This is a genomic window from Ralstonia sp. 1B3 (assembly GCF_036631435.1).
The window spans coordinates 57672-114640 of record NZ_JAPNUG010000027.1; the positions used below are offsets into that span (position 1 = coordinate 57672).

Genomic DNA, 56969 nt, shown 5'->3' on the forward strand with positions numbered 1-56969 from the left:
GCCGCCGTCACGGATATCTGGCGGTCCGGTTCGCCCGGTATGGAGAAGCGCTGCATGTCGCGAAAGAGCAGGCCCGCTTCCCTTGAGGCATCCCACGCGTTCTCTGCGCGCTCCTTGTCTTCCGGTGAGAGCCTCTCACGCCACGAATCTGCAAGCGCATCCTTCTTCGACAGGCCGAGAATGCGGCAGTACGCGTCGTTCACGTAGGTCGTGCGGCCATCATTGCGTGTCCGGAAGAATCCGAGCGGTGATGCGTCGTTGACCGCTTCGAGTTCGGCCCTCTGCTGTACGACCTGACCCATGAGGGCGCGCAGGCTGCGCACGATGGAGTCGATTTCGGGAGAAGCGCGTCCGATATCGAGCGTAGTGAGCCCATCCCATTCGCAGTGGTCGGGCCGACGCAAAGCGACGTGCAGACGGTGCAAAGGCCTGAGAAGCCACTGCATGCCGCTCCACACAGACAACGCGACCAGACCAATCAGGCAAAGGGAAACCCACCCCAGGCGGTGTCGCATGACGGCAAAGGGGGCATCAACTTCGGCCCTGGGGATGACCGACCCCAATGTCCATCCTGTGGCAATGACGTTCTCCAGCGTGATCATCGGCGCTGCCTCATCCAGAGGTTGGCCGGCAAGCGCCTTTGCGATGTCCGGCTCCGCTGTGGTGTTGGCGAGGAGCTTTTCGTCGTCTGGATGGATGACGAATACCGGGGCATTGCCCCGCTGAACAACGAATAGATAGCCGTGCTCGCCAATGCGGGTACTCCGCATGTCGCCCAGAAAGTTCGGGCGAAGCAACCCCAGCGATGCGCAGAACACGCCAACCATGTGACCCGCTTCATTCAAGACGGGTGCGGCGAAGACGATGTTTGGCGCGCCTCCGATTCGGTTGCGCAGCGGTGCGGAGATGGTGGCCTGACCGACGACAACGACTTGCTTGAAGTAGTCGCGGTCATGAACGTCCAGACCGACCACTTGCTCTACGTAAGGGGACACGGCTGTCACCTTGCCGTCCATGCCGACAAGGAACACGCCATCAAACATCCCGGCAGTGGGTGCGATGGAAGCAAAGTACTTGCGAGCGTCTTGCATAGACGCGAAGTGGACCGTGCGGGTCTGGCCTGCGGTGCGCTGGACAATGTCGAGGTACGCGTCCATGCGCTGACGGAGGTCGGTCGCGGCATCCTTTACCAGCGCCTGTTGATGCTTCTGAATCAATACCTGAATGTCTGACCGGAACTTCGTTCGTTCGGCCAGGAAAGCGATGCAGATCAGGGTGGCCACGATGAGGCTGGCCAGCAAAGCAGCTTGGAATTTCAGGGTGGGCCGGCTCATGCGGATTTTTCTGTTATGCGTTTTGTCCGACAGCGGGACCGACAGCCCGGCGGGGCGCCGTCCACACGCGCCGGCCGTTGTGAGCGGGATTGGGATTCGACGGAGTCACGGTGCTGGATCGACGCGCATCTCAATAGGGTGGTGTGCGTCTCCTAACGCGTGATCGCGGTGTACCGCTGCTCCAATCGACGCCTGCCGCGGAAACCTTAGAACCGCGTGCGAACGTTTCTTGATCTACGTCAAGGGTTTGACGGTTGATTGCCGGCGACAGGACCGGTGCTCAATGTTGCGTTTTTTCACAACTGTTCCAGAGTGGAACGTTGCTCAAGCAGAGGGCTGCCGTGTTGGCTGCTGTGTTCGCCTCACGGCGGCGGGCCACTACGTGGACGTCCTTTGTCAGCTTGCGCTTGGCTGCTTCTGGCCTGGGTCTTGCAGAGATGGCATCGCAGGCCAACGGACCTGCGGGCCAACCGTCATGCGGTGCGCCCTTACACAAAAATGCTGTTTTGCTGGGGAGCGCTATGCAACTTCTGTCGAGATTCAGTCTCACCAAGAGACTCTATTTTTTCTCCTTCATCTTGATTGGCGCATTGGCCGCACTGGCCATGGCGTCTTGGGTTCAGCTGTCCAACGTGGCGGCGCTTGCCGACACCGCTGGACGTGTCCGCGTGCTCCAATTGCAGCGCATCGCCAGTACCGAGCAGTGCGTGACGCGGGTGTTGCTGCAGATCCGCCATGCCATGTTGGTGAAGACGCCCGAAGACGTGGGCCAATCGGTTGAGCAAATCAACGCGCGACGCAAGCAGATTTCCGAGAACGATGCCGCGTTCCTGAAGGAACTGACCAAGGCTGCAGACCGTGACGCTTTTGAAGCGAATTGGTTGAACCTTCAGAAGGTCACCTGGCCCTTTGTTGAGCGCAACCTGAAGCTCATCCAAGCGGGGCAACGAGACGACGCGTTCCACATGCTCATGACTGAAACCATTCCTGCGCTGGATCGCATGCAGGCATGGCTCGACGCCGAGAAGAAGCGGCAAGAGGGCATCCTCACCGATGAAGTGGCGGGCATTACCGCCGCAGCATCGCAGACGCGGGGTCAGCTCAATGGCCTGGTGCTGGCGATTGCAGTGGGGCTTGTCGCTTTCTCGTGGTTCACGGGACGTTCCTTGCGTCAGCGTGTCGAGGTTTCGCAGCGTGTTGCAGAACGGGTGCGCGACGGCGACCTGATCGCAACACACGCCGACATGGCACGCGACGAATTCAGTCCGCTGCTGTCGGCCCTGAAGGCCATGCAGGATTCGCTGGCCAGCGTGGTCGGTACGGTCCGGCAGAACGCCGACAACGTTGCTGCTGCGTCCACCGAGATTGCGCAAGGCAATACCGACCTCTCGAAGCGCACCGAAGAGCAAGCCGCGTCCTTGGAGCAGACCGCTTCGACGATGGCTCAACTTACCGAGACGGTCCGGCAGAACGCCGATGCCGCCAAGCAGGCGAACGCTCTCGCCACGCGCGCTACCGACGTAGCCGACGCGGGCAACGATGCCATGCAAGGCATGGTCGGCACGATCGAGCAGATCAGCGGCAGCTCCACAAGAATCTCCGAGATCACCGGTGTGATCGAAGGCATCGCATTCCAGACGAACATCCTCGCGCTGAACGCGGCGGTGGAGGCCGCACGCGCCGGCGAGCAAGGCCGTGGCTTTGCGGTGGTTGCCAGTGAGGTGCGCAGCCTGGCGCAACGCTCGGCTGCAGCCGCAAAGGAGATCAAGGATCTGATCGGGTCGTCTGTGGCCATGATCCAGGATGGCGCCAGGCAAGCGACCGATGTCGGCGCCACCATCGGAGAAGTAAAACAGGCCATCAAGCAGGTAGCCGATATCGTCAGCGAGATTGCCGCGGCTTCGGAGGAGCAAAGCCAGGGCATCGAACAGGTCAATCAGGCGGTGAGCCAGATGGATGAGGCCACCCAGCAGAACGCCGCGCTCGTGGAAGAGGCGTCTGCGGCCGCGCATTCGCTAGAGGAGCAGGCGATCAAGCTCAAGCAGGCTGTGTCCGTTTTCAGGCTTGCCGACGATGGCGGGCTGGCCATGAGCAGTGGGGCGCTGCATGGCATGCCGGTGCCTAAGGGCTCCGTGGCGCGCAAGCCGAGTGTCAGCCCCAGGCGAGGTTCTGAACGCCTGGCATCCGCGGTGCAACCTGCAATGGCAGCGGGCTCAGGCGACCAATGGGAGGCCTTCTGATGGACGCAGCAGCGATGATGTACGGCCCAGGAACATGCGGTGCGGCAACGGAGGACTTTACGCGGACAACCGCTGAAACCGTACTGCGGTTCAGTGGACGCCTGGCGGTGCTCTACCAGTTTGTGGGCGCGGTCTTTCTGCAGTGCGACGGCAAGCAACTCAAGGCCATTACGCCTGCCTTCCGGCGTGGCATCGAAGAGTCGATGTCATTGACGGACGACATGGCCGTCCCGGCGGAGTATCACGATGCGTTGCTGGAACAGGCAAACGTCTTGTTGACAGCCCTCGAAGCCTTGGGGAACAAGCCCGTATAGGGCAGCGTTTCCCTGGACGAGCGTCGGTCGCCCAATCGCCTCCCCATCCTTTCGGTGCCGCGTTGCCGTGGCACCTGCTTGAGGCAATTCCATGGTGGTGGGGAGTCTGTTTTGGGCGCGTAGAACGTCGCCACCGCATCGGCTTTGCTCTCCACCTCCACTACGGTGTGCGCGCAGCAGCTGAGTTGAGCTTGAGCAGGATCAACTCCGCTCGCCTCCATCCCGTGTGTGAAAGCAGGAGTCGCACTTAACTTGAGGTAAGCGGTTGAGTTGGTGAGCGCCTTTAACGGCGAGCAGCCTTGCGACAGGGAGGAGACAGCCATGACGCCCGAACCGGAAGACACAGGCGAGCTTATTCAGGTCAAAGCCGTTCTGCGAAAGAACCTGGAGTCCATGGGCGCCATTGCGGCGCGAATGGTGGTGCTGATGAAGTTTCGGGAGGCGGTATTGCCGTATCTTCCGCCCGCCGCCGCCCGGGCGGCCCTCGATGCCTTCAACGCAAGCCTGGAAGAGGCGATCCCGCTGGCGGCCGAGTTCGGATCGATGCCCGCATACAGCGATGCGTTTTTCGATGAAGTTCTGACGACCCGGGCAGCGATGCAGCGGCGGCAGAACGGCGAAGCGGTTCTCGATCATTGACGGCCAACGCTATTTCGACCTTTGATGGCCCCGGCCTGCCGTGGCCATCGACGTGGCTCGTCGTGGCATTTTTTCCTGCTGCGATAGCGCGAATTTGCCTTAGCTCTTCCGGCGGATTCCAGGCCGCCCGGATTGGCCGCAGGATGTCGCCCGTGCCGTCCACGTTCGTGTTGCGGCACCAGGGCGAGAGCTGACCTTCTCGTCTGTCCGAGGCCAAGCGCGTCCCAGCTTGGCCTTTTTTTGAGGGCGCGCTTCGGTCGCCAGGGCAATGGTGCAGCCGCTTTCCCAGGCCGGGTCGACGGCGGAGCTTGCGCAGCCGATGGCGTGGCGGTGCCGCACGGCGCAGAGCGGGAAGCGGGAAGCGGCGGTTTCGTTGGGTGTCATGCCGCTTCCGTGTGGGCGGCTGCCTATGCAGCGGCAGGCAGGGAGGCGGAGGTTTCTTCAGCGGTCTGCTTGCCGAGCAGAATCGCCGCGCTCAATGCCATGCCTTCGGTGATGAAGCCTTCAGGCGAACACGCAGACTGCCACTCCAATGGTGCTCTGCCGGTGGGCGCATAGCGAAACTCGCTCGCCCATCTGCCGTCGGTTCGTCGTTGTGTGCGTATTTCGACGTGGCCTCTCTGTGCTTTGACGATCAATTCCATGGGACCCCTCGTTATTGTGTTCCCCCTTCTCCCGCAGGCGGGGCGCCGTTCTGCGCGGCGCATCCCAATAGCATCACGGTATGAATGTTTGAGTTCAATGTCTAGCGATTCCTCCAGTACATCGCGCGAGGCGCTGAATGGCCGCGCGTTTTCAGGATGTGCTGAATTGCGATGCGGCGATTTCTGCCAAGGCAGCGTGCCTTGCCCAATTGCCTTTGGGCGCATGGAAGATGCTCGCGAATGATCGACGGGGCGAAAGCGCTTTCACCGCCTGCTTCGTTCAGCGGAGGCTAGAGAACCGGGTGCTTTTGAACGCCCGCCTGTGCAACCGTCTCCAGCCCTTGCACGTCGAGGATCTGGATCTCGCGATGGTCCACTCGCAAGATGCCTTCGCGCGCGAGCAAACTGAAGATCCGGCTCACGGTTTCGAGTGTCATGGCGAGGTGCTCGGCAATCTCTTCGCGGCTCATGCGAAGGATGATGTGTCGATTGGAGAAGCCCCGTTCCCGCAGGCGTTCAGAAAGGTCGAGCAAAAACATGGCGATACGCTCTTCCGAGCGCATCGAACCGATGCAGAGCATCAGCCGTTGTTTACGGCCGATGCGCGCGCTGAAGATCTGCGTAACCAGTTGTTGAATCGCGCCTTCCCGTTGTGCCAACTCGGCAAGGCTGTTCCACGATATGGCGCATACCTCGGAGTCTTCCAACGCGATTGCCGTTGAGGTTCGGGTATCCGACTCGAAGCCGTCCGTGCCGAATATGTCGCCGCTCAGGTAGAACGCTGCGATCATTTCCCGGCCTTCGGCGGTGCCCAGCGTCAGCTTGAACGTGCCGTACTTGACCGCATAGATATCGTCCAGCGCATCGCCGGAACGGAAAATCGACTCGCCTCTCTTTACCCTGATCTTTCGATGTGCGATGTCCTCCACCAAGGCCGCCTCCCGGCTGTTCAAGCCACGCGAAAGGCAAAGGTGACCGTTCCGGCACGTGGTACAGCCGAGGTTGGGGGCGTTGTTGGACATGAGGCGTGCGGGGGCGGGAGGGGAAACAATAGTGTTATCGGCAGCCGCTCCCGGAACTTCATGTTGCCGCGTCAGATACCCGATACGCAGGTATCTGCGCGGCGCGTTGCTGTTCGCGTGTGACGGATCGTTTGCAGAAGCCACAGTTGTACAGGGGCCCGCCGGCGATACGCTCAATAATTGATCCACGTCAGTATTTTGGCCAGCGCGGCGGGTACGCTCGGGGAATTTCGATACTGGTCCAGCTTCGAACCCCGGGGGAAACGCAATGCTGAACGCACAAGTCGAAGAGACCGGCGCCGCTGCCGAACGGGAATTGGGCGCCGTGGTGGCAGCAACGCTACCGCGAAGTGCATTTGTCAGAACATTCCACACAAAAGCCGGCGGCTACGACGTCCAAGCGGAATGGACGACCCGTAGCCCTTACGGGCTGCAGGCAAATTGCACGCTTGCGCTCCATTTCACGGGCGCGGAGATATCCAGCTACGCAGGTTTCAGTGCCGCCAAGCGTGAAGAGGCATGCCGCCGAGTGGCCGACTGGTTGAGTATTCGGCTGGAAGTGCAGGCAGGGGAGGTTCTCTGGGACAGGGGGTTTGATATCGAGGCGGTGGCGCCTTCGGCCTTCTTCGTTGAAGAGGCCGGTCGCACTAAAACCCTGCAGTAGATCTTTGCCCGCGATACCACTGCTGAAATTGGCGGCCCTGCAGACAAAAGAGGGTTGCCTATCTTGCGGGATGGCGCACTGATCGACCAACCTCAACCACAAAGAGCCGGCACCCTAGGCGCCGGCCTTTACCATCGGTTCAATTCCTCGGCACTACGCCTCGGCACTACGCTCACAGCCTAGTGCCCCTGCCCATACCCCTCCAGGCTGAGCAGCAATCCCTTCAACGCATCCTTGAAGCTATGGCCGGCCTTCATTAGTTCCGCCAGGCTCTTCACACACTCGGCGCGCTTGGCACCGGGCGGGTGGTCGCCAGACCAGCCGGCGTTGAAGATGCCGGTCGCAACGCCGTTGTTGGCAACGTTGCAGATATCGTCCCAGCTCACCCCGGCTTGCTTCAGCAGGTATGCGGCGCCCAGGTCCGCAATGATCTCCGTACGCGGGCCGTCCAGCGGTCGCTTGTGGTCGTAGCCCAGGTCTGCCGCCAGCTTTTCGCTGAAGGCGTGGCCCAGTTCGTGGGCAAGGGCGAATTTGATGGCGTTGTCGCCAAGCTGGAGCAAGCGGCTGTTCACGTCGATGACGACGTCGGTCACGTTGTTGTGTTCGTGGGTGCCCAGCGTGGAGTTGGGCACAGCGTTGCCGATGCCGTTGTCCAGCCTGACTGCCCCGGTGACGGGCAGCCCGCCGATAGCGGTGAATGCGCCGCCGTTGTAGAAGTCCCGCTTGATGATGGCAACCAGGTTGCCACCAATAACAGTCGCCTGTGCGATGTCCATGATCGATCTCTTCCTGACGTTGGTTTGGGAGTCGGTCGACAACGTCAATCTGAACGAAGCCATGCGCGCAAAATGCGAGATCGCGATCGCACGTGTGTCGTCATCCGTTGCCGTGAAGAGAAGGTAGGTCTGCGTGCCGCATGAAACCATGTGCCAATCGGCCCAGCCGTCGCTATATGCCGTCGACAAGGGCCGGTGGGTGGCATGTCCCGCAACAGGTGCTTGGCAGCGTTAAAGGCGTGATCACCTTGCTGCAAGAAGCGCGGGACCGTATGGAGGCGGACTGAAGATCACCGAAGCGGAAGAGTTCAAGACAAAAGCCGGCCATTGGCCGGCTTTTTTGCCCGTCGGTTTTGCGGCCGTTTGAGGACTCGCGCGTTAAGGTGCGCCGTGCCGATAAAGCATAACGTGGCCGATCGGGTCAACAACCATAACCTGTCCAAATGGCCACTTTATGCTTAACGGCACAACAACGTTGGTTGCTCCTCAACATCATCAGATGGTGGGGCGTACAGGATTTGAACCTGCCTGCCTGCGCCGGTAAACCGTCGCCGCTCGACCTATGAGCTACCGCCCCGCCTTCACTATATCGACCCATCCTGAGGAAACCCGAGTCGGGACATCCCCCTAGCCGGATCGGCCAGGGCGTCTTCATCGTGGGGGCATCCGGATGCTCTACCCCGGAATGATCCTGCGCTCGCGCAAGTCGTCGAAGATGCGCATGAACATCGCTTCCGTCTCTACGTATTCATGAAAGCCGAAGCGGCGAGCCTTGGAGCCGTCGCCGAACATGTCGTAATCCCACGAGAAGACGAAGTCGGCAAAGCGCCACGAAGACACATCGCGGTAGGGCGTGTTTGCCAGGCCATGCCGGGCGATCATGCTCTGCCAGAGCGGCGCCTTGTCGGCCATGACGGTGTCGAGCGACAAGGGCAGCGGCAGGGCGACTTCCAGGTCAAAGTACCGCGCGATCCGGGGCCACATTTCGCTCCAGCGGAACAGGTCGCCGTTGTTGATGTTGAAGGCCTGGTTGGCGCAGCGCGGGTCGGTGGCGGCCCACACGGTGGCGCGGGCGAGCAGGCCGGCGTCGGTCATTTCCAGCAGGTGGCCGTACGCGCCGGGTTTGCCGGGAAACCGCAGCGGCAAGCCCAGCTCTTTCGAGATCGACGCATACATGGCAATGGCCACCGCCAGGTTCATCGGGTTGCCCAGCGCGAAGCCGCCCACCACCGACGGGCGGATGGCCGACCACGTCCACGCTTTGCCCGGCTGGCGCGCTTCCAGGAAGGTCTGCTGATCGAACATGAATTCAGGCGGCATGAAGTGCGCATCGGTTTCGCGCGCCGGCGTTTTGAATGGCCCAAGGTGACCGCCGTAGACCTTGTAGCCCTGCATCAGGCTAATGTGCGTCAGGTCGGGCGATGCGGCTTCGATGGCGTCGACCACGTTGGTCAGCATGGCGAGGTTGGGCGGCACCAGCTCGGCCCAGGTGGGACGGTCTTGGTATGCGGCGTAGAAGATATGGGTGACGTTGCCCAGCGCGCCGAGCTTGATGCGCGTGGCGGCCGCGTCGAGCAGGTCGACGGCGATGTGCCGGACGCGCTGTGTCGATTCACCGCCGCGACGCGACAGGCCCACGATGCGCCAGTCGTCCAATGTGGCGAGGTGTTCGATCAGGTTGCGGCCGATCACGCCCTGCGCGCCCACGACGAGCGCGACTTTGTCCTGTGTAGTCATATTGGTGTTGGATGGAGCCTCGAATCAGCAATGGCTACCAGTATGAGAACGCCAGGATCTGTGCGATAGACTGCCTGTCAGAACAATATCTATGAATTGAAATCACAATGGCGCGGCTCGATGTCAATCGTTTTGGCGAGATGGAAGTCTTCGTGCGGGTGGTGGAAGAAGGCGGTTTCTCGGCGGCGGCGCGGGCGTGCCGGATGACGCCGTCGGCGGTGAGCAAGCTGGTGGCACGGTTGGAAGGCCGGCTGGGCGCGCGGCTAGTGAACCGCTCCACGCGGCGCTTCCAGCTCACGCCGGAGGGCACGGCCTTCTATGAGCGCAGCGTGACGGTGCTGGCCGATCTGGACGAGGCCGAGCGTGAGGCTTCTGCCGGGGCGCAGCCTTCAGGGCGATTGCGCATCAACTCGAATGTGCCGGTCGGCACGCATTTGCTGCTGCCGATCGTGCCGGCGTTTCTGGCGTGTCACCCGGAAGTGTCGCTCGACATTGCGCTCACGGATCGTGTGGTCGATCTGCTGGAAGACCGCACCGATGTTGCACTGCGCAGCGGACCGCTGAAGAGTTCCCGGCTGGTGGCGCGCAAGCTGGGACAGACGCGCTTGATGGTGGTGGCCTCGCCGGCCTATCTGGCGCGCGCCGGCACGCCGCGCACGCCGGCTGATTTGGAGGGCCACAACTGCCTGACGTTCAGCTACGTGCGCGCCGCAAACGCCTGGCCTTTTATCAAGCGCGGTCGCCGCACCGAATTCACCCCGCACGGCAACGCCCAGATCAGCGATGGCGAAGCGTTGCGCGCCGTGGCGGTCGCGGGCCTGGGTTTGGCGCGCTTGGCGGAGTTTCAGGTGCGTGCCGATCTGGAGGCCGGCCGCCTCGTCCCCGTGCTGGAGGATTACAACCCCGGCGAGACCGAAGACATCCATGCCGTCTACGTTGGGCAGGGCGCGCATCTGCCCGCGCGTGTTCGGGCGTTTCTGGATTTCCTCGTCGCGCACGTAAAGGTTGCCTAGGCTTTTGTTTCCCCACGCTGGAAGGGCGCGGCGTTCACATTCGCAAAACGCCTTCAAGTTGCCAAAGGCCGTGCCGTTTACCGCCACATAACGTGTGCTTGAACGGGGGAAGACAATGTCGCAGCACGAAGTCGATGAACGGACCAATCTGACGAACAACAACCGCTTTGAGCTGTTGCTGTTCCGCCTGGGCGAATCTGCGCGTTCCAATCAGCGCGAAATGTTCGGCATTAACGTCTTCAAGGTGCGCGAGATCATGGTCATGCCGCCTGTGACGCATGTGGCGGATGCCGGCGCCCATATCCTGGGTGCGGTCAATGTGCGCGGCCAGATCATTCCCGTGATCGACCTTGCCAGCGTGATCGGCACCAAGAACGGCAATGCCAACATCCTCCTGATTACCGAATACGCGCGCTCGACCCAAGGCTTTGCGGTGGAGGAAGTGGACGAGATCGTGCGCCTGGAGTGGAGCCAGATCTTCCCGGCCGAGGCGAGCGTGGGCAGCAGCAATATCACGAGCCTGGCGCGCCTGGATGGCAATGCAGACAACTCGCGCCTGGCGCAGGTGATCGACGTCGAGCAGATCCTGGTGGATGTGTTCCCGACCCGCCGCACCGATCTGGCGCCGGACAATGACGAGCGGCCGATCAAGCTGCCGCCGGGCGCAAAGCTGCTTGTGGCGGATGACTCGGGCCTCGCGCGATCGCTGATCGCAAACGGTCTGGAGGCGATGGGCACCCCATACGTGATGACCAAGAGCGGCCAGGAAGCGTGGGATACGCTGCAGAACATCGCGCGCGATGCCGCCCGCGAAGGCAAGACCGTGCGTGACAAGATCGCGCTGGTGCTGACCGATCTGGAAATGCCCGAGATGGACGGCTTCACGCTCACGCGCAAGATCAAGACCGAGCCGGCGTTCCAGTCGATTCCGGTGGTGATCCACTCGTCGCTGTCGGGCTCGGCCAATGAAGACCACGTGCGCCGCGTTGGCGCCAATGGCTACGTCGCCAAGTTCGAAGCCAACGAACTCGCGCAGGCCATCGCTTCTGCGCTGGGTTAAGCGCGGCGCCAGCATCGAAACCCGCGCGGCGTGCAATGCGCCGCCGGGCGCTGTCTCTGGATTACTTGCGGCTCTGGTGGTCCCCGCCGAGCGGGTCGACGACGATCATGGTGCGATCGAGCACGCCGTTGTCGTCGAAGAGGGCGTTGAAGTGCGCCTGCTGATACCCGAGCACGTACATCCGATATGACCACGCCTCCCGCTTCATCAGCGGGTAGTACTGCGTCGGCTCCTTTGGTGTGCCGAAGCGCTCGAGCACATCGCGTTTGGTCCACACACCAGGGCGCGCCTCGTAGATTTCCTTTTCCGTCAGCATCTGCCGATAGTTGGTCAGCTTGCCGCTTGCATCAAAGTCGGCGGCATAGACTTCGTGGCCCATCGGCTGCTTCGAATAGATCCAGCGGTGCGTGCCGTTTGCCAGTTGATACGTCTCGGTGGGCGCGCCGAAGGTCTCGCGCACGGCCTTTTCGGGCTGGCCGATCATCTTTTGCCCCGTCTGGATCGGCGTGAGCGACGCGCATGCGCTCAACACGAGCGCGGCGGCGCTGATCCATGTGCCAAGTCGCATCTGCATGGTGGTTCTCCGGTGGGTGGCTTTTGCCTTGATGGTAAACACTTCGAGCGCAAGCCATATTCCATTGACGCACCGGTTCAGTCGTCTCTACAGGCCGTTCTCCACCATTTCCACCACGCGCAAGGCAATGGCGCCGGTTTGCTCCGGCGGGCGCCCGCGCAGCGGCCCATCGATGATGAGCAACGCCAGCCCGTGCACCGCCGACCATGCGAGGTATTCGGCACCCGGGCGACGTTCGGGCGGCAACACGCCGGCAGCGGTCATGCGGTCCAGCGCCAGGCCCAATAACTGGAACGGGTTCAGGCCGCTATTGCCGGCTTTGGCCGGGTCCGCATCGTTTTCCACTTCGTCGGGCACAGCAAAGGCCGTACGGAAGAGGCCGGTCTCCATCTGCGCAAACCGCAGATAACCCACGCCGATGGCGCGCAGCGACGCACGTGCGCGCACATCCTCGGGCCACGTCGGGTCGATGGCGTCCAACTCGGCCTCCATGGCGCGCGCCAACGCGGCCAACGCCTCTGCCCGCACAGCTTGCAGCAAGTCCTGTCGCCCCGCGAAGTGCCGGTAGGCGGCGTTCGGCACCACGCCAGCGCGGCGCGTAGCTTCGCGCAGCACGATGGCGTCGGGCCCGCCGGCGCGCGCCAGTTCAATGCCGGCGTCGAGCAGCGCACGTCGCAAGTCGCCATGGCGATACGTGCTCCGCACGGGCGGTCGGGGTGGTTCCTGGGTCATGCAATGCGTCTCCGCAAGTTCTATGTGGACACCGTCCATTATGTCTGCTATCGTTTGTGGACAGTGTTCACAATTGAACCCTAGGCGCTGCTTCGCAAATTTCCAAGCGTTTATTGCGACAGACCTTTCGGAGACCGACATGACCCTAGCCACAGCCGCAGCGGACGATGCAGCGGAACTCCGCACGTTGACCAACGCATGGGCCGCCGCCGTCCGCGCCAAGGATGTCGACGCCGTCATGCGGCATTACGCGCCCGATGTTGTCGTGTTCGACGTGATGCCGCCGCTGTTCGTCAAAGGTGTCGATGCATACCGCCGCAACTGGCAAAGCTGGTTCGACGCGCTGGAAGGTCAGGCCGATTTCCAGTTCACCGAATTGCACCTTGAGGTGAGTGGCGATCTGGCCTATTGCTTCAGCGTGAATCGGTTGCGCGCGCGCTACCGCGACGGCGCAAAGCACGATGCACAGACGCGCGCCACCGTGTGTTTTCGCAAGCGCGATGGCCGTTGGCAAGTCGTACACGAGCATGCCTCGGTGCCGATGCCGGTGCCCGAACCTGCGTGCAGCTGATCGAATTTTTTCCCCGACCGCGTGGCGCAACGCGCGGCTTTGCAGTCCCCCAAGTCCACCCCAAGGAGTTGTGATGCTAGTTCAACCGTATCTGTTCTTCGAAGGTCGTTGTGAAGAAGCGCTGGAGTTCTACAAGAAAACGCTCAGCGCCAAGGTCGATGTCGTGATGCGCTACAAGGATGCGCCCAAGGATGCGCAGCCCACGGCCGAGCAATGCGGCGGCGTGGCGCCTCCGCTCGACAAGGTCATGCATGCTGCATTCCGCGTCGGAGAAACGCAGATTCTGGCGTCCGACGGTATGGCCGCCGGCAAGACGGATTTCAAGGGTTTCGGGTTGTCCGTGAACGTGGCTGACAACGCCACTGCGGAGCGCACCTTCAAGGCACTCGGCGAAGGTGGCCAAGTCACGATGCCGATGTCCGAAACGTTTTTCGCCAACGCATTCGGCATGGTGACCGATCGCTTTGGCATCACGTGGATGGTCATCGCCCCCAAGCCGATGTAACTGCACGGCGTGTGCGGACGGCCGCCGCCCGGTGGCCGTTCTACGCAAAATCGTAGGCGGTCTGTCTTGGCTCACGGCGGCGGTCCGGTGCTAGACTGCGCGATCACCGGGGTTTTACCAATATCAACGAAACCACCCCCTTGGTGACGACCGGCTGTTCTGGCCGCGACCCTTTGCATGGCCCGTGCAAATGTGTCCTTTTCACCTGCTGCCCTCATCCGTCGGAGCGCTCTTCATGCTGAAGATCATTGCGATTGCATCGTTGTCGCGATGACCGCTGTGCCGGGCACATTTTCAAGCTGACGGGCCTTTTTCTGTACGGATGCGATAACCGGCAAGGACGTTGAAGCCGGTCTCGCCAACCCCAAATCGGCTGCGCAATCCTGAGCGACATTCAGGCACGGCGGCCAAGCATAGGAGTGATTCCATGACGCATGGCATCGACGAACGCAAGCGTTGGCTTGCCCTCATCGTGCTCTGCCTGGGCGTGCTGATGATCGTGCTCGATACGACCATCGTGAACGTTGCGCTGCCGTCCATCCAGGCAGACCTGGGCTTTACAGAAACCTCGCTCGTGTGGGTCGTCAACGCCTACATGCTGACCTTCGGCGGGTGCCTGTTGCTGGGCGGCCGGCTGGGTGATCTGTTCGGGCATCGCAAGCTGTTCCTGCTGGGGCTGACGCTGTTCACGCTGGCATCGGCCGCATGCGGGCTGGCGAATTCGCAAGGGCTGCTGATTACGGCGCGCGCCGTGCAGGGGCTGGGCGGCGCGGTGGTGTCGGCGGTGTCGCTGTCGCTGATCATGAATCTGTTCACCTCGCCGGCGGACCGCGCCAAGGCAATGGGCATCTACGGCTTTGTCTGTGCGGGCGGCGGCAGCATCGGGGTGTTGCTCGGTGGCCTCCTGACGAGCACGCTGAGCTGGCACTGGATCTTCCTGGTCAACCTGCCGATTGGCGTGGCGGTGTACGCCGCCTGCGTGGCGTTGCTGCCGGTGGGCAAGCCGTTGGCCGATCGCACAAAACTCGACGTGGCAGGCGCGATCGCCGTCACCGCATCGCTGATGCTCGCGGTGTACGCCGTCGTGCACGGCAACGAAGCCGGTTGGACATCGACGCAGACGCTCACGCAGCTGGGCATTGCCATTGCGTTGATGATCGCGTTCCTGGTCATTGAATCGCGTGTGTCGCATCCCCTGATGCCGCTGCGTATGTTCGCGCTGCGCAACGTCGCCACAGCAAACGTGGTCGGCGTGCTGTGGGCGGCGGCGATGTTTGCGTGGTTCTTCATCTCGGCGCTGTACATGCAGCGCGTGCTCGACTACAGCGCGATGCAGGTGGGGCTGGCCTTCCTGCCCGCCAACATCATCATGGCGGTGTTCTCGCTGGGCCTGTCGGCCAAGCTCGTGATGCGCTTCGGCATTCGCGCGCCGCTCTCGGTGGGTTTGCTGGTGGCAGGCATTGGGCTGGTGCTGTTTGCGCGCGCGCCCGCGGGCGGCAGCTTTGTGCTCGACGTGCTGCCCGGCATGCTGTTGCTCGGCTTGGGCGCCGGTGTGGCGTTCAACCCGGTGCTGCTGGCCGCCATGAGCGATGTGGCGCCCGATGAATCCGGCCTGGCGTCTGGCGTGGTCAACACGTCGTTCATGATGGGCGGCGCGTTGGGCCTGGCCATCCTGGCAAGTCTGGCTGCCGCGCGCACCGAAGGTCTGGCTGCGGCAGGGGCCGATGCCACGACGGCACTCAATGGCGGGTATCACCTCGCGTTCCTGCTGGGGGCAGTTGCCGCCGTGCTGGGTTCGGTGCTGGCGGGCGTGTTTGTGCGCACGCGCACGCAAGGCGCCGGGCAGGGCGAAGCCTCGTCGGCAGCGCCAATCTGAGTCACAGAAAAGGAACCTGAGGAGCAGGGCGCACCGCATGTCTCACACGAGGCATGCGGTGAAAACCGTTATTGACCGACCGGTCGGACGGTTTATAATCGATCCATCCAAAACACGGTGCGCATGACGTGCCGTGCACATGCCGCGCCAGCGGCCGGAGGATCGCATGTACACCCAAAGCCTCGACCAGCCCGGCGGTCTGCTCACGGAGCAGGAACTGGCCGCCGCCTCTCAAGGCGAAGCCGATTTGCAGGCGCGCTTCGATGCACGCATCGGGGCCGACCACAAGATCGAGCCGCAGGACTGGATGCCGGCGCCGTACCGCAAGACGCTGCTGCGGCAGATTTCGCAGCACGCGCACTCCGAGGTGGTCGGCATGCTGCCCGAGGGCAATTGGATCAGCCGGGCGCCGTCGCTCAAGCGCAAGGCCATCCTCCTGGCCAAGGTGCAGGACGAAGCGGGCCACGGCCTCTATCTCTATTCCGCCGCTGAAACGCTCGGCAGCTCGCGCGACGAGATGATCGACGCGCTGCACGAAGGCCGGGCGAAGTATTCGTCGATCTTCAATTACCCGACGCTCTCCTGGGCAGACGTGGGCGTGATCGGCTGGCTGGTCGATGGCGCGGCCATCATGAACCAGGTGCCGCTGTGCCGTTGCTCTTACGGCCCGTATGCGCGCGCCATGATCCGCATCTGCAAGGAAGAGTCGTTCCACCAGCGTCAGGGCTATGAATCGTTGCTGACGATGATGGGCGGCACGCAGGCGCAGCGCGACATGGTGCAGGAAGCCGTCAACCGCTGGTGGTTTCCGGTGCTGATGATGTTCGGGCCGCCCGACACCGCATCGCCCAACAGCGCGCAGACCATGGCCTGGGGAATCAAGCGTATCTCGAACGACGATCTGCGGCAGCGTTTTGTCGACGCCACCGTCGAGCAGGCGCGCGTGCTTGGCGTGACGCTGCCCGACCCCGGCCTCACGTGGAACGAAGCGCGCGGCCATTACGATTTCTCGCCGCTCGATTGGTCCGAATTCAAGCGCGTGCTCGATGGTCACGGCCCGTGCAACCGCGAGCGCCTTGCCACCCGCAAACGCGCACACGAAGAAGGCGAGTGGGTGCGTGAAGCCGCGCTCGCCTACGCACGCAAGCAGGCCGAACGCGCTGCCGCCAATCAACAAGCTGCCTGAACCGGAAGGAACCCACCATGCATCAACACGAATGGCCGCTGTGGGAAGTGTTCATCCGCAGCAAGCAGGGCCTGGAGCACAAGCATTGCGGCAGCCTGCACGCCGTGGACGCCAAGCAGGCGCTGCAGATGGCGCGCGATGTCTACACGCGGCGGCAGGAAGGCGCCTCCATCTGGGTGGTGCCGTCGGCCGCCATCACCGCGAGCGAACCTGACGACAAGCCGATGCTCTTCGACCCGATGGCCGACAAGATCTATCGCCACCCGACGTTCTATCGGCTGCCCGATGAAGTCAACCACATGTGAGCCGCGGTGATGACTTCCGACGCGCATCTGCAATACATCCTTCGCCTGGCCGACAACGCGCTCATTCTCGGCCAGCGCAACGCGGAGTGGACGGGCCACGGCCCCGTGCTGGAAGAAGACATCGCGCTGTCCAATCTCAGTCTTGATCTGATCGGCCAGGCGCGATTGCTCTACACGCACGCGGGGCAGATCGAAGGCGCGCTCACCGGCACACCGCGCACGGAAGACGACTACGCCTATTGGCGCGCCGAGCCGGCTTTCCGCAACTACACGCTGCTCGAGCTGCCCCATGCCGGGCCGCTGGTCGCGACATCGGCGACGACGCGCGACTACGCCGTCACCATCGTCCGCTACTTCCTGTACGCCGCGTTGATGGTGCCGCTGTGGGAAGCGTTGACGCGTTCGACCGACACCGAGCTGGCCGCCATTGCCGCCAAATCCGTGAAGGAGATGCGTTACCACCTCGCCCATACCCGCGACTGGCTCGTGCGCTTCGGTGATGGCACCGAGGAATCGCATGCACGTGCGCAGGCCGCGCTCGATTGGCTGATGCCGTACACGAACGAATTTTTTGCCGCGGACGACGTTGAAACGGCTGCGGCCGAAGCCGGCATCGGCGTGCGTCCGGCAGACCTGCGCGACGCATGGGAGGCGACGGTGCGTGACGCGCTGGACGAGGCCACGCTGCGCTGGCCCGAGCCCGGTCCCTATGTCAGCACCGGCAAGCACGGCGTGCATTCCGAGCATATGGGCTACCTGCTGGCCGAGATGCAGGGATTGGCGCGCCAGTTCCCGGGGGCATCGTGGTAAGCGAGCGATTGCAGCGCGCGCGCATCGCGCTGGAGGCCGTCACCGACCCGGAGATCCCCGTGGTGACGATTGCCGAACTGGGCATCCTGCGCGATCTCCAGCTCGACGAGGCCGGCACACTGGTCGCGACGATCACGCCCACGTATTCCGGCTGCCCCGCCATTGAGCAGATTTCCGATGACGTGAGCCGGGCGTTGCAGGCGGCGGACGTGGGTGCGTATCGCGTGCGTTCGGTGTTGTCGCCGGCATGGACGACGGATTGGATTACCGCTGAAGGGCGCCGCAAGCTGCGCGACTTTGGCATTGCCCCGCCGGCGCACGTGGCAGAAGAAGGTGGCGCTCGCCCGATTCGTCTTACACGTCCCGCGCAGGCTGAGCACATCGCCTGCCCGCAATGCGGGTCGCACGATACGGCGCTCATTTCAGCTTTCGGCTCCACTGCCTGCAAAGCGCTGTACCGCTGCCGCGCGTGCCGCGAGCCGTTCGACTACTTCAAGCCTTACTGAGCCCACCGGGCACGACCGCCATGACCCCGCAATTCCACCCCTTGCGTGTTGCCGAAGTGCGCGGCGAGACGGCCGATACGATTTCCGTGCGCTTCGACGTGCCGAATGACCTGCGCGATGCGTACCGCTTTACGCAGGGCCAGTTCCTGACGCTGCGCGTGCCGCCGGGCCAATTTCCCGGACATGAAGAACTGCGGCGTTCGTATTCCATCTGCTGCGCCGTGCAGGACTACGACGCGCACGGCGAGTTGCGTGTCGCGGTCAAGCGTGTCGATGCGGGGATCTTCTCCAACCATCTGCACGACCGCATTCGCGTGGGCCAGACGCTCGATGTGCTGCCGCCGGATGGCCGCTTCTTCGTGCCGCTCGCCGCCGAAAGCGCACGCCACTACGTCGCCTTTGCGGCCGGCAGCGGCATCACGCCCATCCTGTCGCTCATCAAGACGACGCTGGCGGCAGAACCTCACAGCCGCTTCACACTGGTCTACGGCAATCGCAGCGTCGACAGCATCATCTTTGGGGAGGCCCTCGAAGACCTGAAGGACCGCTATCTCGATCGCTTCGCGCTGTATCACGTGCTGTCGCGCCAGGCGCAGGAGATTGCGCTGTTCAACGGCCGGCTCGACGGCGCGAAGGTGCATGCGTTTCTGGATGCGCTGATTCCGCCGGACGATATCGATGCCGCTTTCATCTGCGGCCCGTCGACGATGATCGATGCCGTGGAAGCCGCGCTGCTTGAGCGCGGTGTGCCGCGCGAGCGCGTGCATGCCGAACGCTTTGGCATACCGGTGGGTGATGCGACGGCAGCGGCCAAACCACGCAAGCATGCCGCCGTCGCGGGCGATGTGGCGCTGACCGTTGTGCTCGACGGCAAATCGCACGAGGTGCCGATGGCGGGCGACGCCAAGGTGCTGGACAGTGCGCTGAGTGCGGGGCTGGATCTACCCTATGCGTGCAAGGGCGGCGTGTGCTGCACGTGCCGCGCCAAGGTGCTGGAAGGCCGTGTGGAGATGGAGAAGAACTTCACGCTGGAAGACTGGGAGATCCAGCAGGGGTTTGTGCTGACCTGCCAGGCGCGGCCGCTCACGCAGCGCGTGGTGGTCAGCTACGACGAGCGTTGAGCGTCAGCCCTTTTTCCGTCCGGGCCGCCCAGCCCGCCGAGCCCGTTCTCCAGCATGTCGATCACCATTTCCGCATAGCCTTCATACGACAGCGGTCCGTCGGGTTTGAGCCACGTGAAGGTCCAGTTCATCATGCCGAACAGCATCATGGTGATGGGCGTGCGATTGGCCTCGTCCACCTTGCCCGGGTAAGCCGCCCCCAGCTGTCGGCCCACCGCGGCCACCACGTCGCGTTCACGCGCGAGCACGATGTCACGCTGCTCCGGCGCCAGGTATTTCACATCATTGAGCAAGGCCACATGCCGCGTGCGCGATGTGGCGTATTCGGCCAGGAACGTACGGATCAGCAGATGCAGCGTGGCGCGTGCCGAGAGCTTGGCGTGGCGCGCGTCGCTCTCGGCGCGTTCAACCAGATCGGCCAGCCGGCGCGTGTAGCGGTCGAGCAGGTCGAACAGGATGGCTTCCTTGCCTTCGTAGTAGTGATACAGCCGCGATTTGGAGCCGCCGCACGCAGCGGCAAGCTGGTTCATCGACACGCTCGGGTAGCTGTCGGCCGCAAAGGCTTCGGCGGCGGTGTCGAGCACGCTTTCGCGGCGCAACTCGAATTCGTCTTCGTTCTTGACGCGGGACATGGCGGGCGGCACATCGGTTGGATGGCCGCCATGTTAACCGGCTGCGTCGCGGTGTGTCGATGCTGCGTCGAGGCGTCAGACGGTTTCGTGCACGCCCAGGAAATCCAGCACGGCTTCGACAAACGCGTCCGGCAGCTCCACGTTGGCGAGATGCACGGTATCGAGGAGGCGCAATTGCGCGCCGGGAATGGCAGCCGCAATCTCCTCGCCATGGCGGGCAGACGTCACGGTGTCGTGCTGGCCGGCAATGACGAGCGTGGGCTGCGTGATCAGCTTGATCGTGCGGCGCAGGTCGGCATCGCGCACGGCTGCCCAGCCACCGATGATGCCCTCGCGCGGCGTTGCCAGCAGCGTGCGGCGGAACGGCGCAACGGCCGGGTCATTGGCCTCCAGCATGCGCGCCGGAAACCAGTTGCGCAGGAACGTTTCCGTTGTTGCCTGCATGTCGGGCGCTTGCTGAAGCTCGGCGATGGCCTGATCGAAATACTGCGTCGGGCCGATGTGCGCGGCCGTATTGGAGAGGATCAACCGGTCGATGCGTTCCGGCACATGGATCGCCAGCCACTGCGCCACGATGCCGCCGAGCGACAGCCCCAGCATATGCACGCGCTGGATGCCCAGCGCATCGAGCAGTTCGACCACGTCACGACCGAGCCGATCGATCGAATAGGCGCCGGCTGGTGCATCCGAAGCGCCGTGGCCGCGCGCGTCGTAGCGCAGCACGTGAAAGTGTTCGGCCAGGCGCGGCACGGTCACGTCCCACATGTGCAGGTCGGTGCCGATGGAGTTGGACAGCAGCAGGACGGGCTTGCCGGCGGTGCCATCAAAGCGATAAGCGAGGCGCGTGCCGTCACCGGCGGTGATGAAGGAGAGGTCGTTGCGGGTGGTCATGTCGGGCTCCTGGGAAAGACGGTGGAAACGATTGGGTTGCCGTCATCCTAGAAGCCGACGCGGTTGGCGGATACTATGAAGTTTTGACGACCTTTGTAGGTTTTGCCGACAATGCAGAACTTCACGCTTCATGAGCTGCAGTGCTTCGATGCGGTGGTCACCGGTGGCAGTTTCCAGGCAGCAGCCGAGCGGTTGCATCGCTCGCATCCGTCTGTGTTTGCGGCGGTCGCCAAGCTGGAAGGACAGTTGGGTCTAAACCTGCTGGATCGCAGCGGTTATCGCGTGCGCTTGACGGAAGCGGGGCGATCGTTCCACCGCAAGGTGCAGTCGTTGCTGCGTGAGAGCGAGGAGTTGCGGACCCACGCAAAACAGCTCGCGATGGGCGAGGAGGCCGAGTTGCGCGTCGTGTTGGGCGACCTGTGTCCGCTGCAGCCCGTGCTGGCACTGCTGAGTCAATTCTTCGGCCAGTGTCCGCAAACACGGCTGCAATTGCAGTTCGAAGCCGTCACCGGGCCCTGGGAGCGCTTGCTGGAAGACGATGCGGACCTGATCGTCCACCGCGTGCCCAAAGGCGATGTGCGCATGGAGTGGATCGACTTGGGCAAGATCGCCATGGTGCCGGTGGTGGCGCCGGGGTTTTTGCCGTTCGCCATCACGTCGGCGATCACGCCGCAGCAGATGCAGCGCTTCATGCAGTGCGTCGTCAACGATTCCGCGCGGAACCCGCCCGAGCACTCCCATTTCGTCATCGACGGTGCGCCGCAGTGTGCCGTGCCCGATCAATTGATGAAGAAAGAGTTGATTCTCCACGGCATGGCGTGGGGGCATCTGCCGCGTTTCCTGATCGAGACGGAACTGCGCGAGGGGACGTTGCTGTCGATTGCAGGGCGCCATTTTCCCGGCATGGTGCAGGAGCTGGTTGTCGCGCGCAGACGCGATCAGCCGCATGGGCCAGTCGCCAACCGGCTGTGGGACTTCCTTGGCGATCACGCGCCGGTGCTCAAGCCGGCGTTGGGCCGTATGCCACGTCAGGCAGCCGCGGCCGTCCGAAAGCGCGTGTAGTTTGCAGACACGTCCATGCCTGGGCAGGCTCGCCATCTAGTCGAGTTGGCGGAGTGCCCGCCGCGCGGTTCCCGACTATAACCATTCATGCCCGACCCTTTCACGGGCAAAGGTGGTGAATGATGAGCGCACATGGCACCGATCAGGTTTTCTCGGGTTCCATTCCCGAGCTGTACGACACGCTGCTGGTCCCGCTGATTTTTGCGCCGTATGCGCAGGACATGGCCGTGCGGGCGGTGGCATGTCAGCCGCTGCGCGTGCTGGAGGTCGCCGCCGGTACCGGCGCGGTGACGCGTGCCTTGGCGGAAGCACTGCCGGCCACTACCGAGATTGTGGCGACCGACCTGAACCCCCCGATGCTAGAGCGTGCGGCTGCCGTGGGCACATGCCGGCCCGTCACGTGGCAGCCGGCGGATGCGCAGCAACTTCCGTTTGCCGACGGCAGTTTCGATTTGGTGATCTGCCAGTTTGGCGTGATGTTCTTTCCGGACCGGCCCAAGGCCTTTGCCGAAGCACGACGTGTGCTGACGGCGGGCGGCAAGCTGCTCTTCAGCGTGTGGGACCGGATCGAAGACAACGACTTTGCGAATGCGGTGACGAAGGCGCTGGCGAAACGCTTTCCCGAAAACCCGCCGATGTTTCTCGCGCGCACGCCGCATGGCCATTACGATCCGGCGCCGATTCAGGCCGACGCCCGCGCGGGCGGCTTCACCGCAGGGGTCACGTACGACGTTGTCACCGCACGCAGCCGGGCAGACACCGCGCGCATCGTCGCCACCGCCTATTGCCAAGGCACGCCGGTGCGCGCCGAGCTGGAGGCGATCGGTGGCAATGCACTGGCCGACGCCACCGACGTGTGTACCGATGCGTTGACCGCCCGGTTCGGCGCAGGGCCGGTCGAAGGCAGGATCCAGGCGGTGATGTTCAGCGTGACAGCCTGAAGCGGGCGATCAAGCGGCTTGCTTGGTCGCGCTCATGTAGTTGTGGTTGTAGTTGAGCACCCGGCCCGTGGCCAGGTCATAGCCGACGCGCCCCGTCAGGGTTTCCAGCGCTCGGCCATACAGGTGGAAATGGCGGGTGGGTGCGTTGCCCAGCACGTGGATGCTGTGGATGTCGTCGTCGAGGAACGTGATGGGCGTGCCGGGCTGTACCACGACTTCGCGCGACAGGGCCAGTGTGGCGCGCTCGGGGTCGCGGCCGTCGTCGGTGCGTGTGTAGACGCGGTTCAACTCTTCGCCTTCGAGCGCCACGATGACGGCCCACGTGGTGTGGTTGTGCGGCGGCGTGGTCTTGCCCGGGTTGATGGAGTTCAGGTACAGCGCGAAGGTCTGGTCGGGCTCCACGTGCAGCAGGTAACGGCTGGAGGCATCGGCATCGCCCGCAGCGGGCGGCGGGAAAGCGTCGAGCGGGAACAGCGCTTCCTGCGCGGCAAGTTCATGCAGGCGATCGGCAATGCGCGCAAGCGATGCCTGCGTAATGCCATCTTGCGCGGCAATGGCGCGGATGGCGACGAGGGTCTGGCGGACGGCGTGGTCGCGTTGCTGGGCGAGGCTCATGGCAGCTCAAAGCGGATCGGTGAAGCACTCAGTGTAGGGCGCCGGCACCGCACGACCAACGCAGCATCCTGCATATGGTTAGACGCATCGGTTCGTTCTCGGGCGCGGGGTGGCGTGCCTAACATGGGCCTCTTCAGAAACACGCGAGGCCTGCATGACACGCTCTTCCATCGACGCTCATTCCAACGCGCCGGATGCCTCGGGTTCTCTTGCAACACGCCTCGTCCACGCAGGCAGCCCGCCGTTCGTGGAGGGCACTGCGCCGGTCAACGTGCCGGTGGAGCGCACCAGCACCGTCCGCCATGCCAGCACCGCCGCGCAGCATGACGTCCACGCGCGCCGCAAGGCCGGCGAGAACATCGCCAGCTACGGCCGCCACGGTTCACAAACGCATCGCGCGCTGGAGGATGCGCTGCTGGCCCTTGAAGGCGGCGTGCGCGCGTTCCTTGTGCCATCGGGCTTGTCGGCGATTTCGCTGACGTTCCTGGCGCTGTTGTCGCCCGGTGACCACGTAGTCGTGACGGACAGCGTGTATGCGCCCGTGCGCCGGCTCGACACCGGTCTGCTGCAACGCCTGGGCATTGAACTGACCTATGTGGACCCGCGCGACGGGCAGCTCGAAGCGGCCATCCGGCCGCACACGCGGCTCATCTATACGGAATCGCCGGGGTCGCTGCTCTATGAAATCTATGACTTGCGTGCCATCGTCCGAATAGCGCAACGGCACGGCATCGCGCTGGCCACAGACAACACCTGGGCGTCTGGCATTCTCTTCCGGCCGCTCGATGCAGGGGCAGACATTTCAATCCTGGCCGCCACCAAGTACGTGGCCGGGCATTCCGATGTGATGCTGGGCGCCGTCATTGCCCGCACCGATGCCGTGGCCGCGCGTATTGCCGCCGCACATGATGTGCTCGGCCTCACGATCGGCGCCGATGATGCTTATCTGGCGCTGCGCGGCGTGCGCACGTTGCCGGTGCGCATGGCCCAGCACCAGCGCAATGCCACGCGCGTGGCGCAGTGGCTGCAGGCGCAGCCGGGTGTGGGGCGGGTGTTTTATCCGGCATTGCCGGGTGACCCGGGTTACGTGCTGTGGCAGCGGGATTTCTCGGGCGCCAACGGGCTCGTTTCATTCGTGCTGGAAGGCGCGGATCAGCACGCCGCAGAACGGGTCGCCGATGCGTTGCGGTTGTTTGCGATTGGCGCCTCGTGGGGCGGGTACGAAAGCCTCGTCACCGTGGTTGCGCCCGAAAGGCTGACGGACCACGCGCAATGGGATCAAGCCGGTGCCGTGCTGCGTCTGCATGTCGGCCTGGAAGATGCAGATGACCTCATTGCCGATCTGGAGCAGGCGCTGCAGCACGCGCCCGTGGTCGCGCTGCACGCGATTGGCGGTTGAAGGTCACAGGTCAAACATCAGACGGCAAACGTCGCGCCGGCGAAGGCAGCGTGCCATGGTGCATGCACGGTCAGCCGCGCACCTGCATGACCCGATAGCGCGCGCGATAGGAATGCACGCGTGCGGTCGCTCGTCGGGGAGGAGAAAACCTGTTCTGCCGAGCCACGTTCCACCACGACACCGTGTTCCGTGAACACCACCTCGTCGCTGATCGCCCGCGCGAAGGCCATTTCGTGCGTGACCAGCACGCAGGTCAAGCCATCGTCGACCAATTCGCCGATGACGTTGAGCACTTCGCCCACCGTTTCCGGATCGAGCGCGGACGTCACTTCATCGAACAGGATCAGTTCCGGTTTCATGGCCAGCGCACGCGCAATGGCCACGCGCTGTTGCTGCCCGCCGGACAGCTGCCCCGGGTATGCGCGCGCCTTGTCTGCTAGGCCCACTTTCTTGAGCAGCGCATGCGCGGTGGCTTCAGCCTCCGAACGCGCTTTGCCGAGCACGCGCACGGGTGCGGCGACCAGGTTGTCGAGCACGCTCAGGTGCGGAAACAGGTTGTATTGCTGGAACACAAAGCCGATGCGCTTGCGCAGGGCAATGGTGTCTTCTTCGGTGTTGAGCTGGTCGACGCGGATGCCGTCCACGGTGATGCTGCCGCGTTGCGGCCGAAGCAAGCCGCTGATGCAGCGCAGCAGCGTCGACTTGCCCGAGCCCGACGGCCCGATGATCGACACGGCCTGGCCACGCTGCACGTCGAGGTCGATGCCCGACAGCACCGGCGTGATGCCGAAACTCAGATGCACGTCGCGGAGTGAGACAAGCGGTGGGGCAACCGGCGTAGATGCATCGAGAGGAAGAAGATCAGGCAGCGACATGCGCGCGCTCCATGCGCCGGGTCAGGCGCGAAATCGGGTAGCAGTAAACGAAGAACAGGGCGAGCACGGTGAAGTAGGTCAGCACCGTAAACGGCGTGCGATTGACCGTGTTGCTGGCGATCTGGGCGGTGTCGAGCAGATCGTGCACGCCCACCAGCGACGCCAGTGCCGTGCCCATGGTGATGACGGCGTACAGGTTCATCCACGAAGGCAGCATGCGCCGCACGCACTGCGGCAGCACGATGCGCCAGAGGATGTCGCGCCGCGTAAACGCCAGCGACGCTGCGGCTTCCCACTGCGTATGCGGGATCGACTGCACCGCGCCACGGAAGATTTCCGCCACGTGCGCACTTGCCGGCAATGCCAGCGCGAACGTCACCTTGAGCCAATCCGGAAACGGGATCACGTGGCCGTGTACGACAATTTCGAAGGGCACCGCGTACGCAATGCCGTAAACCAGTACAAGCCAGGGCGCATTGCGAAACGCAACGACATAGCCGCCGGCGAGCTGCCTTAGCCCGCGCACCGACGACAAATGCAGTGCGCCGATCGCCAGCCCCACCAAGGTGCCGAGCCCGACGGCCAGCAAGCTGATGCCGACGTTGATGCCCAGCCCCGCAGCAAAGCTGGCGACCAATGGGAAAGCGTGGCGAGAAGGGTGTCAGGCATGCGCGGCGCTCCCCAATGCGACGTGGCCAGCGGCGCCGTAACCGGGCATTTGCAGCCAGCGTTCGATCCATACGCCCAGCGCATGCACGGCATAGGTCACCACGCCGTAGAACACCAGCAACAGCACCATGCATTCGAGCACGTTGTCGCGCTGTGTCCAGATCATCAGCGCGCTATACGTGAGGTCGCCCACGGCAATGGCCGATGCCAGCGACGATGCCTTTACTAGCTCGACGGTGTTGTTCATCAGGGAGGGCCATGCCGCGCGAAGTGCGAGCGGCAGTTGCACGCGCCACAGGCGCTCGCGTGCGCTGAAGCCGAGCGAGGTTGCGGCTTCCAGCATGGGGGCGGCACGGCTTCAATGCCGGCACGCAGGGCTTCCGCATGAAACGCCGCCTTGTGTAGCGAGAGCAACGTCACCGCCCAGAAGAACGGCGTGAGCGGATTGGTCAACTGCCACTGCGCCAGCGTTTGCGTGATGAGCGTGTTGACGACGAGAAACGCGCAGCACAACTGCACGAGCGTGGGCGTGTTGCGCGTCAGTTCGATGAAGCCCTGCGCCAGCCATCGCACGCGCTTATGCGGCGATACCAGCAGCCGCGCGAGCCCAACACCAAAGACGAGGCTCAGCACCACGGTGCTCAGCATCACCAGCAGCGAAACTTTCGCGCCTTGCAGCAGCGCATTGCGCTCGTACGCCTCGGCCAGAAAGCCGTAGTCGAGGCCGGTGTGGCGGACCAGCGCAATCGCCCGTGCGAGCAGATCGTCAGTCAACTGCAGCCTCTCGATCAGCCGCGCGTGGCCTTCAGCTTGTCATGCCATTCGACCAGCGCGGGCGACGGCGGCAGGATGCCGTTCTTCTTCTCCGTTTCGATCAGCCAGCCGGTGCGGTGCCAGCCCTGGACGATGCGGTCGAGGGCGGCCACAGTGTCGTTCTCGCCCTTGCGCGCCCAGATGACCGTGGGCGAAGGGATGAGGTCCGGGCCGACGATGCGGTAGTCCTTCCATTCGGGGTTGCTGCGGGGCAGCGGCTGCAGCAGCGTGGCGTCGTGCACGGCAGCAGCGCAGTTGTTGCCGCGCAGGGCCAGCAAGGACTCGGCCGGGCTCTTGAACCCCTTTGGCGTGGCACCAATGTCGGCGGCCAGCGGCTTGGCGTAGCTGCTGCCTTGCGAAAGGCAAACGTCCTTGCCTTTCAGGTCGCTCCACTGGTGCACCGGGCTGTCTTTCGGGACCAACGCCACGCCGCCCACGCGGTAGTACGGTGTCGGCACGTGGGCGAGCAGGTCCGCGCGCTCGGGGTTCAACTCCATCGCCGCAACCAGGACATCAACACGCCCCTGCTGCAGAAATTGCACGCGGTTGGAAGGTTGCACCTGCACCGTCTCCACTTCCACGCCAAGCCCGCGCCCGAGTGCCTGTGCGAGGTCGATGTTGAAGCCCGTACCGCGCTGTGTAACGGGGTCAATGGAGCCGAATGGCCCGCCCGACAGCACCACGCCCACGACAAGCTTCTTGCGCTGCTGGATTTTGTCGAGCGTGGCATCAGCATGTGCCGCTGTTGCACTGAACGCGGCGGCCGCTGCCAACGCGACGGAAGCGAAGACGGATCGGCGGAACGAGGAAGAAGGGGCGGACATGGCACGCGACAGATTGTTTCTGAAGCAGCCATTGTCCGAGACGCCCGTCGCGCAACGAACGAATAAAACCGGAAACGTTATGCGCCGCTCAGGACTTTTGCGGCCGCAGGCGCGTGCGCAAGGCCCGCCGACGGTTGCGCATCCAATCGATGGCGCGGCGGCCGAGGGCGATGGATGGCAGTTCGACATAGCGATGCAGTAGCACGGCCAGCGCCAGCGTGAGGGCGAGGTTGACGGCAAACAGCATCAACTGCGTGCCGAGCCACTCCGGCGCGAGCCTACCCACCACGCGATGCGTGGCTTCAATCACGCTCGGGTGCACGAGGTACAGCGCATACGACAACTCGCCCAGCCAGACGGCGACGCGCGGCACGCGAAGCTCGCCGCAGTGCTCCATGGCCACCATGCCGATCAACAACGCGCCGGCGGGCAGGCCCCGCGCGAGCAGATCGAATTTCGGGACCGGGCCGACGACCGACATCACGAACGTTGCCGCGCCAATCGCCATCAGGACACGCGCAACGGCCGGTGTCAGGCGATGCCGATGTGCCGCATACAGCCATGCCAGCCCGGCGCCCAACAGGAACTCCAGCACCAGCGGGTTGGCTGCCATGGCCTGCAATGGCGTGGCCCAGTCGTACAACGCTTCCGGGTTGCGCTGCACGACGCCGTTGTGCCAGAACGGCACGATGATCGTTGTCGTGAACAGCGCCAACGCCACCAGCCCAAGCGCGCGCCGTCCGAACAGCGCCAGCCCCACCGCGCACAACGCGTAGAAAAACACTTCGTAGTTGAGCGACCAGCCGACGTACAGCGCCGGATAGCCGAAGTACGGCGCATCCACATTGGCCTGCGGCAAAAACGCCAGCGAAGTGAGCAATACGCCCGACGAGACGGGATTGAGCCACGTGCAATGCAGCACCGACATCAGCCAGTAGGGCGGGGCCAGGCGGAACGCCCGCTTGACGAGAAATTCGTCGGCCGGTTCGGGCCCCTTGGGGCCGAGGATGGCCACCCACGCAATGATGAAGCCGCTGATGACGAAGAACACGTCCACACCGACATGCCCGCGCTTGATCACATGCGACGTCAGCCACGCAAGCGCAGGGACGTCGACATGGGCCAGGGCAAGTCCGGAATGGAACACCACGACATACAGCGCGGCGAAGCCCCGCAGCGCCTGGATGCTGAGTAGAGAAGACGAAGAACGGTTCACGCGGGACGGCTATCGATAACGCAGAGAGCAACCCACGCTGGAAAGCAAGCTACGTGCCCATCACGTCTTCGTGTGCCGGTGTTGCGGGCGTTGAGGCAAAAGGTGATGTGCGCGGCGCGCCCACCTCGCCCAGGCGAATCAGCCGGGCGCGCACCACGTTGCGGCTGACCCCGAGCACGCGCGCGGCGTCGCTTTGGCTGTAGTGGCAGTACCGGAATACCTCCCGGAACAGCGCGTCTTCCACCACCTGATAGACACTCCCGACGCTGTCGTTGCAGAGGTGCTGGATCGCCTGGCATAGCAGGGCAGCTTCGTCTGCACTGGAGGGGTCGGGCGGTTGCGCGGTCGGCGGGGCGGTGGAGGCGATTGGCGGCTCGGTCTCGGGCCGGGCCTGCGCCACCGCCTGCGCCGGGGAACTGGCAGGGCGGCTGGACAGCCGCAGGTCGGACGCGTCGATGGTGTTTCCATCGCAGAGCAGGAGCGTCCGATGAATGACGTTTTCAAGCTCGCGCACGTTGCCGTGCCAGGGGCTCTGCGTCAGCAGGCGTTCGGCCGCCGGTGTGAGGGTCGCGCGCGCGTGGCCGAGTCGCTTGCTGTAGGTGTTGATGAAGTAGCGTGCCAGCGGAACGATGTCGCCCGGACGCTCCTTCAGCGTGAGGACGTTGAGGTTGACGACATTCAGCCGGTAGTAGAGATCCTTGCGAAAGCGCTTCTCCTGGACCAGCGTTTCCAGGTCGACGGTCGTGGCCGCGACGATCCGGAGATCGACGGGAATGGGCGTGCGCCCGCCCAGACGCACGATTTCACGCTCCTGCAGCACGCGCAGCAGCTTGTTCTGCACAGGCAAGGGCAGGTCGTTGACCTCGTCGAGGAAGATCGTCCCGCCGTTCGCCTGCTCGAACCACCCCACCTGCGTGCCGAATGCGCCGGCGAACGCGCCGTTTTCGTGGCCGAAGAGTTCTGCATCGACGAGCGTGTCGGAGAACGCGCCGCAGCTCACCACCACGAAAGGACCACCCTGCCGCGCGCTGCGGTTGTGCAGGTAGCGGGCAATCAGCTCTTTGCCCGTGCCGGTTTCACCAGAGATCAGCACCGCCGCGTCGCTGGGCGCGACCTGTTCGACTTCATCGAGCAGGGCACGGGAGCGCGGGTCTTCGAAGATCCATTCTGGCGTGCTGGCCGCCGGCTCCTGGCCAGGCGGCGGAGGCCATACAGGGAACGTCGCCATGATTTTCCATTCAGCGCGTGGGATCAGGAATAGAAAGAAGGTTCGGGCAGCGTGCCGTTCAGCGCCCAGTCGCCCAACTCGTGCAGCTTGTAGTCGACAGGGTCGTGCAGCGTCTGCGTGCGCAGGTTGCGCCAGAAGCGGTCCAGCGCGAGCGCGCCGTGGGTGGCGCGTGCGCCGGTGGTCTCGAACATTCGGCTGGTCAGATCGAGCCCGACCCGCGTGGCTGCGACCTTGGCGGTGGCGATGGCAACACCCACGTGGCCGCGCGCGCGAGCCGTCAACGTGGGGCCTTGCACCCACGCTTCGTCAAACCGTGTGGCCGCTTGCCGCGCCAGCAGGCGCACGCTCTCCAGGCCGACAAAGAACTCACCGTAGTGGGCCAGCGTGTACGGGTCTTCGCTCGCCCGCTTTGCTGCAGAGCGGTGCCACGGTCGCGCCTCGTGCAGCGTGTAGTGCCGGGCCTGCTCGAACGCACCTTCTGCCAGACCCAGGAACAGATGCACGAACACCAGCTGCGCCAGCAACGGGCGCAACGACGAAAAAGGCGTGGTGAGCGGCCCCGGATCGCGGAGCAGTTCGTTTTCTTCCACACGGACCTTCTCGAACAGCGCGCTGCCGCTGTCGGTCTGGCGCTGCCCGAAGGCGTTCCAGTCGTGGTTGAGCGTGATGCCGGCGCGTGCAGTCGGCACCGCTGCAACCAGCAGCTTGCGACTGTGTTCATCGATGCCCGAGGCAATCAGCATTTGCGAATCCAAAGCGCCGGAGCAGAAGCTCTTCTTGCCGGAGAACTCGTACCAGCCGTCGAACCGGCGCACGACGGTGCGATCGTCCAGCGGGTTGAGTGCGTTACCCCAGAACCAGTGCTTGCGCGCGGTCTGCTCGTACCACGGCTCCCACTGGTCTGGCCGCGCAAACAGGCGCACGGTCGCCAAGAGCAGATGGTGGAAGCCGTAAACGTGGGCGATGGAGCTGTCCACCTGTGCCAACTCGCGCACGGTGTCCAACGTCTCGGCCCAACTGGCGCCGTGCCCGCCATAGCGCTTGGGAATCGCCAGGGAGAGCAGGCCGCTGCGCCGCAACGCGTCGCGTTCGGCCAAGGGCGTGCCGCCCGCGGCATCGCGCTCCACCGCCGTCCGGGCGAACTCGGCAGCCAGTGTTTTGGCGGATGGCGGCGCCGGCACTGCAAGGGTTTCGGTGTCAGGAAAGATTGCCGTTTCTGTTGTCATGAACACTCGGGAAAGACGAATGGACGCCACTCACGCCAAGGCTGGTGCTTGGTGCGCAACATCGCGGCCGAAATAGAAATGCTGGATGTCCTCACGCTGGCGCAACGCCTTAGCCGTGTCATTGAGCACGGTGACGCCTGCCTCCAGCACCGTGGCGCGATCGGCGTATTGCAGGGCCACCGTGGAGTTCTGTTCGGCCACCAGGATCGACAGCCCGTCTTCACGATTGAGCTGCCGCAGCCTCGCAAAGATGTCCTGCACGACCAGGGGCGCAAGGCCCATCGACGGCTCGTCCAGCACCAGCAGGCGCGGGCGTGACATCAGCGCGCGCCCAATGGCGGCCATCTGCTGCTCACCGCCCGACGTGAGGCCGGCGGCAACCCGGCGCCGTGCTTTCAGGCGCGGGAAGATCGCGTACACGCGTTCCAGGTCGGCGGCCGTCTCCGCCCGCGAAGCGCTGCGCCCGAGCGCACCGGTAACGAGGTTCGCCTCGATGGAGAGGTTCGGAAAGCAGCGCCGGCCCTCCAGCACCTGAACGAGCCCCAGGCGCACCAGCTGCGCAGGCGTGGTGCGAGCGACGTCATGCCCGTCGAAACGGATGGTGCCCGCAGTCACCTGTCCGCGTTCGGGCACCAGCAGGTTCGAGATCGCCTTGAGCGTGCTCGACTTGCCCGCACCGTTTGCGCCCAGCAGTGCGTGCACCTCACCGCGTTGCACGGTGAGGTTCACGTTGTGCAGGGCGACGATGGCATTCTGGTACGTCGCTTCGACACCGTTGACGTGCAGCAGCACAGCAGGATCGCGCATCGCCATCACACTCAGGCCGCTTTGGCGATGGGCGGTGTCGCCGTGGTACCGGGCCCCGCACCGATCTGCCAGACATACGGCGGTTCGGTGCCGTTGATGTGCCAGTCGCCGATGATGCGCGCCTTGTAGATCAACGGATTGTGCGAGGCCACCGTGCGCGCGTTGCGCCAGTGGCGGTCCAGCGCCTTGCCCGAGGCCGTGGCGGATGCGCTGAGCGCATTGAAGAACTGCGTGGACGCACGCAACACGAGATCGGAAATCGCCACCTGCCCTTGCGCGGATTCGAGTTCGGCGTCGATGTTGGCCTGCCGTTCCTGCGCAGCGTCGCCGGCCCAGCGGGCGTCATAGGCACGTTGCGCGGCGAAGGTGGCGCGAATGGCCGTGGCCTCCGCCGCGTAGGCCAGTGCCGACACCTCGCCAACCACCTGCTGCACCTGCACGTCTTGCGCCACCGCCGAGGCGTTGCCGGTGCTGAAGATGCGTTTGCGCTCGCGCACCTGCTGCGCAACCTCGCGCGTGATGGCGCGCGCAATGCCAGCCAGCGTGGCCAGGTGGAACAGCTGGTAGAACGCGGTCTGATACTTGAAGCGGCTGCTGAACGGGAAGATGTTTTCGTCTTCCACGGCGGCGTTCTCATACACCGAGGTGCCGCTGCCGGTGGTGCGCTGGCCGAAGCCGTTCCAGTCGTCGTGGTGCGTCACGCCGGGCTGATGCGAGCTGACGGCGGCGATCACGTCGGAGCCGTCTTCCAGGCGCGCATACAGGTCGACCCAATCGGCAAAGATGCTTCCGGTGCTGTAGTACTTGCGTCCGTTGGCAACCCAGCGGCCGTCCCGTTTGGAGATGCGCGTGATGACATCGCCAATGGCCACGTCGCCGACTTCCGTCCACGCGTTGCCGACCAGGTCGCCGGCCACGAAGCGCCTCAGCCAGACTTCGTTGCCGGCATCGCGCGGTGCGTTCAGGCGATCTTCCACGAAGGCGAAATGCCCGCGCAGCGCCTGCACGATGTTGGAGTCGGCGTCGGCCAGCTCAATCAGCAGCTGGAACAGTTGGGGCAGCGTGGCGCCGTCGCCGCCATATTCCACCGGCACGCGCACCGCGCCGAAGCCCGCCTGCTTGAGCCACTGGATGGCGTCGACGCCGAGCTGGCGGTTGTGCTCGCGTTGCAAGGCGGTATCGCGGATGCGCTGGAAGACGGGGCGGTACTTCTGCGCAAGGGTTTCGTAGGGAGCGCCGAACAGGGTCTCGGCGTGCGGCTGCGTCATGGCGAACCTCCGGGTGGGTCGGGCAGGGTGGAGAGACAGCGGAATTCAATCGTTGATGCTCGTGCGCACCTTGATGTTTTTCTCTTTGGCGTACGCCAGCGACGATTTCTCGATGATGGGCCGCAGCAGTTTCCAGTCCGGTGCGATCCAGTCGGAGATCACGTTCCATTTCGTGCCATCCCACTGCTGGAAGGCGACGCGGCCATCCCCTTCATGGTTGTCCCACGTGACGTTGATGGAGTGGAACAGGCCCTTGGCGCCCAGCGCAGCGGCGCGGGCTTCGTCAATCTTCAGGTTCTCCAGGCCCCAGCGGACTTCGTCGCCGGTCAGCGTGCGCTTGCCGAACTTGGCCTGCGCGATGCGGATGGCTTCCACGTTCAGGATGCCGTTGAGCACGCCCAGGTTGTGGTACACGCTGCCGATGCGCTTCTTGTCTTGCAGGTTGCCCTTGCCGTGGTCGTACAGCGTCTTGGTGATCTGCTGAACCACCGGGTATTGCGCACCCGCGGCCACCGTCGTGATGGCGACGTAGCCCTTGGCGGCATCGCCGGCCGGGATCACGTCTTCTTCGGAGTTGGACCATACGTTGCCGATGATGTGGTCGGCCGGAAAGCCTGTCTTCTGTGCCGTCTTGAGCGCCACCGGGTTCATCACGCCCCAGCCGCGCAGCACGACGTAGTCGGGTTTGGCGCGGCGGATGGCCAGCCACTGCGACTGCTGCTCATTGCCCGGATGCGGCACTTCGATCTGCTGCACCGTGAAGCCGTATTTCTTCGCCAGCAGTTCATAGATGGGGATCGTCTCTTTGCCGTACGGCGAGCCGTGATACAGCACGACGATCTTCTTGCCCTTGAGCTTGTCGACGCCGCCTTCCTTGGTGCCGATGTAGTTGACGATGCCCGAGGTCTCGCTGTACGGGTTGAGCAGCAGCGGGAAGATGTACTTGAACACCCGGCCGTCCGTCGTGTCGGTGCGGCCGTGGTTGATGGTGAGCAGCGGCACCTTGTCAGCCGTCACCCGGTCGAGCAGCGCATACGCAATGCCGACCGACAGCGGATTCCATGTGGCGATGCCGGGGTGCGTCTTCAGGCGTTCGTACACCTCCACGCCGCGTTCCACTTCGTACTGCGTTTCGCCTTCTTCCCAGGTCAGCTTGACGCCGCCCACGCCGCCGTCTCGCGTGTTGACGAGGTTCAGGTAATCGATGAAGCCGCCAAAGAACCCCGTGCCGCCGGCTGCATATGGGCCGACGCGGTAGCTTTGCAGCGGAAAGAACTGCTCATCCGCATGGGCGGCTTTTACGCCCAGACCGGTCAGGCCAGAAAGGGCCAGCGCGCCGGTCAGCAACGCCATCTTGATGGTGCGGGGGAGGGACATGGTGCAGATGCTCCTGGTATCGATGCGACGTAGGTTGAGTGGAGACAGAGGACGGAATCAGCGCCGGGAAGCGGGGCGCACGACATTGCTTATCCGGCGCAGCACCCGCTGCCACAGGGCGGCAAGGCCCTGCGGCTCGGCAATCAGAAAGGCCACGATGAGCGCACCGATCACGATGCGCTGGCTGAGGTCCAGCACGCCGGAGTCGAACCGGTTGCCGAAGACGAAAGCCCCAAAGCGGGACAGCAGCAGCGGAAACACCACCACCAGCGCCGCCCCCAGGAACGCGCCCCGGATGGTCGCCAGGCCGCCGATGATGACGATGAACAGGATCTGGAACGATCGATCGAGATTGAAGCCCGCGGGCTCCACCGTGCGCAGATAGACGAAGCCCCACAGGACACCCGCCACGCCAATGACGAACGATGAGATGGCAAAGGCGAGCAGTTTGGTCCGCAGTACGGGCACTCCGGTGACGCGTGCCGCCATTTCGTTGTCGCGCACGGCAATGAAATGGTGGCCAGTGGGCGTTTGCACGAGACGCCAGATCAGAGCCGTGAGGATCGCCACCACCGTGAGCGCGAACACGTAGCGCAGCGCTGGCGTGTCGAACGCGAAGCCCGCCACCACGATGGGCGGCGCGTCGATCACGCCCGATGCGTTGTTGTTGCTGAACCAGCCGTACTTGGTCAGTGCCCACTGCACGAAGAATTGCGCGGCGAGGGTCGATACGGCCAGGTAGAAGCCGCGCAGGCGCAGGCTCGGCAACCCGAAGGCGACGCCGATGGCGGTGGCGGCTAGCCCGGCCAGCACGATGCTGACAGGCAGCGGCAGACCGTCGACGCGCAGGTTGAAGTTGTACGCGGCGAACGCGCCCACTGCCATGAAGGCGGCCGAGCCCACCGACAATTGCCCCGCGTAGCCGGTCAACAGGTTCAGGCCCACCGCCGCAAGCGACAGCGCGAGGAACGGAATGAGGATGGCATCCAGCCAATAGTCCGATGCCACCAGCGGCACGACGACGTAGGCCAGCAGCAGCGTTGCCGCGGGCGTTGCCCATGCGGGCCAGGACAGGTGCGTCCGCGCAGTGGAGGGGCGCGTGGTGTGCCCGGATGGGGCGTCCAATGCAGTCGACATGGCTCAGGCTCTCGACAGGGCGCAGGCCGAACAGCCCGCCCGGTTTGACCAGCAGGAAGGCCAGCGCGGCCACATAGGCGATCCAGCTCTCGATGCCGCCGCCGACAAATGGCCCCAGGTACACCTCGGCGAGCTTCTCCAGCGCGCCGATGATCAAGCCACCGACCACCGCGCCCAGGATCGAATCGAAGCCGCCCAGCACCAGCACCGGCAACGCCTTGAGCACCACCAGCGACAGCGAGAACTGCACGCCCAGGCGTGCGCCCCACAGCAGCCCCGCCACGAGGGCGATGACGCCGGCTGTGGCCCAGACCGTTGCCCAGATGCGCAGCAGCCGCAAGCCCACGGCAATGGCGGCGAATGTGTCGTCCGCCACGGCACGAAACGCCAGCCCCACGCGTGTGTAGCGGAAGAAGACCGACAGCGCCGTCACCACGACGGCTGCAGTGGCGGCCGCAAACAAGTCAAAGCTGGAGACGAGGATGCCGCCGATCTGCAGCGGCGCATCGGAAATGCCGAGGTTCAATTCGTGTACCTGCGTGCCCCACACCAGCTGCGCCACGCCCTCGATCACGTACGACAAGCCGAGCGTCGCCATGAACAGCGTGATGGGCGGCTGATTGACCAGCGGCCGAAGTACCGCGCGCTCGATCCCGAGCCCCAGCAGCACCATCAACGTGAAGGTGAGCAGCAACGCGAGCGGGAACGGCACGCCGCGCTCGAGCAGGCTGACGAATGTGAGCGCGGCAAACAGCAGCTGCGCGCCCTGCGCGAAATTCAGCACGCCCGAGGTCTTGTAGATCAGCACAAAGCCAATCGCCACCAGCGAATACATCACGCCGGACAGCAGGCCGCCCACAAGCACCTCGGCAAAGAACGCCAGGTCGAAGTCGCCCATCATTGGGCCTCCGCCGCGCTTGGCGCGTCGTGTGCAACGCCGAGGTAAGCATCGATGACGGCCGGGTCGTCGCGCACGGCTTGCGGCGTGCCGTCGGCGATCTTGCGGCCGTAGTCGAGCACCGCCACGCGATCGGACAGGCCCAGCACGATGCCGATGTCGTGTTCAATCAGCACGATGGTCGTGCCCCACTGGTCGCGCGCCGCGCGGATCAGGTCGGCCATCTGGACCTTCTCCGTCACCGTCATGCCGGCGAGCGGCTCATCGAGCAGCAACAGGCGTGGCCGTGCGACCAGCGCACGCGCCAGTTCAACGCGCTTTTGCAGCCCATAGGAAAGCGTGCCCGCGAGCTGGTCCTGCACGTCGCCCAGGCCGACAAAGTGGATCACTTGTTCCGCACGCTCGCGCGCATCGGCCAGCTCGCGGCGCGCGCGGCCCAGCCCGATCAACTGCTCGACAAAGACGGAGCGGGTGTGCTGTACGCGGCCGAGCGCAATGTTGTCGCGCACGCTCAGGCCCTTGAACAATGCCAGGTTCTGGAACGTGCGGGCAATGCCAAGACCGGCCAATCGCGCCGGCGACACCTTGCGCATGGCGCGGCCATTGAGCCAGATGCCGCCGCGGTCGGGTTGGTACAGGCCGCTGATGATGTTGACCAGCGAGCTTTGCCCGCACCGTTGGGGCCGATGATCGCGCGGATCTCGCCTGGCGCCACCGTGAGCTCGACGCCCTTGAGCGCCTGAATGCCGCCGAACGACAGGTCGATGTCGGCCAGCCGCAACGCGGGTGCCGCGGCCGGCACGGCATGGGTGTCAACGCTGCGTGCAGGCGATGGCGCATCGGCGTTACGCCTGTCGGCGTAGCGTGCGAGCGGCGGTGGCGGGGCAGCAAGTTCAGCGGACGTGTGAGACATGGCGGTCTCCGCAAAGCGACAGGCAACAGAACTCCCCCGCGCCCACTCAACTGAGCGGGCGCGTGCGGGAAACGCGGGTATCAGGTCAGGCGGTCAGGCGGCGGACGTGGCGGCCTCGGCCTCGCGCGTGTCGGCGCTTGACGCAGCGCTTGTGGCAGCGCGTTGGGCTTCCAGCTCGCGCACCAGCGGCAGCACCTTGCGACCGAAGTACTCGACTTCTTCGATGAAGTGCAGGAAGCCGGCCAGGATCAGGTCAACGCCGATCGACTTCAGGTGCACGATGCGCTCCGCAATCTGCTGCGGCGTGCCGATCAGGTTGGTGCGGAAACCGTCGTTGTATTGAACGAGATCTTCAAACGTGGATTTCGCCCAGTTGCCTTCACCTTCGGGCGATGCCTTGCCGGCTTGCTTCACCGCATCGCCAAAGGCATGCACGGCTTCCACGTGCGCATGCTTGATGATGTCGTCCAGCACCGCCTTGGCTTCTTCTTCGGTATCGCGCGCGATGATGAAGGCGTTCACCCCGATGCGGACCTTGTGGCCGTTCTCGCGGGCCTTCGCCTGGATATCGTCGATCTGCGCCTTGATGCCTTCGGGCGTATTGCCGTTGGTGAAGTACCAGTCCGATACGCTGGCTGCGTTGTCGCGCGCGGCACGCGAGCTGCCGCCCTGGAAGATCTCCGGGTGCGGCTTCTGCAGCGGCTTGGGGCTCAGCGTGTAGTCGTTGATGCGGTAGAAGTCACCCTTGAAGGTGAACTTGTCCTGCGTCCAGATGCCCTTGAGCACACGGATGAACTCGTTGGAGCGGCGATAGCGCTCATCGTGTTCGAGCCAAGGCTCCCCGAGTGCCTGGAACTCGCCCTTGAACCAGCCGCTGACGACGTTGATGGCGATGCGGCCGTTGGAGATGTGGTCGATCGTGGCCAACTGCTTGGCCACCACCGCCGGATGCCAGGGGCCCGGCAGGATGGCGGCCAGCACCTTCAGCTTGGTGGTGGCATGCAGGATGGCCTGGCTGAACGACACCGATTCGTGCTGATGCTCCGCGCCGTAGCCGGCGGTAAAACGGATCTGGCTGAGCGCGTAGTCAAAGCCGGCTTTCTCTGCCGTCTGCGCCAGCTTCTGGTTGTATTCGAGGCTCCAGTCGGTGCGCTGCGGGATGGTGCTGACGACCAGGCCGCCGCTGACGTTCGGCACCCAGTAGGCAAACTTGATAGTGGCGCTGGAAGAAGATTGGCTCATCGCGATGGTCCTTTGCTCTGTGCGGGATGGGAACGAACGAAGCGGCGCTTCAGGCGGCTTGCGCCACCGGGGCGGTGCGAAGGTCTGCGGCCGGCGCCGTGCTCAGCAGCGGCAGCGCACGCGTGACGGCCAAGGCAATCCGGTCACGCAGTGCCTGACTGGTGATGTCGTAGCCGCTGAAATCCTGCTCCGATGCATACACGCCCAGCGGCAATGTGCGCGCCTGGAAGAAGCTGAAAAGCGGCCGCAGCTGATGGTCGATCACCAGCGCGTGACGGTCGCTGCCGCCCGTGGCTGCCAGCAGGACAGGCACGTCGATGAGCGCTTCATGGTGGACCAGATCAAAAAGATGCTTGAACAGACCCGTGTATGAGCCGCGATACACGGGGCTCGCGACCACGAGCACATCGGCCGACTCAATGGCGGCAAGTTCCGCCTGCACCCGGCCCGGCAGCTGGTCTCGATACGACGTGCCACCAATGGCTGGAGCCAGTTCTTCGAGCGTGATCAGGTGGACATCGATGGGAAGAACCTCAGCGAGGGCGGCCAGCAGTTGCTCGACCAATACGAGTGTCCGCGAGGGCGCTGCACGCTGCCCGAGACGGCCACGACCTTGAACTTGCGACTCATTGTGAGTACCTCTGCGCTTGCGGGATCGACGGAACGATGTGAATGCATGAGCGCGGCCGGCCTTGAGCCATGTCCTGCGCCTGCAAATCATTCTGCGTCGCACCATGCGCGGCGGCATACGTAGAAATCGGAGCATCTATATTTCAATGCTCGCGTTTCACGCTAAGTCTCTGAGCTGTAAAGAGAATTGAATTCAGTCTTCGGCGTTGGCGCGGTGTTGCCAATCCGCAATCGCGCGATGTCATATCGAAAGACGAATTCCGGATGCGTGCACGCGCGCAATCTGCTGGAGGCTTGCTTCCAAAGCATCACGATCAACGTGCAGGTCGGTGTGATGGTCGACAGCGTCAACTGCGCGTGTGGTGCCGCAGCCGATCAATGGCGCGGTCTATGGCGAGCGCCTCCTGTGTCGTACTGCGACGTGGCCGCGGCAACGCCGCGCTTTTGACGGGCTTCTTTTTTGGAGGCCCTTGTGTGACTTCAAGTCGCTATCGCCTCGCCACGCGCGCACTCCGGCGCTACGGCCGGCTCGCGAGACTTCTCGTTCGTGCGATACGACTCGCCCCACTCGCGCAGGCTGATGAGCACCGGCGCCAGCGATTCGCCAAGCGGGGTGAGCGCATATTCCACCCTGGGCGGCACCTGCGGATAGACATGCCGCGCGATGACGCCGTCCGCCTCGAGTTCGCGCAATTGCAACGTCAGCATGCGCTGCGTCGCATTGGGAATCAGCCGCGTCAGTTCCATGAAGCGCTTCTTCCCGGGCAGTAGATGGAACAGGATCACGGGCTTCCAGACGCCGCCGATTACGGAAAGCGTGACTTCGACCGCACAGCCGCTTTTGCCGTCCAGACGTTTCAGACGCATGGTTTTATACCTACAAAATTGATAGTACCTGTGAAAATTGTACGTTCTTGCGAAGCAGGAGGTACGACGTGACAATGCCTGCAATGCGGTATCGCTGCAACTTTTGCAGCGCTGCCTTTGCAACCTTCTCACTGAGGACATCGTCTTTATGAAAGCCATTACCCTGCGCCAGCCCGCTGGCCTCGACAAACTTCACCTAGTCGATCTGCCCGACCCCGGCCAGCCGCGCGCCGGCGAAATCCGCGTGCGTGTGCATGCCAGCTCGCTCAACTTTCACGATCTGGGCGTGGTCAGTGGCCGCATGCCGAGTGCCGACGGCCGCATCCCCATGTCAGATGGAGCCGGGGTGGTGGAAGCAGTGGGCGAAGGCGTGGATGAGTTTGCCGTGGGCGATTCGGTCGTCTCGACGTTTTTCCCGACATGGCTGGATGGCGGGCCGACCCTCGCCGATTTTGCGACCGTGCCCGGCGACGGCGTCGACGGCTATGCACGCGAATACGTCGTGCGCCCGGCGCATTGGTTCACGCATGCGCCGCGCGGTTACAGCCATGCCGAAGCGGCCACGCTGACGACGGCAGGCCTGACTGCATGGCGTGCGCTGGTGGTCGACGCGAGCCTGAAGGCCGGCGACACCGTGCTGGTGCTCGGCACGGGCGGCGTGTCGATCTTTGCGCTGCAATTTGCCAAGAGCATGGGCGCAACGGTGATCGCAACTTCATCCTCCGACGAGAAGCTGGCACGGGCCCAGGCGCTGGGCGCCGACTTCACGATCAACTATCGGCGCGATACCGACTGGGCGGCCAAGGTGCTCGAGTACACGAACGGCCGGGGCGTGGACAACGTGATCGAAGTGGGCGGCCCCGACACGCTCGGCCAATCCATCCAGGCGTGCCGCACGGGCGGGCATATCGCCCTGATCGGGGTGCTGACCGGCGTTGCCGGCCCGGTGCCGACGGTTGAGCTGATGCGACGGCATCAGACGCTGCAGGGTTTGATTGTCGGCAGCCGAAGCCACCAGCGCGACATGGTGCGCGCCATCGAGGCGACCGGCATCAAGCCGGTGATTGATCGGACGTTCGCGCTGGAAGACATTGCCGACGCGTTTGCGCATCAGGCGGCGGGCAAGCACTTCGGCAAGCTTTGCCTGTCGATTTGAGTTGCGCGGGCGGCGCGAAACACCCTCGGCTTGGGCGGGGCGCCGCCCGAATCTGCCGGCCAATGCACCGGCGTGAAGGCGAGGCCTATACGGTGAAGTATTCGGGCCGCAGCCGGCGCGTGATTTCCAGCACCGGCAGCACGTGGTCCAGATGCTCGCGCATGGCGCGCACGGCGCGTTTCGGGTTGTTGGAAGCCAGGGCGTCGATCACCGCGCGGTGCTCGGCCAGCACCTCGGTCATGCGGCCCTCCAGGGGCAGCGTCAGCAGCCGGTAGCGGTCGATCTGCGTTTTGACTTCGAGGATGATGTGCCAGACGCCGGGGTAGCCCGACAGCTCGGCCAGCGTGGCGTGAAAGGCTTCATCGGTGCGGAAGAAGCCGCGCCGGTTGCTCTCGCGCACGCATTGGGCTTGCCGCTCCAGCACGACGTTGAGCTTGTGGATGCCTTCGGGCGTCATGCGCTCGGCAGCCTTCTCGATGATGGCGACCTCCAGCGCGCCGCGCACGAGCATGGCTTCTTCCAGCGTATTGAGCGGAATGCGCGACACGAACGTCCCGACGCGGGCCTGGACGTCGATCAGTCCTTCCTCGGCCAACCGCTGGACCGCCTCGTGAACGGGGGTGCGGCTGGTGCCGAATTCTTCTGCGAGATCCTTCTCGACGATGCGCGTTCCGGGCAGCAGTTCCATCTCGACAATCCGCTCACGCAGGCTCAGGTACACGCGTCGAGAGGCGGTCATGGTGGCCTCGTCCTCACGCGACGAGGGGAAAGGGCGCGAAGTCATACAGCTCGCAACGAGTTCGGGGGGAAGTGGAAGGGATCGCAACGGGCGCAGCCTGAGGTTTCGATGCGGTCAGAGACCAAGGGCGGCGCGGGCACCATGATAGCGGCAAACTCCGCGCGCTTGAACAGAGGTGAACCCGGGCACGGCGTCCGAAGTGGATGCTGTGCCCGGCGCTCAAACCGGTCAGAACCGGTGAATCATGCCGACAGCCACGGCCAGCTGCGACCCGGTTGCCGAGGGTGCGCCGTTCTGGCCGTCGCCGATGGACGCCGTGGCGTCGATGATGCTGCCCGTGGGCGAGATCGTCTTGCCCTTGGCCTTCTGGTACGCCTCCAGCAAGTACAGGCCCGTGCGCTTCGAAAAGCTGTAGTACTGCGACAGGTTGAACTGGTGATACGTCGCCGCATCGGCAATGCCGTTGGCCTTGGTAGCGCGCGTGTACGAATAGCCGGCTGCCAGGTCAAGCGTCGGGGTGGCCTTGTAGTGCAGCACGGCGCCGCCCGTATTGAAGATCGCCTCGCTGGCGAACTTGGAGTTCAGGCCCGGGATGTACTGCACGTTGGAGTACGACACCGACACGTCCCATGTCGGCGAGAACGTGTACGAGCCCAGCACGGCAAAGCGCTGCTGTGCGGCCGCCAGCTGGTAGCCGGCATTGATGGCGGACACGGCCGGCTGGCTGCCGTTGTTGGATAGCGCCGAGTTCGCGCCCCAGGCGCCTCCGCCCACCGTGGAGTTGTTCACGCGCATGAAGCCGGCCCCCACGCCGACCGGCCCGTTGGCATAGCGCGCGGCAAAGCTCCAGGTGGACCCATTGCCCGCGCTGCCCGGCGTTTCGCCCATGCCGTACGAGCCGCTGAACGTCACGCCGCCCAGCGTGGGCGACATGTACACCACGGAGTTGTTGACGCGGTAGTTGGTGTCGAGCGAATCGATATCGCCGGGGTGCGCACCGTAGAAGCCGGTCAGCCAGTTGATCGGGCTGTACGGGGCGAGGATCGAGAAATACGCCGTGTACTGACGGCCCAGCGTGACGGTGCCCAGGTCGCGGTTGGCAATGCCGACGAACGCCTGGCGATTGAACATCAGCCCCGAGACCGATTGCGAGCCCGTGTCGCCGTTAAAGCCTTCTTCGAGCACGAACTGCGCGCTGTTGCCGCCGCCCAGGTCTTCGTTGCCCTTGAAGCCGAAGCGGCTGCCAGACCAGATGCCGCTGTTCTGCTTCACGACCGAATGGCCGTTCGAGGTGGAGCCGACCGAGGTCTGGTTGCTCTGATACCCGACCGACACGTCGATGTTGCCGTACAGCGTGACGCTGCTCTGCGCGTACGCCGATTCGGCGATGCCTCCTGTGAGTGCAATCGCTGCCGCGATGGCTACCTGGCTCTTCATGATGACTCCTTCCTTGATGTCGCAGCCGTGGCCGCATGTTGGTTATTCGTGGGGATTGCGTTTGTGCTCAGAACACCGGATGCCCGTTGATCACGCTCGGCAGCCAGGTCGAGAAGAACGGCACGTAGGTCACCACGTTGATGGCGGTGAAGATGGCGAGGTAGTAGGGCCAGGCGATCTTGGTGGTCTCACCGATGGAGACCTCGCCGATGGCGCAGCCGACAAACTGCACCGAGCCGATGGGCGGATGCACGAGGCCGAGCGAACAGTTCAGCAGCAGCATGATCCCGAACTGCACCGGGCCGACGCCGCAGTGCATGGCCATCGGCAGGAACAGCGGCGTGGTGATCAGGATGTGCGCCGCCATGTCGACGAACGTACCCAGGAAGACCTGCAGGATGTTGATGTAGAGCAGCATCAGCCAGGGTGCGGCGCTGGTCTGCGTGAGCATCTGCTCGATGGCGTCCGGGATCTCCAGGTAGGCCATCTGGAAGCGCAGCATGTTCGACACGGCAATCAGCAGCAGCACCACGCCCGTGGTCTTGGCGGCGTGGGCGAGCGCGCGGCGGAACTTGCTCCACGTCATGGAGCGATAGACGAGCACCGTCAGGCACAGCGAATACGCGACGGCGATGGCGGCGGCTTCGGTGGCCGTGGCAATGCCCATGGCCACGCATACCAGGATCAGCGCGATCACCATCAGGCCCGGTACCGCGCCCACAAAGGCGCGTGCCACGGCAAACCAGCCGGGGAAGGCCGGCAGCTCGGTCGAGCCGTCGGCGCGGCGCGGGAAGCCGTAGCGCTTGGCTTGCCAGTAGGCGGCGATCAGCACGAAGCCCATGACCCACAGCACGGGCAGCAGCCCCGAGAACAGCAGGTCGCCAATCGACACGCCGCTCACCTGCTGACCGTTGAGCGAACCCACGATGCCCTGCGCCGCAAAGGCGTAGATGATCATGTTGGTTGAGGTCGGCATGAGCGCCCCGGCCAGCGAGGCATGCGTGGTCACGTTCACGGCATAGGCCGCGCTGTAACCTTCGCGCTTCATCAGCGGGATCACCACGCCGCCCATGGCCGACGTGTCGGCGGTGGGCGAACCCGACACGCCGCCGAACAGCGTGCAGGCCACCACGTTGGCCATACCGAGGCCCCCGCGGAAGTGCCCCACGAGGGATTGCGCGAAGCGCAGGATGCGGTCTGCGATGCCGCCGTGCAGCATCAGCTCGCCCGACAGAATGAAGAACGGCACGGCCAGGAACGAGAACGCGTTCATGCCCGAGATCATCGACTGCATGGCGGTGGCCGCCGGCAGACCTTCGTGCAGATACGTCAGCACGCATGACAGGCCGAGCGCGAACGAAACCGGTACGCCCAGCAGAAGAAACGCCAGAAAACTGACGGAGAGAATGGCGAGATCCATGGTGACTTAACTTGCGTCTTGCGCGAACAGCCCGATCAGGCGTTCGAGAGCGAATAGGGCGATGGCGACACTGGCCACGATCGGAATCCAGTAGCGGACGGCTTCAGGCAGGCCGAGGATGGGAATGCGATCACCGAACGTGGTTTCGGCCATGTCGAAGCAGCCGATGAAGATCACCACGGCAAAGGCCATCAGGCACAGCTTCTGCAGCACGTGTGCAGCGCGCTTGCCGCCAGCAGGCAGGCGCTCCACAAAGGAATCCAGGCCGATATGGCCGCCTTCGCGCACCTTGAGCGCGGCCCCGAACATCGCGATGGCCACCACCATGAGCAGGGCGATGGGCTCAACAAAATCCGGCGCGTTGTTGAAGACGTAGCGCATGACCACGCCGTAGAAGACGAGCACGGTCAGCGTGGCCAGGCATGACGCCGCCACAAGCGTGAGCACAAGCGCAAACGCATCGTTGATGCGTTTGAGTAAAGACATCGATTGCATGCTGAACCTGGAGGGGGAGCGCGGTATCGGAGGTGGGCAGGCGTGGCCGGTGTACCAACGGCGCACATCGGCAGCCTGCCCGGCGCGGGGCCCGCGGGAAAGACGCCGGCCCTGCGCTTGAGCGGTGAGGCAGGCTTACTTGGTGGCGACGATCGCGTTGACGATGTCCTTCATCTGCGGCGTGGTTTCGTACTTCGTCCAGAGCGGCTGCATGGCCTTGACGAAGGCGGCGCGGTCGACCTGCGACGCCGGCACGATGGTGGCGTTGCCCTTGGTCACGGTGGCCGTGGCAGCCTGCTCGCGCGCGGTCCAGAGCTTCACGTAGTACGGCACCGAATCTGCAGCGGCCTTGCGAATGGCGGCTTGCTCCTGCGGCGTGAGCGTGTCCCAGATCTTCTTGGAGAACACCAGCACTTCCGGCGTCATCGCATGCTGCGTTTCGGAGTAGATCTGCGCGACTTCAAAATGCTTGGTTTCCTCATACGACGGGATGTTGTTTTCCGCCGCATCCACCAGGCCCGTCTTCAGGCCGGTGTAGACCTCGCTGAAGGGCATCGGCGTGGGCGTGCCGCCCATGGCCTTGATCTCATCCACCATCAGGTCCGACGGCTGCACGCGGATCTTCACGCCCTTCATGTCGGCCGGCGTGTGAATGGCCTTCTTGGCGTAGATCGACCGCGCGCCGCTCTCATAGAACGTCAGCGCGACGAAACCCTTGGCGGCAAACGCATCGAGAATCTTCTGGCCGACCGGGCCGTACATCACCTTGCGGAAGTGCTCCATATCGCGGAACAGGAAGGGCAGCGAGGGGATGACCGATTCCGGGACGATCTCGTTGAAGGCCGCGCCGTTGGCACGCACCATGTCGATCGCGCCGATGCGCACCTGGTCGATGGTGTCTTTCTCCGAGCCCAGCGCGCTGTTGCCGAACACCTTGACGGAGTCCTTGCCGCCGGTGGCTTGATTTCCTCCCCCATGAACTTGACGGCCATGTTGGTCGGATAGGTGTCGCCGTGCACGTCGGCCACACGGAAGGTGCGTGCTTGCGCGGCGCCGCTTGCGAAGGCGGCCAGCAGTGCGGCGAACAGCAGGGACGAACGGGCGATTGCGGTAGGGCGTTTCATGATGGGTGGGCAGCAGGGTCGGAATAAAAAGGCGCCGGCCGGCGGATCCAGCCGAGCGCGAAGGAGGCGGGTTGCTCAGCGAGCGTCGGTCACGGTGGTGTTGAAGGTCTGTCCACCGATCACGACGTTCTGCAGCGTGATGTCGTGCACGTTGTAGGCGTAGACCGGCCCCGGCGTGGTGGCGCTTGCCGGGCCCGCCGCCGTGGGCGTGCCGAAGTTGCAGTTCGAGATCGTCACGCCGGTGATGGGCGGGACGGTGGGGGCAGGCAGCGGGCCGTTGTAGTCGAACGCCACGGGGCCCTGCGCAACGATGGCCTGGAAACACGAGCCCGTGAGGCCGCCCGTGGTGACGTTGCCCGCAGTCACGTTGGAGATGTTCACGTTCTGCACCAGGGCCGGCCGCGTGCGGATGGCATCTGCAGCAGGCTGGTAATCGCAGTCGAACGTGATCAGCCCGCCTTGCGACGCCGAGGGGTTTGCCGCGGCCGCCGTCACCACGCCCAGCGGCACCGTGCTGTTGATCGGGCTGCCAGCCAGCATCTTGCTGCCATAGCCGGCGCCGGTGAGGTTCACGCCGTTGGGCAGGCTGACGTTGGTCACATAGAAGTTCTTCACGAACCCGCCACGGTTCATGTTCGTCTTGATGCGGATGGCGATGTTCAGTGAGTTCGTTGCCCAGAACTGGTTCAGCATCGCCAGGTTGCGTGCATAGATGTTCTGCACGCCGCCACCCATTTCGCTGCCCAGCGTGATGCCGCCGTGGCCGCTGTTCATCGTGCAGTTCTGGATGACGTGGTCTTGCGCCGGGCCGCAGCCGGTGTCGAGGTTCTTGCCCGACTTGATGGCGATGCAGTCGTCGCCCGTGTTGAACGTGACGTTTTCGCACAGCACGTTGCTGCAGGCATCGGGGTCGAAGCCGTCGTTGTTGGGGCCGATGCTGTCGACCGTCACGCCACGGATGACCACGTTCGTGCAGTGCACCGGATGGTGCTGCCAGAACGGCGTGTTGATCGTGCGGTAGTTCTCCATCAGCACGTTGGTGCAGCCGATGAACTCCACCATGCAGGGGCGCAGGTAGTGCCCGAGCCCGAAGATGCGCTTCTCCACCGGCACACCGGCTTCGGACAGCGCCGGCAGGTAGTTCTGGTCTTGCTGCCAGGGCGTTGCCGGATTGGTCAGCAGCGTGTACAGCGCGCTCGGAATGCCCGGCACCGCGGTCTGCAAGTCGACGTTGTTGGGGTTGCTGTAAGCCTGCGACGGCGTGCTCGAGCTGGCGCAGCCATAGGCGCCGTTGGTGCCCTTGAAGGTCCACCAGCACGTGCTGGTGTTGCCCGTGCCGGCAAACGGCGTCATGGCCTGGCCGTTGAGCACCGAGGTCGCCCCCTCGCCCGTCAGCGCGATGTTGCTGGCGTTGCGTGCGTAGATGGGCGAGCCGTAATTCAGGCAGTCGTCGGCTTGCCAGCGGCTGTAGTACAGCTTGCCGTTGGCGCCGCAATCGATCGGGCCATCCTTGGCGTAATCCGCCGGATTGGCGCTGAAGTAGATCGTGCAGTTGGCGCTCAGGTGAAAGTTGACGTTGCTCTGCAGCACGATCGGCCCCGCGCAGTACCACGTGCCCGAAGGTACGACCACGCGCCCGCCCCCGGCTGCATTGCATGCCGCAATGGCGGCCAGGAATGCGGGGCGCGAGTCGAATGCACCTGCCGCTTGCGTTGCGCCGGCGCCGGAACTCACGGGGGATTTGGTCGGATCGGTGTATGGGCTTGTTTGTGCGACCACGCTGCAGGGCTGCGCGCCAAACGCCTCGACCTGGAAATCGACTGCCGGGAAGGCACTCTGCGCCACGCCCTTCAGCGACGAGATGATGTTGGTGGCCAGGCCGTTAGCACCCCAGATCGGGTCTGCCTGCACGGGCGCCGTGGGCGTGGTGACAACTGGTGCAGCCGCGTCGTCGGAACCGCCGCCGCAGGCGCTCACCAGCGCCCCACCGACCACGGCCCCGCCATAGCTCAGAAAGGCACGTCTCGACGGGTTGTGCGGGGCGCGGGCATCAGATGCCAGCCGCCGCCGGTTGCGGAAGGGCGCTGTCATTGGGTCTCCTCGTTTTGGTTTTGTTTGACGTGTCGACCCGGCAGGAGGCTGCAGAAGCCGGGCATGTCTTTTGATATATCAGAATTTATGGATTGATATATTAGAGGTCAAGGGCGGGTTTTCCCGGTCCCTACCAGCGGGGGACGGGGGCCGGCGATGGCCTTGTGGCGGCCCCGCGGATCGCTGTATGAGGCCCTGGTGGCGTCGCCTGCAAACGGTGTTGAGCCCGCTGGATGGCCGCGTCGTCAATCCCTGAAGATGCCGCTGCGTGCCGGCGAAGCGCATGGCGCCGGGCATCCGGCATTCGCACGCAGCGTCCAAATAGACGCTCGGGTTCTATGCGTTGAATCGCGTTTCAAACCGGTCGCGATTGAATGTGCGTGGCTTAAAGAAATGCCTCTGTCACACGCGATTCCTACCATGCGGATGCCAATCGATGCGACCGATTCAATCCATGAATCGCAGGCAATAAAAACAGCATCGAACGCATTCGCTATCTGAGGTTTTTTGAGAATGTTGTTTCTCAAAGGCTCAGCGCGGTTGATCTGTGTCGATGAGAATTGCGCTTTTCCGGCATCACTTCCATTTCCCTTCGAGCGTTGGACCAACCCTGCGAATTGCGACGGCAATCGCTTTGCCTTCTGGGTAGCCAAAAACGTAACGGAGAGAACCATGTCAATGAAAAGTCGGGTCGATCAACTGGAGGTGACGCTGGATGATCTGGCCGCTGTTCCTGAACTGAAGCGCAGGCAACTGCTGCGCATGATGCTGGCCTCGTCGGCGGTCGGCCTGTCGGGCCTGCTGAGCGGATGCGGTGGTGGAGATTCAGCGGATGCCTCAACGGGCTCCGGCTCAACGGGCACGGGCACGTCACCTGGCTCGGGGAATCCGGGCACCGGCACGGCCACGCCGAAGCTGGTGTCGTCATTTACGTTGGCGGCGTTGCCGGATACGCAGTTCTATCCGCGCTATGCATCCGCAAAAATGGGCGAGTTGTATCAAAAGAATTATCCGACCATCAATCCGCAATTCGACAATCCATTCAAAGCGCAAACGCAATGGATTGCCCAGAATGCAAAAGCGCTGAAACTGGCCTTTACCACCCATCTTGGCGATATTGTCGATCAGTCCTGGTATTACACGTCTGAAGGTTCGGCGCCGTGGAGCGCGAGTACCGATTTGCTGAGCAACAGCCAACTCAGCAATGGCACCGTCACCAAAGAATGGGAACTGGCGAGCCAGGCAATGCAGGTGCTGGAAAAAGCCAACTGCAATTATTCGATTTGCGCCGGCAACCACGATGTCGGCGCCATCGGTTCGTCAATGCAATGGGGGCCTGACTGGGGCGTCGGCGTTTCCGGCTTCGACAACACCGACGGATACCAGGACGGAGGCAGCCACCGTCAAGGCTTGCTGGAGCCGTATCTGAAAGTGTTCCCGACCGCGCGCGCCCAACAGCAGTCAACCTTTGGTGGCCGCCACGGCTCGGGCTTTCACGAGTACCACGTCTTCAAGGCGGAGGGGAATCAGTTTCTCGTGCTGTCGATGTCGTGGCGCGCTTCCGACGATGCGATTGCATGGGCCAATTCGGTCATCGCAAAGAACCCCGGCATTCCGGTCATCCTGATTTGCCACCAGCTTGCGGGCATTGGCCCGGATGCAGTGACGGCGGTCGATACGGCGTATTCGAACTACCTGTGGGACAAGCTGATCAAGAATAACGACCAGATTTTCATGGCCGTGTCGGGTCACTATCACGGCTCCTGCAAGATGACGAAGAAGAATGCCGCCGGCAACGACGTCATCTTCATGGTCGTCGATTATCAGATGGCGTATATGGGCGGCAATGGCCTGATGCGCCTGTTCGAATTCGATCTGACGAACAACAGGATCGTCGCCAGTTCGTTCTCGCCGTGGGTGCCGGTCAAGCCGGAGGCGAGCCTGAACCAGTTCGATTCGGCGTGGCTGACGGCGGATAACCAGAACTTCTCGATCGACATCGATTTTGCCAAGCGCTTTGCCGGTTTCAATCCCGGCTTCAAGGCAGCGGCCGGCTCGGTGTCGGGCAGCCTGACCGACGTCGCCAAGGGCCTGATCCTGGCGAACTATCACAACCCGCCGCAGGACGCGGGCAAGCCGGCCTCCGGCCCGAACGACTACCCGGTGGTGCCGAACACCTTGGCGCACTGGCGCTTCTACAACACGGCCGCGGCCGAAGGCGAAGCGCTGTCGCCGTATCAGCCCGGATTCCAGATCAAGGATGCCTCCGTGCCGGGCGATACCACGGCCGGCGCGAACCCCATTTCGCTCAACACGTGGATGGGAGGTCAGCCGGGCGACCTTGTCTGGTCGAAGGATCATCACCCGCTGTCTTCCGCGCCCGGCAGTCTGCAGTTCAAGAACGCCAACCAGACGAGGTCTTCGTATTTCACGACCGATGCCGCTTCGCCGCTGAACGTACAAACGTTTGCCAACGGCTACACGATCGAGGCGTTCCTGAAGATCGATTCGGCCTGGACCGCGCAGAACAACGCGTGGATGGGCATCCTGTATCGACTTGGCGCGCGCAGCGCAGCCACCGGCGTGTCATGGCCGGGTGATGTCGACCAGGGCGACACGATGGCGATGTTCGCGTTTTCCAACCTGATGGAGTTCCAGTGGGAGGTGATCCCGACCGACAACACCGAGAACCTGGCGTGCTGGTCCGGCGGTGTGTCGGCTGGGCAGTGGCTGCACGTTGCCATCGTCAACGACGGCAAGGGCAGCACGACGATGTACGTGGAAGGCGCGCCCATCCTGCGCAACAACAGCGGGATGAACGGCATCCGCTACGTGGCCAGCAACCAGCAGATGGCCATCGGCTGCGCGCAGTACGGCGGCAGCATGGGCAATGGCTTTTTCGGCAGTCTTGGGGAGATGCGGATTGTCGGCGCGCCGCTGCCACCCAGCCAGTGGCTGACGGCACGCGCCTCGTAACGTGAGGATGGCTCCCGCCGCTGCGGTTCGGCGGGAGCGCGGCGCGGAATATCGACTCAAATCCGACTCAGGCGTGTGCAGAAAGCGCGTTACGCGCTTCATTTCATTGACGATGTTGGCCGTACAGCGTTTCATGTCAGCAAAGCAGTTCTTGCATGGAGACGCACGTGCCACAAGAAGACAACGCGGCCCCGATGTACCGAAGCGGAACGGCCGCCCGCATGGCCAAGATGCCTGTATCCACCCTGCGCGTGTGGGAGCAGCGCTATGGCGTGATTTCACCGACCAAATCGGAGTCCGGCCAACGGTTGTATTCGAGCGAGGACGTTCGGCGCCTCGCACTGCTGCGCGCGCTCGTCAACCAGGGCCACGCGATCGGCGCCATTGCGCATGCCGACAGCACTGAACTCGAACAACTGCTGGAAAACGCCCGCGCCGCTGAGGCCCCGGGGCCCGCGCCGTCCACCGCTGCAATTTCACTTGTGGTCTGTGGCGCCGTGCTCGCAGAACGCGTGCGGCGCAGAAAAAGCACGCTTGCTTCGCTGGGTATCGAGCCCGTCATCGAGTTGCCCGCGCTCGACGGCGAGACACACCTGGAGCCTCCGCCACGCACAGACGCCTTGATCGTCGAGGCCGCGTCCCTGCATCCGGAAACGGCCGAAGCCGTCTTGGCCGCGGCACGTCGGTGCGGGGCCAGTGCTGTCGGCGTGATCTACAGCTTTGGCACGGTGCGCGCCACCGACATGCTGCGCGCGGCTGGCGTGCGGCTGTATCGGGAGCCCAACGCGCAAGCTGAACTCGACCAAGTCCTGCAGGAGCTGGCGCAGCTCGTGCGCGTGGATGCCGTCTACGGAAAGCTCGAACCGTTGCGGCGCAATGCGCGCAGGTTTACGGACCGCCAGCTCGAGATCTTCGCCAACGCATCGCAGACGATTGCCTGCGAGTGCCCACGGCACCTCGTCGGGCTGATACGCCAGCTCGACGCGTTCGAGCGTTTCAGCGACGGCTGCGCGGTGCGGTCGGCGCTTGATGAACAACTCCACCGCCACCTTGGGGACGTCGCCAACCGTGCCCGCTTGATGCTCGAAGACGCGATGGAATTCGCCATTCGGGCCGAGACGCTGAATCCACCAGCGAGTTAGCTGCGTATAGGAGCGCATACGCCCCATTCACCTCGCTCGTAGGCGCCTCTGAGGCGGCATGAGCGGTGAGTGCACTGCCGATTTTCGGAGGCAACTTCAATGAAACTGACTTTGGATCCGCCCGGATTTGCCGGGGCGGCTGGCAGCGTGCCGCTTTCTGTCCGGATTCGGGAGCGGTTGATGAGCGCCGGCCACCGCTTTCACGCCAATGACAACATCGCCGCCTACCTGCGCGAAGGCGAACTCGATCTGCTCCAGGCAGAGATTGAGGAGCGCCTGCAGGCCGTGCTGCGCGCGCTCGTCATCGATGTGGAGCAAGACCACAACAGCCGGGAAACCGCGCGCCGCGTGGCCAAGATGTTCGTGCGCGAGGTGTTTGCCGGCCGCTATGTCGAAGCGCCCGAAGTGACGGCGTTTCCAAATGCGGAGCGGTTGAACGAACTCATGGTGGTGGGGCCGCTGCGGGTGCGCAGCGCCTGCTCGCACCACCTGTGTCCGGTGATGGGGCGCGCGTGGGTTGGCGTCATGCCGCGCCAGGACTCCCAATTGATCGGGCTATCCAAGTACGCTCGACTGATCGACTGGGTCATGAGCCGTCCGCAGATCCAGGAAGAAGCCATCAAACAGATTGCCGATCTGCTGGAAGACCGCATGGCGCCCGACGGCCTGGCCGTTGTGCTGGAGGCCGAGCACTACTGCATGCACTGGCGCGGCACGAAAGACGACGGGTCGCGCATGGTGAGCAGCGTGATGCGCGGCGTGTTCCTGACCGATCCCAGCTTGCGGCGCGAGTTTCTTGCGCTGCTGCCCGGCCGCCGCGGCGGATGAGCGCCCAGCCACCCCAAGAGGCATCGCCTTGAACATTCTTCAGTTTCCTGCAAAGCGCATTGCCGTGGTCGGCTCGGGCATCTCGGGGCTGGCGGCCGCGCATTTCCTTGCGAAGCGGCACGACGTGACGCTGTTCGAGGCGGCCCTCGGCTTGGCGGACATACCAATACGGTCGACATCGAAGAAGGTGGGCGGGTCTTTGGCGTCGATACCGGTTTTCTCGTGTTCAACGCGCGCACGTATCCGAACCTGATTGCGTTGTTCGACGAGCTGGGCGTGGCGCATTGCGAGAGCGACATGTCGTTCAGCGTATCCGTCGACGGCGGGGCGCTGGAATGGGCCGGCACCAGCCTCAGCACGGTCTTCGCGCAACCGCGCAATCTGGTCTCGGCGCGGTTCCTGTCGATGCTGAGCGACATCCTGCGCTTCAACCGCCAGGCGCACGCCAACCTGGCCGTGGCGCGCAATGAACGCCACAGCCTCGGCACGCTGCTGGCAGCCGGCCGCTATGGCGAGCCGTTCTGCGCGCACTATCTGCTGCCGATGGCCGCCGCCATCTGGTCGACGCCGAGCCGCGAGATCCTGGCGTTTCCGGCCGAAACGTTCCTTCGGTTCTGTCTGAACCACGGCTTGCTGCAGGTCTTCAACCGGCCGCGTTGGCGGACCGTCAAGGGCGGTGCGCGCAGCTATGTGCAGGCGATTGCCGGCCGGCTGGCCGATGTGCGTGTCGCCACGCCCGTGCGAGGCATCCGCCGGGCAGAGGCCCATGTCGATGTCCGTACGGATGCGGGAAGCGAGCGCTACGACGCCGTGGTGCTCGCCACGCATGCGCCGCAGACGCTGCAGCTGCTCGACGATGCCACCGACGACGAACGCGCCGTGTTGGGCGCTTTCCGGTATCAGCCCAACACCGCATTCCTGCATCGGGATACCCGCCTGTTGCCGCGTCGGCGGCGCGTGTGGTCGGCGTGGAACTATCTGGATGCGCCCCACGCCGGTACAACGGCGAGCGCGCCGTGCGTCAGCTACCTGCTGAACCAGCTGCAGCCGTTGCCGGTGTCGACGCCCGTGGTGGTCACACTCAATCCATCCGCGCCGCCCGCGCCCGAGCTTGAGTATCGGCGCTTCGAATACGAGCATCCGGTGTTTGATCAGCCGGCCATTGACGCGCAGGCCCGCCTGCCGGCATTGCAAGGCCGTGACCGCACCTGGTTTGCGGGTGCCTGGACCGGCTACGGATTCCACGAAGATGGCCTGAAGTCCGCCCTGCGCGTGGTGTCGGATTTCGGCTGCGCGCCAGCCTGGGCACAGGTGGCGCCATGAACGGCGACGCCCAGCTTCTCGTCGGCCAGGTCATGCACCGTCGCCTGCGGCCGGTCGCCAATCGCTTCGTCTATCCGGTGTTTGCCGTGCGCGTGAAGCTCTCCGCGCTGGGTCGCCTGACGGGGCGTGGTTCGGCGTCGACTGCCTCCGCCCGTTGTCCTTGCGCGTGCGTGACTACGGCCCGCGCGACGGCACGGACCTGCTCACGTGGATACGCGGCGTACTGCGCAGCGCGGGTTTGCCTGCCGATGGCGAGGTCTGGCTGCAGACCTTTCCGCGCATTGCCGGCTGGATGTTCAACCCCGTCTCGTTCTGGTATTGCCACGACGCGGCCGGCACGCTGCGCGCGGTCTTGGCCGAGGTCAACAACACCTTTGGGCAGCACCATCGATACCTGCTGTGCGCGCACGACGGCGGAGCCATCGACGCGTACACCGTGCTGACGTGCCGCAAGCAGCTGCATGTCTCGCCGTTCTGCCGGGTCGAGGGCGGCTACCGGTTCCGCTTTACGGAGACCGCTGCAACCGCGTTGGTGCGTATCGATTATCACGACCAAGACGGCCTCTTGCTGCAGACCGCCATCGGTGGCCGGCTGCAGCCTTTTGATGCCGCCCACCTGCGGCGCGCGCTGCTGCGCCAGCCCTTGCTTGCACTGCAGGTCATCGGCCGCATCCATTGGCAAGCCGCGCGCCTGTGGTTCAAGGGCGTGCCGTTCTTTGGCCGTGCCCCGCACGACAGATCTTCTCCGGAGAATTCCCGATGACAGCCTCGCGCTCCCTGACTTGGGTGCCGCCTCATGTTCCTGCGGCCGGCCGGCTGTTCGTCGCCCTGGCCGGTCGGTTGCGGCACGGCTTCCTTCACCTCGTTACGCCTGATGGCGAGGTGCAGATCGGCGATGCCGCGTCGCCGCTCGTGGCAGATCTGCGCATCACCGACTGGCGCGCCTGCGGACGCATCCTGCGCAGCGGCGACGTGGGCTTTGCCGAGGCATATCGCGACGGATGGATCGACTCGGGCAACCTCTCCAACCTGCTGCGGCTGGCCATCGTCAATGCGGCCACGCTGGACCAGGCGATCTT

Annotated in this window: 50 protein-coding genes, 1 tRNA gene and 8 pseudogenes (2 of these 59 cut by a window edge); 25 read left to right on the top strand and 34 right to left on the bottom strand. The window is 64.0% G+C overall.

Annotated elements, in window-relative coordinates; all coding sequences use genetic code 11:
• Positions 1-1334, bottom strand: the beginning of a protein-coding gene (locus tag OWR21_RS07805; RefSeq protein WP_332394931.1) for a sensor domain-containing diguanylate cyclase. 1363 nt of this gene lie to the left of the window's left edge; the window shows 1334 of its 2697 coding nt (coding positions 1-1334); its start codon is at positions 1332-1334; the stop codon falls past the left edge of the window.
• A 521-nt stretch (positions 1335-1855) separates the two neighbouring features.
• Between OWR21_RS07805 and OWR21_RS07810 the strand changes: the two genes are divergently transcribed.
• From OWR21_RS07810 to OWR21_RS07820, 3 genes are all read left to right on the top strand, one after another.
• The gene (locus OWR21_RS07810) at positions 1856-3574 is read left to right on the top strand and encodes a methyl-accepting chemotaxis protein (RefSeq protein ID WP_332394932.1); all 1719 of its coding nucleotides are present in this window, start codon (positions 1856-1858) and stop codon (positions 3572-3574) included.
• The gene (locus tag OWR21_RS07815; protein ID WP_147213889.1) at positions 3574-3888 is read left to right on the top strand and encodes a hypothetical protein; all 315 of its coding nucleotides are present in this window, start codon (positions 3574-3576) and stop codon (positions 3886-3888) included. Before OWR21_RS07810 ends, OWR21_RS07815 begins: the two co-directional genes overlap by 1 nt.
• 321 nt (positions 3889-4209) lie before the next feature.
• Positions 4210-4527, top strand: coding sequence for a hypothetical protein (locus OWR21_RS07820; RefSeq protein ID WP_147213890.1), 318 nt, complete (start codon positions 4210-4212; stop codon positions 4525-4527).
• Between the two features lie 407 nt (positions 4528-4934).
• On the opposite strand, the gene OWR21_RS07825 is transcribed toward OWR21_RS07820, so the two are convergent.
• Both OWR21_RS07825 and OWR21_RS07830 read right to left on the bottom strand, forming a co-directional pair.
• Complete coding sequence (locus OWR21_RS07825) at positions 4935-5171, bottom strand: hypothetical protein (protein ID WP_147213891.1); 237 nt, start codon at positions 5169-5171, stop codon at positions 4935-4937.
• Positions 5172-5461: 290 nt separating this feature from the next.
• Positions 5462-6193, bottom strand: a complete 732-nt coding sequence (locus OWR21_RS07830) for a cyclic nucleotide-binding domain-containing protein (RefSeq protein WP_332394933.1) — start codon at positions 6191-6193, stop codon at positions 5462-5464.
• Positions 6194-6461: 268 nt separating this feature from the next.
• On the opposite strand from OWR21_RS07830, the gene OWR21_RS07835 reads away from it, so the two are divergent.
• The gene (locus OWR21_RS07835) at positions 6462-6857 is read left to right on the top strand and encodes a hypothetical protein (protein ID WP_332394934.1); all 396 of its coding nucleotides are present in this window, start codon (positions 6462-6464) and stop codon (positions 6855-6857) included.
• Positions 6858-7036: 179 nt separating this feature from the next.
• Here OWR21_RS07835 and OWR21_RS07840 read toward each other — a convergent pair whose 3' ends face one another.
• The 3 genes from OWR21_RS07840 to OWR21_RS07850 form a co-directional block, all read right to left on the bottom strand.
• Positions 7037-7783: a hypothetical protein gene (locus OWR21_RS07840; RefSeq protein ID WP_332394935.1), complete on the bottom strand. Its 747-nt coding sequence runs from the start codon at positions 7781-7783 to the stop codon at positions 7037-7039.
• A 350-nt stretch (positions 7784-8133) separates the two neighbouring features.
• A tRNA-OTHER gene (locus OWR21_RS07845) sits at positions 8134-8210 on the bottom strand.
• 98 nt (positions 8211-8308) lie between these two features.
• On the bottom strand, positions 8309-9370 hold the full coding sequence (locus OWR21_RS07850; RefSeq protein WP_332394936.1) for an SDR family oxidoreductase: 1062 nt from the start codon (positions 9368-9370) through the stop codon (positions 8309-8311).
• Between the two features lie 107 nt (positions 9371-9477).
• Here OWR21_RS07850 and OWR21_RS07855 point away from each other — a divergent pair, with 107 nt between their 5' ends.
• Complete coding sequence (locus OWR21_RS07855) at positions 9478-10383, top strand: LysR family transcriptional regulator (RefSeq protein WP_316902343.1); 906 nt, start codon at positions 9478-9480, stop codon at positions 10381-10383.
• 115 nt (positions 10384-10498) lie between these two features.
• Positions 10499-11443 (top strand): chemotaxis protein, encoded by a 945-nt coding sequence (locus tag OWR21_RS07860; RefSeq protein WP_092971204.1) that lies wholly within the window; start codon positions 10499-10501, stop codon positions 11441-11443.
• 61 nt (positions 11444-11504) lie between these two features.
• On the opposite strand, the gene OWR21_RS07865 is transcribed toward OWR21_RS07860, so the two are convergent.
• Positions 11505-12017, bottom strand: a complete 513-nt coding sequence (locus OWR21_RS07865; RefSeq protein ID WP_332394937.1) for a hypothetical protein — start codon at positions 12015-12017, stop codon at positions 11505-11507.
• 87 nt (positions 12018-12104) lie between these two features.
• Positions 12105-12749 (bottom strand): TetR/AcrR family transcriptional regulator, encoded by a 645-nt coding sequence (locus tag OWR21_RS07870; protein WP_147213905.1) that lies wholly within the window; start codon positions 12747-12749, stop codon positions 12105-12107.
• Positions 12750-12888: 139 nt separating this feature from the next.
• Here OWR21_RS07870 and OWR21_RS07875 point away from each other — a divergent pair, with 139 nt between their 5' ends.
• The 8 genes from OWR21_RS07875 (at position 12889) to paaE (ending at position 19629) form a co-directional block, all read left to right on the top strand.
• Positions 12889-13320: a YybH family protein gene (locus OWR21_RS07875; protein WP_316902340.1), complete on the top strand. Its 432-nt coding sequence runs from the start codon at positions 12889-12891 to the stop codon at positions 13318-13320.
• A 73-nt stretch (positions 13321-13393) separates the two neighbouring features.
• Positions 13394-13825 carry a VOC family protein gene (locus OWR21_RS07880; RefSeq protein ID WP_147213907.1) on the top strand — a complete coding sequence of 144 codons (432 nt, stop codon included), beginning with the start codon at positions 13394-13396 and terminating at the stop codon, positions 13823-13825.
• A gap of 427 nt (positions 13826-14252) precedes the next feature.
• Entirely contained in the window at positions 14253-15701 is a 1449-nt protein-coding gene (locus OWR21_RS07885) for a DHA2 family efflux MFS transporter permease subunit (RefSeq protein ID WP_147213908.1), read from the top strand.
• A gap of 166 nt (positions 15702-15867) precedes the next feature.
• Positions 15868-16887, top strand: a complete 1020-nt coding sequence (gene paaA, locus OWR21_RS07890; RefSeq protein WP_332394938.1) for a 1,2-phenylacetyl-CoA epoxidase subunit PaaA — start codon at positions 15868-15870, stop codon at positions 16885-16887.
• A 17-nt stretch (positions 16888-16904) separates the two neighbouring features.
• Complete coding sequence (paaB, locus tag OWR21_RS07895) at positions 16905-17192, top strand: 1,2-phenylacetyl-CoA epoxidase subunit PaaB (RefSeq protein ID WP_332394939.1); 288 nt, start codon at positions 16905-16907, stop codon at positions 17190-17192.
• Positions 17193-17201: 9 nt separating this feature from the next.
• Complete coding sequence (paaC, locus tag OWR21_RS07900) at positions 17202-18002, top strand: 1,2-phenylacetyl-CoA epoxidase subunit PaaC (RefSeq protein ID WP_332394971.1); 801 nt, start codon at positions 17202-17204, stop codon at positions 18000-18002.
• The gene (paaD, locus tag OWR21_RS07905; protein WP_332394940.1) at positions 17996-18508 is read left to right on the top strand and encodes a 1,2-phenylacetyl-CoA epoxidase subunit PaaD; all 513 of its coding nucleotides are present in this window, start codon (positions 17996-17998) and stop codon (positions 18506-18508) included. Before paaC ends, paaD begins: the two co-directional genes overlap by 7 nt.
• Positions 18509-18528: 20 nt before the next feature.
• Complete coding sequence (gene paaE, locus OWR21_RS07910; protein WP_332394941.1) at positions 18529-19629, top strand: 1,2-phenylacetyl-CoA epoxidase subunit PaaE; 1101 nt, start codon at positions 18529-18531, stop codon at positions 19627-19629.
• Here paaE and OWR21_RS07915 read toward each other — a convergent pair.
• Both OWR21_RS07915 and pcaD read right to left on the bottom strand, forming a co-directional pair.
• The gene (locus tag OWR21_RS07915) at positions 19614-20261 is read right to left on the bottom strand and encodes a TetR/AcrR family transcriptional regulator (RefSeq protein ID WP_332394942.1); all 648 of its coding nucleotides are present in this window, start codon (positions 20259-20261) and stop codon (positions 19614-19616) included. The two genes, paaE and OWR21_RS07915, sit on opposite strands and share 16 nt — an antisense overlap.
• A 75-nt stretch (positions 20262-20336) precedes the next feature.
• Positions 20337-21152: a 3-oxoadipate enol-lactonase gene (pcaD, locus tag OWR21_RS07920; RefSeq protein ID WP_316874403.1), complete on the bottom strand. Its 816-nt coding sequence runs from the start codon at positions 21150-21152 to the stop codon at positions 20337-20339.
• Between the two features lie 111 nt (positions 21153-21263).
• Here pcaD and OWR21_RS07925 point away from each other — a divergent pair, with 111 nt between their 5' ends.
• Both OWR21_RS07925 and OWR21_RS07930 read left to right on the top strand, forming a co-directional pair.
• Positions 21264-22214 (top strand): LysR family transcriptional regulator, encoded by a 951-nt coding sequence (locus OWR21_RS07925; RefSeq protein ID WP_332394943.1) that lies wholly within the window; start codon positions 21264-21266, stop codon positions 22212-22214.
• A 122-nt stretch (positions 22215-22336) separates the two neighbouring features.
• Positions 22337-23155, top strand: coding sequence for a class I SAM-dependent methyltransferase (locus tag OWR21_RS07930; protein WP_332394944.1), 819 nt, complete (start codon positions 22337-22339; stop codon positions 23153-23155).
• A 9-nt stretch (positions 23156-23164) separates the two neighbouring features.
• Here OWR21_RS07930 and OWR21_RS07935 read toward each other — a convergent pair whose 3' ends face one another.
• The gene (locus OWR21_RS07935) at positions 23165-23770 is read right to left on the bottom strand and encodes a cysteine dioxygenase family protein (protein WP_316890835.1); all 606 of its coding nucleotides are present in this window, start codon (positions 23768-23770) and stop codon (positions 23165-23167) included.
• A gap of 154 nt (positions 23771-23924) precedes the next feature.
• On the opposite strand from OWR21_RS07935, the gene metC reads away from it, so the two are divergent.
• A complete protein-coding gene (metC, locus tag OWR21_RS07940) occupies positions 23925-25169 on the top strand; it encodes a cystathionine beta-lyase (RefSeq protein ID WP_316890837.1) in 1245 nt (414 codons plus the stop codon).
• A gap of 17 nt (positions 25170-25186) precedes the next feature.
• Here the strand turns inward: metC and OWR21_RS07945 are convergent, their stop codons facing one another.
• The 15 genes and pseudogenes from OWR21_RS07945 to msuE all read right to left on the bottom strand — a co-directional run bounded on the left by OWR21_RS07945 (position 25187) and on the right by msuE (position 40292).
• Positions 25187-26044: an amino acid ABC transporter ATP-binding protein gene (locus OWR21_RS07945; RefSeq protein ID WP_332394945.1), complete on the bottom strand. Its 858-nt coding sequence runs from the start codon at positions 26042-26044 to the stop codon at positions 25187-25189.
• Positions 26031-26713: pseudogene (locus OWR21_RS07950) on the bottom strand (amino acid ABC transporter permease). Before OWR21_RS07950 ends, OWR21_RS07945 begins: the two are co-directional and overlap by 14 nt.
• A pseudogene (locus OWR21_RS07955) lies at positions 26706-27487 on the bottom strand (amino acid ABC transporter permease). The pseudogenes OWR21_RS07950 and OWR21_RS07955 overlap by 8 nt, the downstream one beginning before the upstream one ends.
• 14 nt (positions 27488-27501) lie before the next feature.
• On the bottom strand, positions 27502-28350 hold the full coding sequence (locus OWR21_RS07960) for a transporter substrate-binding domain-containing protein (RefSeq protein WP_332394946.1): 849 nt from the start codon (positions 28348-28350) through the stop codon (positions 27502-27504).
• 88 nt (positions 28351-28438) lie between these two features.
• Positions 28439-29566: an acyltransferase family protein gene (locus OWR21_RS07965; RefSeq protein ID WP_332394947.1), complete on the bottom strand. Its 1128-nt coding sequence runs from the start codon at positions 29564-29566 to the stop codon at positions 28439-28441.
• 49 nt (positions 29567-29615) lie between these two features.
• Entirely contained in the window at positions 29616-30794 is a 1179-nt protein-coding gene (locus tag OWR21_RS07970) for a sigma-54 interaction domain-containing protein (RefSeq protein ID WP_332394948.1), read from the bottom strand.
• A 23-nt stretch (positions 30795-30817) separates the two neighbouring features.
• Positions 30818-32020 (bottom strand): acyl-CoA dehydrogenase family protein, encoded by a 1203-nt coding sequence (locus OWR21_RS07975; protein WP_316902320.1) that lies wholly within the window; start codon positions 32018-32020, stop codon positions 30818-30820.
• Positions 32021-32050: 30 nt separating this feature from the next.
• Positions 32051-32827 (bottom strand): ABC transporter ATP-binding protein, encoded by a 777-nt coding sequence (locus OWR21_RS07980; RefSeq protein WP_332394949.1) that lies wholly within the window; start codon positions 32825-32827, stop codon positions 32051-32053.
• Positions 32828-32838: 11 nt separating this feature from the next.
• Positions 32839-34095, bottom strand: a complete 1257-nt coding sequence (locus OWR21_RS07985) for an acyl-CoA dehydrogenase family protein (protein WP_332394950.1) — start codon at positions 34093-34095, stop codon at positions 32839-32841.
• Positions 34096-34140: 45 nt separating this feature from the next.
• Entirely contained in the window at positions 34141-35472 is a 1332-nt protein-coding gene (locus OWR21_RS07990; protein WP_332394951.1) for an ABC transporter substrate-binding protein, read from the bottom strand.
• Positions 35473-35529: 57 nt separating this feature from the next.
• Positions 35530-36609, bottom strand: coding sequence for a branched-chain amino acid ABC transporter permease (locus OWR21_RS07995; RefSeq protein ID WP_332394952.1), 1080 nt, complete (start codon positions 36607-36609; stop codon positions 35530-35532).
• 10 nt (positions 36610-36619) lie between these two features.
• A pseudogene (locus OWR21_RS08000) lies at positions 36620-37492 on the bottom strand (branched-chain amino acid ABC transporter permease); the annotation flags it as partial.
• Positions 37493-37506: 14 nt separating this feature from the next.
• Positions 37507-38420: pseudogene (locus OWR21_RS08005) on the bottom strand (ABC transporter ATP-binding protein).
• 93 nt (positions 38421-38513) lie between these two features.
• Complete coding sequence (sfnG, locus tag OWR21_RS08010) at positions 38514-39662, bottom strand: dimethylsulfone monooxygenase SfnG (RefSeq protein WP_332394953.1); 1149 nt, start codon at positions 39660-39662, stop codon at positions 38514-38516.
• Between the two features lie 49 nt (positions 39663-39711).
• A pseudogene (msuE, locus tag OWR21_RS08015) lies at positions 39712-40292 on the bottom strand (FMN reductase).
• Between the two features lie 187 nt (positions 40293-40479).
• Between msuE and OWR21_RS08020 the strand changes: the two are divergent.
• Positions 40480-40740, top strand: coding sequence for a hypothetical protein (locus OWR21_RS08020; RefSeq protein ID WP_332394954.1), 261 nt, complete (start codon positions 40480-40482; stop codon positions 40738-40740).
• A 32-nt stretch (positions 40741-40772) separates the two neighbouring features.
• Here OWR21_RS08020 and OWR21_RS08025 read toward each other — a convergent pair whose 3' ends face one another.
• The gene (locus tag OWR21_RS08025) at positions 40773-41159 is read right to left on the bottom strand and encodes a winged helix-turn-helix transcriptional regulator (RefSeq protein WP_316890855.1); all 387 of its coding nucleotides are present in this window, start codon (positions 41157-41159) and stop codon (positions 40773-40775) included.
• A 148-nt stretch (positions 41160-41307) separates the two neighbouring features.
• Here OWR21_RS08025 and OWR21_RS08030 point away from each other — a divergent pair, with 148 nt between their 5' ends.
• Positions 41308-42315, top strand: a complete 1008-nt coding sequence (locus OWR21_RS08030; protein ID WP_332394955.1) for a zinc-dependent alcohol dehydrogenase family protein — start codon at positions 41308-41310, stop codon at positions 42313-42315.
• Positions 42316-42400: 85 nt separating this feature from the next.
• On the opposite strand, the gene OWR21_RS08035 is transcribed toward OWR21_RS08030, so the two are convergent.
• The 7 genes and pseudogenes from OWR21_RS08035 to OWR21_RS08065 form a co-directional block, all read right to left on the bottom strand.
• Positions 42401-43054: a GntR family transcriptional regulator gene (locus OWR21_RS08035; RefSeq protein ID WP_332394956.1), complete on the bottom strand. Its 654-nt coding sequence runs from the start codon at positions 43052-43054 to the stop codon at positions 42401-42403.
• Positions 43055-43282: 228 nt separating this feature from the next.
• Entirely contained in the window at positions 43283-44491 is a 1209-nt protein-coding gene (locus tag OWR21_RS08040; RefSeq protein ID WP_332394957.1) for a porin, read from the bottom strand.
• A 67-nt stretch (positions 44492-44558) separates the two neighbouring features.
• Entirely contained in the window at positions 44559-45911 is a 1353-nt protein-coding gene (locus tag OWR21_RS08045; RefSeq protein ID WP_316874397.1) for a TRAP transporter large permease, read from the bottom strand.
• A gap of 6 nt (positions 45912-45917) precedes the next feature.
• Positions 45918-46406, bottom strand: coding sequence for a TRAP transporter small permease (locus OWR21_RS08050; RefSeq protein ID WP_316890861.1), 489 nt, complete (start codon positions 46404-46406; stop codon positions 45918-45920).
• A 135-nt stretch (positions 46407-46541) separates the two neighbouring features.
• Positions 46542-47530: pseudogene (locus tag OWR21_RS08055) on the bottom strand (TRAP transporter substrate-binding protein).
• Between the two features lie 75 nt (positions 47531-47605).
• Positions 47606-49621, bottom strand: coding sequence for a glycoside hydrolase family 28 protein (locus tag OWR21_RS08060; RefSeq protein WP_332394958.1), 2016 nt, complete (start codon positions 49619-49621; stop codon positions 47606-47608).
• A 245-nt stretch (positions 49622-49866) separates the two neighbouring features.
• On the bottom strand, positions 49867-50295 hold the full coding sequence (locus OWR21_RS08065; RefSeq protein WP_332394959.1) for a hypothetical protein: 429 nt from the start codon (positions 50293-50295) through the stop codon (positions 49867-49869).
• Here OWR21_RS08065 and OWR21_RS08070 point away from each other — a divergent pair.
• From OWR21_RS08070 to OWR21_RS08095, 6 genes and pseudogenes are all read left to right on the top strand, one after another.
• Entirely contained in the window at positions 50294-52597 is a 2304-nt protein-coding gene (locus OWR21_RS08070) for a LamG-like jellyroll fold domain-containing protein (RefSeq protein ID WP_332394960.1), read from the top strand. The two genes, OWR21_RS08065 and OWR21_RS08070, sit on opposite strands and share 2 nt — an antisense overlap.
• A 167-nt stretch (positions 52598-52764) precedes the next feature.
• The gene (locus tag OWR21_RS08075; RefSeq protein WP_261796961.1) at positions 52765-53739 is read left to right on the top strand and encodes a MerR family transcriptional regulator; all 975 of its coding nucleotides are present in this window, start codon (positions 52765-52767) and stop codon (positions 53737-53739) included.
• Between the two features lie 99 nt (positions 53740-53838).
• Positions 53839-54567 (top strand): GTP cyclohydrolase I, encoded by a 729-nt coding sequence (gene folE / locus OWR21_RS08080; protein ID WP_332394961.1) that lies wholly within the window; start codon positions 53839-53841, stop codon positions 54565-54567.
• A gap of 28 nt (positions 54568-54595) precedes the next feature.
• Positions 54596-55890: pseudogene (locus OWR21_RS08085) on the top strand (NAD(P)/FAD-dependent oxidoreductase).
• A pseudogene (locus OWR21_RS08090) lies at positions 55887-56653 on the top strand (DUF1365 domain-containing protein). Before OWR21_RS08085 ends, OWR21_RS08090 begins: the two co-directional pseudogenes overlap by 4 nt.
• A protein-coding gene (locus OWR21_RS08095) for a cyclopropane-fatty-acyl-phospholipid synthase family protein (protein WP_332394962.1) crosses the window boundary here: on the top strand, positions 56650-56969 show its beginning. Its footprint extends 880 nt past the window's final position; only the first 320 of its 1200 coding nucleotides appear in the window; its start codon is at positions 56650-56652; its stop codon lies beyond the right edge, outside the window. The pseudogene OWR21_RS08090 and the gene OWR21_RS08095 overlap by 4 nt, the downstream one beginning before the upstream one ends.

Coding starts and splice junctions, on each gene's coding strand:
- OWR21_RS07810 (WP_332394932.1), top strand. CDS start 1,856: ATGCAACTTCTGTCGAGATTCAGTCTCACCAAGAGACTCTATTTTTTC.
- OWR21_RS07815 (WP_147213889.1), top strand. CDS start 3,574: ATGGACGCAGCAGCGATGATGTACGGCCCAGGAACATGCGGTGCGGCA.
- OWR21_RS07820 (WP_147213890.1), top strand. CDS start 4,210: ATGACGCCCGAACCGGAAGACACAGGCGAGCTTATTCAGGTCAAAGCC.
- OWR21_RS07825 (WP_147213891.1), bottom strand. CDS start 5,171: ATGGAATTGATCGTCAAAGCACAGAGAGGCCACGTCGAAATACGCACA.
- OWR21_RS07830 (WP_332394933.1), bottom strand. CDS start 6,193: ATGTCCAACAACGCCCCCAACCTCGGCTGTACCACGTGCCGGAACGGT.
- OWR21_RS07835 (WP_332394934.1), top strand. CDS start 6,462: ATGCTGAACGCACAAGTCGAAGAGACCGGCGCCGCTGCCGAACGGGAA.
- OWR21_RS07840 (WP_332394935.1), bottom strand. CDS start 7,783: ATGGTTTCATGCGGCACGCAGACCTACCTTCTCTTCACGGCAACGGAT.
- OWR21_RS07850 (WP_332394936.1), bottom strand. CDS start 9,370: ATGACTACACAGGACAAAGTCGCGCTCGTCGTGGGCGCGCAGGGCGTG.
- OWR21_RS07855 (WP_316902343.1), top strand. CDS start 9,478: ATGGCGCGGCTCGATGTCAATCGTTTTGGCGAGATGGAAGTCTTCGTG.
- OWR21_RS07860 (WP_092971204.1), top strand. CDS start 10,499: ATGTCGCAGCACGAAGTCGATGAACGGACCAATCTGACGAACAACAAC.
- OWR21_RS07865 (WP_332394937.1), bottom strand. CDS start 12,017: ATGCAGATGCGACTTGGCACATGGATCAGCGCCGCCGCGCTCGTGTTG.
- OWR21_RS07870 (WP_147213905.1), bottom strand. CDS start 12,749: ATGACCCAGGAACCACCCCGACCGCCCGTGCGGAGCACGTATCGCCAT.
- OWR21_RS07875 (WP_316902340.1), top strand. CDS start 12,889: ATGACCCTAGCCACAGCCGCAGCGGACGATGCAGCGGAACTCCGCACG.
- OWR21_RS07880 (WP_147213907.1), top strand. CDS start 13,394: ATGCTAGTTCAACCGTATCTGTTCTTCGAAGGTCGTTGTGAAGAAGCG.
- OWR21_RS07885 (WP_147213908.1), top strand. CDS start 14,253: ATGACGCATGGCATCGACGAACGCAAGCGTTGGCTTGCCCTCATCGTG.
- paaA (WP_332394938.1), top strand. CDS start 15,868: ATGTACACCCAAAGCCTCGACCAGCCCGGCGGTCTGCTCACGGAGCAG.
- paaB (WP_332394939.1), top strand. CDS start 16,905: ATGCATCAACACGAATGGCCGCTGTGGGAAGTGTTCATCCGCAGCAAG.
- paaC (WP_332394971.1), top strand. CDS start 17,202: ATGACTTCCGACGCGCATCTGCAATACATCCTTCGCCTGGCCGACAAC.
- paaE (WP_332394941.1), top strand. CDS start 18,529: ATGACCCCGCAATTCCACCCCTTGCGTGTTGCCGAAGTGCGCGGCGAG.
- OWR21_RS07915 (WP_332394942.1), bottom strand. CDS start 20,261: ATGTCCCGCGTCAAGAACGAAGACGAATTCGAGTTGCGCCGCGAAAGC.
- pcaD (WP_316874403.1), bottom strand. CDS start 21,152: ATGACCACCCGCAACGACCTCTCCTTCATCACCGCCGGTGACGGCACG.
- OWR21_RS07925 (WP_332394943.1), top strand. CDS start 21,264: ATGCAGAACTTCACGCTTCATGAGCTGCAGTGCTTCGATGCGGTGGTC.
- OWR21_RS07930 (WP_332394944.1), top strand. CDS start 22,337: ATGAGCGCACATGGCACCGATCAGGTTTTCTCGGGTTCCATTCCCGAG.
- OWR21_RS07935 (WP_316890835.1), bottom strand. CDS start 23,770: ATGAGCCTCGCCCAGCAACGCGACCACGCCGTCCGCCAGACCCTCGTC.
- metC (WP_316890837.1), top strand. CDS start 23,925: ATGACACGCTCTTCCATCGACGCTCATTCCAACGCGCCGGATGCCTCG.
- OWR21_RS07945 (WP_332394945.1), bottom strand. CDS start 26,044: ATGTCGCTGCCTGATCTTCTTCCTCTCGATGCATCTACGCCGGTTGCC.
- OWR21_RS07960 (WP_332394946.1), bottom strand. CDS start 28,350: ATGTCCGCCCCTTCTTCCTCGTTCCGCCGATCCGTCTTCGCTTCCGTC.
- OWR21_RS07970 (WP_332394948.1), bottom strand. CDS start 30,794: ATGGCGACGTTCCCTGTATGGCCTCCGCCGCCTGGCCAGGAGCCGGCG.
- OWR21_RS07975 (WP_316902320.1), bottom strand. CDS start 32,020: ATGACAACAGAAACGGCAATCTTTCCTGACACCGAAACCCTTGCAGTG.
- OWR21_RS07980 (WP_332394949.1), bottom strand. CDS start 32,827: ATGCGCGATCCTGCTGTGCTGCTGCACGTCAACGGTGTCGAAGCGACG.
- OWR21_RS07985 (WP_332394950.1), bottom strand. CDS start 34,095: ATGACGCAGCCGCACGCCGAGACCCTGTTCGGCGCTCCCTACGAAACC.
- OWR21_RS07990 (WP_332394951.1), bottom strand. CDS start 35,472: ATGTCCCTCCCCCGCACCATCAAGATGGCGTTGCTGACCGGCGCGCTG.
- OWR21_RS07995 (WP_332394952.1), bottom strand. CDS start 36,609: ATGTCGACTGCATTGGACGCCCCATCCGGGCACACCACGCGCCCCTCC.
- sfnG (WP_332394953.1), bottom strand. CDS start 39,662: ATGAGCCAATCTTCTTCCAGCGCCACTATCAAGTTTGCCTACTGGGTG.
- OWR21_RS08025 (WP_316890855.1), bottom strand. CDS start 41,159: ATGCGTCTGAAACGTCTGGACGGCAAAAGCGGCTGTGCGGTCGAAGTC.
- OWR21_RS08030 (WP_332394955.1), top strand. CDS start 41,308: ATGAAAGCCATTACCCTGCGCCAGCCCGCTGGCCTCGACAAACTTCAC.
- OWR21_RS08035 (WP_332394956.1), bottom strand. CDS start 43,054: ATGACCGCCTCTCGACGCGTGTACCTGAGCCTGCGTGAGCGGATTGTC.
- OWR21_RS08040 (WP_332394957.1), bottom strand. CDS start 44,491: ATGAAGAGCCAGGTAGCCATCGCGGCAGCGATTGCACTCACAGGAGGC.
- OWR21_RS08045 (WP_316874397.1), bottom strand. CDS start 45,911: ATGGATCTCGCCATTCTCTCCGTCAGTTTTCTGGCGTTTCTTCTGCTG.
- OWR21_RS08050 (WP_316890861.1), bottom strand. CDS start 46,406: ATGCAATCGATGTCTTTACTCAAACGCATCAACGATGCGTTTGCGCTT.
- OWR21_RS08060 (WP_332394958.1), bottom strand. CDS start 49,621: ATGACAGCGCCCTTCCGCAACCGGCGGCGGCTGGCATCTGATGCCCGC.
- OWR21_RS08070 (WP_332394960.1), top strand. CDS start 50,294: ATGTCAATGAAAAGTCGGGTCGATCAACTGGAGGTGACGCTGGATGAT.
- OWR21_RS08065 (WP_332394959.1), bottom strand. CDS start 50,295: ATGGTTCTCTCCGTTACGTTTTTGGCTACCCAGAAGGCAAAGCGATTG.
- folE (WP_332394961.1), top strand. CDS start 53,839: ATGAAACTGACTTTGGATCCGCCCGGATTTGCCGGGGCGGCTGGCAGC.